We start from the raw sequence: 56,550 nt of genomic DNA, 5'->3' as shown, positions 1-56,550 counted from the left end.
CGGTTCACCCGTCTATCGGGGTCCTCATGGCTGCCTCCGTCGCGGCCGGCATCCGTCTTCCCGGTGCGGTGGGAGCCGACATCGCCGAGGACCCGGATGCCGACCCCTGCCTCATCGAGCACCCCGGCGGGATCTTCCCCGCGAGGGTGAGCGTCGAGCATCGCGCAGACGGACAGTGGTATGGCACATCCATGTCCGCGCGTACCGCCCGCAAGATCTTCGACGGGTTCGTCTTTCCCAGACCCCGTCGGTGAAGGCACGACCCATCCGCCAGCACCATCCACCGTCAGAGAGGACGCACCATGGCCATCACGGAGAACTTCGACCTCGCCCACCTCGGAGCGGTCGAGTTGTTCACGCCGAAATTCGACGAGAGTCTGCACTTCTTCCGTGACATCTGCGCGATGCGCGAGGTCGCCCGGATCGGGGACTCTGCGTATCTGCGCTGCTGGGACGAGTATCAGCTCTACACGCTCAAGCTCACGGCGTCCGACACCAACGGCGTCGGACGGAGCCTCTACCGCACCACGAGTGAAGAGGCGCTGCAGCGGCGGGTTGCCGCGATCGAGAAGGCGGGGCTCGGGCACGGGTGGCGAGAACCCGAGGTCGGCGTCGGGCGCTCCTACGAGTTCGAGGACCCGGATGGGCACCTCATGGCGTTGTACTTCGACACGGAGCACTATGTGCCCGACGACCAGGACCGCCCCGCTCTGAAGAACCAGGCGTCGGCCTACCCCGGTCGCGGCATCAACGCGCGCCGGATGGATCACATCAACTACCTCGCGAGCGACGTGAACGCTGCCGGTGAGTTCTGGCGCGACGTCATGATGTCACGGGAGTCCGAGCGGGTGAAGCTGGACGCAGGAGGCTACGGGGCCTGGTGGTTCCGGTTCCACCAGAAGTCGTATGACGTCGTGTACTCGGCGGACTGGACGGGCCAGCGGGGGAGGTTCCACCACTTCGCGATCGCCCCGGACTCGCGCGAGGACATCCTGAAGGCTGCCGACATCTGCCTCGAGAACGGCATCTACATCGAGTACGGGCCGTACAAGCACGCGATCAACCAGACCTTCTTCCTGTACGTCTGGGAGCCCGGCGGGAACCGGATCGAGTTTGCGACGGCGCAGGGGCGCCTGATCCTCGACCCCGACTGGCCGGTCGTGGAGTGGAGCGAGGCCGAGCGCAAGAAGGGCCAGGCGTGGGGGATGAAGACGATCCCCACCTTCCACACGCACGGCACCCCCTACGTCGAGGACCAGGAGGAGATCGACCGCGCGGCTCTCGAGGGTCGTCCCTACGTCAAGCCAGGGCAGCGCTGACCGGTCGGCACTGCTGACCGGTCAGCCCCAGACGGTTGCGGCGGTGTCGACGACGAGGCGGATCTTGGCCCACTGCTCGTCTTCGGTGAGGAGGTTTCCTTCCTCGGTCGACGCGAAGCCGCACTGCGGGCTGAGAGCGAGCTGGTCCAGCGGTGCGAACTGGGCGGCCTCACGGATGCGTGCGCGCAGCAGATCGGCATCCTCGAGCTCTCCCGACTTGGTGGTCACAAGACCGAGCACGACACGCTTGTGCCCCTGAGGAAGGAAGCGCAGCGGTTCGAACCCACCCGCGCGATCGCTGTCGTACTCGAGGAAGTAGCCGTCGTAGTTCGTGTCGGCAAGCAGGTGCTTCGCGACGGGCTCGTAGCCGCCTGACGAGATCCACGTCGACCGGAAGTTCCCGCGACAGACGTGGGTCGTGATCGTCATGTCGGCGGGCTTTGCGTCGAGAATCGCATTCAGCATCGCCGAATACCGCTCGCCGATCCCCTCGGTACGGATGCCGCGCGCCGCCGCCTTCTCGAGCTCTTCCGTCGAGCACAGATACGCCCAGGCGGTGTCGTCGAACTGCAGATAGCGGCATCCGGCGTCGTAGAAGGCCTGCACCGCGTCACGGTAGGCCTGCACGAGGTCGGGAACGATCGCGTCGCGGTCGGCGTAGGTCGCCGCGTCGATGTTGGCGGGTTCGAGGCGGAAATCGAACACCGTCGGGGCGGGGATGGTGAACTTGGGTGTCGCGCCGGTGGCGGCGGTCGCCTCGGCCAGCGCGCGGAAGTGAGCCAAGAACGGGTGCGTGTCCGCGAAACCGATGCGCCCGGTCACCTGGAGGCCGCGGGGCCGGGTCTGCACACCCTGGAACTGGATGCCGTGGTCGAGTTCCACGACCTCGACGCCCTCGAGCATGCCGAAGAAGTCGAAGTGCCACCACGATCGACGGAATTCGCCGTCGGTCGCGAGCTTCAGCCCGTTCTGTGCTTCCTTGCGCACGAGGTCGGCGATCTGGGCGTCCTCGACCGCGCGAAGCGCGGTGTCATCGATCTCTCCGGCCGCCCGCGCGGCGCGCGCCTCGGCCAACGCGGCGGGTCGAAGGAAGCTGCCGACGATGTCGGCGCGGTACGGAAGCTGTGTATCGGTCACACCGGGATGCTACTCCCGAGGCCCGTCTGGCGCTGATCGGGGGGCCTCGGGCCGGCAGGCGGGACCGTGTCATCGGTTGTCGGCGATCGCTCGTACAGTAGGACGGTGCCAGAGCCTGTGATCTCCGCGAACAACCTCGTCAAGGCCTACAAGATCGCGGGCAAGGATGACTTCCTGGCCGTGAACGGGCTGTCGTTCGAGGTTGCCCCCGGCGAGTCCTTCGGGCTGTTGGGACCCAACGGTGCCGGGAAGTCCACGACGATGAAAATGATCGGTGCGGTCTCGACCCGCACGAGCGGCGACCTGACCATCCTCGGCCTGGATCCCGACCAGTATGGCCCCGAGATCCGTTCGCGACTGGGTGTCGTGCCGCAGCAGGACAACCTCGATGGGGAACTCAACGCCCGCGAGAACCTCTTCATCTATGGCCGTTACTTCGGACTGCCCGGCAAGGTGTGTTCCCAGAAGGCTGACGAGCTGCTGGCGTTCGCAGCGCTCGAAGACAAGGCCAAGAGCAAGGTCGACCAGCTCTCCGGGGGCATGAAGCGCCGGCTCACCATCGCCCGCGGCCTGATCAACGATCCCCGCATCCTGCTTCTGGACGAGCCGACGACAGGCTTGGACCCGCAAGCCCGACACGTGCTGTGGGATCGGCTCTTCCGCCTCAAGGAGCGGGGAACGACGCTCGTGCTCACGACCCATTACATGGACGAGGCCGAGCAGCTATGCGACAGGCTCATCGTGGTCGACAAGGGCCAGATCATGGCCGAGGGGACTCCGGCATCCCTCATCAGAGAGCACTCCAGTCGTGAGGTGCTCGAGGTGCGTTTCGGGTCGGATCGCAATGAGCAGGTGGCGCCGCAGCTCGAGGGGATCGGCGACCGTGTCGAGGTGCTTCCCGACCGCATCCTCGTCTACGCGCACGATGGCGAGCAGGCTCTCGAACGGGTAACGGCCGCGGGCCTGCAGCCGCTGACCTCGCTCGTGCGTCGGTCGAGCCTCGAGGATGTCTTCCTGCGCCTGACCGGAAGGTCGCTGATCGAATGAGCACGCCCCTTCCGGATGCGCGCACTCAGCCCTCGCTCGACGAGCTGCGCGCCGAAGCGCTCGCGTGGGGGCGTAAGCCTCGTCGACGGGGCTCGTGGTACGTCGCCGAGCACATGGTGCGCGCGATGCGCGCCTACGGGTGGACCATTGTCGTCGGGGCGCTGGGGCAACCCATCCTGTATCTGCTCGGACTGGTGCTCGGACTTGCCGTGCTCCTCGACGGGACGATCGAGGTGCACGGCGAGCAGGTCCGTTACCTCGTGTTCGTCGCCCCGGCGCTACTCATGACCGCGGCGATCGGAGTGGCCACCGAAGAGTTCACCTATCCGGTGATGTCGGGGTTCAAGTGGCGCCGCTACTTCTACGGGTTCAATGCGTCCGCGCTGTCGAGCCCGCAGATCGCGAACGGGGTGATCCTCGGCGCCTCGGCCCGGATGCTGATCGCCGTCGTCGCCTACTACGTCTTCATCGTCCTGTTCGGTGCGGTCCCCGACCCTGCTACCGGCTGGGTAGCGATGTTCGTCGGTCTCCTTGCAGGCCTCGCGTTCGGCGTGCCTCTGATGGCGTATGCGGCGTCGATCCAGGACGACAAGGGGCAGTTCGCACTCGTGCAGCGCTTCCTGTTCGTGCCGATGTTCCTGTTCTCGGGTACCTTCTACCCGCTCGAGAGTCTTCCCATCTGGCTGCAGTGGATCGGCTGGATCTCGCCCCTCTGGCACGCGTCCGAGCTCGGCCGGATGGCAACGTACGGATCACCGGGTGGTCCCGGCGCTGCCGCGATCCACCTCGCGTATCTGGTGGTCCTCACCGTCGTCGGCTACGCGTTTGCGCGCCGCACCTTCACGCGGAGGCTCGCAAAATGACCGCGCTGGTATCGGAGACCGAACCTCGCCGCAGCGGGAGCGTCCGTGCGCTGTGGTCGGGTAACCCCTGGGCCGTCGTGCAGCGGGGGCTCATCGCGGCGCGGTCATCGAGCTGGGTCGTCGTGCTCTCGGGCTTCTTCGAGCCCGTCTTTTACCTCGCCTCGCTCGGCATCGGCCTGGGAAGCCTCATCGAGGATGTCGAGACGTCCTCGGGGCTGGTGGTCTCCTACGCGGCCTTCATCGCGCCCGCACTGTTGGCCGTGTCGGCGATGAACGGCGCCATCTACGACTCCACGTGGAACGTTTTCTTCAAGCTCAATTACGGCAAGCTCTACGAGGGGCAGCTGTCGACATCCCTCGGGCCTCTGGATGTCGCCCTCGGCGAGATTCTCTACGCCCTGCTGCGCGGACTCGTGTACGCCACCGGGTTCATGATCATCATGCAGATCGCGGGCTTGAACCTCGCGCCCACGGCGATCCTCGCGCTTCCCGCGGTCGTGCTGATCGCCTTCGGATTCGCGAGCCTCGGGATGGCGGTCACGAGCTACATGAAGACCTTCCAGCACATGGACTGGATCAACATGGTGCTGCTGCCGATGTTCCTCTTCTCGGCGACCTTCTATCCGATCACCGTGTACCCGGAAGCGGTGCAGGCGATCGTCATGGCGCTGCCCCTCTGGCACGGGGTGGAGCTCATTCGCGGCCTCACCACCGGGGCGCTGTCGATCGCGATGCTCGGTCACGTCCTCTACTACGTGGTCATGATCGCCGTCGGCCTCGTCTTCACGACCACGCGACTGCGTAAGCTCTTCTTGGACTGAGGCGACAGCGCCCCGAGGTCGAGGCTCGCATTAGAGCGAGACGGTCTCGCCCGCCCCGATCTCGTCGTAGTCCACGTCCTTTGTCTCGGGGGACAAGAGCAGGGCGATGAAGGTGAGCGCGGCCATCACCGAGAGATAGACGCCCACGAGCCAGGGACTCCCGTCGGCGGCTGCCCACAGCGCGACGGCGACCAGGGGAGCAAGTGCCGCGCCCAGGATCGACGAGACGTTGTACGAGATGGCAGAGCCGGTATAGCGGACCTCCGTGGGGAACAGTTCGGGCAGCACCGCACCCATCGGGCCGAATGTCGATCCCATGAGCACGAACCCGAACACGAGGAACGCCTGCACGAGCGCGCCCGTGAACTTCGGATCGGCCTGGGGGAGCAGGAACACGGTGAACGTGAAGCCGAACACGATGATCGCCGCCGTCACCCACAGCAGCAGGCGCCGCCTGCCGATCGCGTCGGCTACGGGTCCCGACAGCAGCGTGAAGATCCCGAAGAAGACGACGCCGATGATCTGCATCAACACGAAGTCGGTGTACCCGAAACCGAGGCCCGGAACATAGGTGGCCGGGTCGAAGGGAGTCCCGGCTGCCTCCGCGGCGGCCTGCGCGGCATCCGTTGTCGCCTTCGTGCCGTACGAGAGCGTGAAGCTCGTCATCAGATAGAACAGCACGTAGGTGGCCAGCATGATGAAGGTGCCGAGGATCAGCTGCCACCAGTAGCGACGCAGCGCGAGCCCGAGCGGGAACTTTCGGAGCGTCCCCTTCTTCTCGGCCCGCGTGAACGAGTCGGACTCGACCAGGCGCAGACGCACCCACAGGCCGACGATCACCATGACCGCCGAGAACAGGAACGGGATGCGCCATCCCCAGGCCAGGAACGCGTCCGAGGCCTGAGCGGTGCCATCCGGGTGGGGGAGAGCAAAGTTGATCGCCAGGAAGATGCCGTTGGCGATGATGAAGCCGATCGGAGCTCCCAGCTGCGGGAACGTGCCGTACCACGCGCGTTTGCCCGCCGGCGCGTTCTCGGTGGCCACGAGCGCGGCCCCTGACCACTCACCGCCGAGCGCGAACCCCTGCGCGAGGCGCAGCACGAGCAGGAACACCGCAGCCCACACGCCGATCTCGTTCACGGTGGGGAGCAAGCCGATCACGAAGGTCGCGATCCCCATCGTGAGCAGCGACGTGACCAGGGTCGCCTTGCGGCCGAACCGGTCGCCGAAGTGACCGAAGACGACGGCGCCCAGTGGCCGGGCGACCATCGCGGCGCCGAAGACCGCGAAGGATGCCAACAGCGACGTCGTCTCGTTCCCCGTCGGGAAGAACAGGGCGGGGAAGACGAGTACCGCCGCCGTTGCATAGACGTAAAAGTCGTAGAACTCGATCGTCGTGCCGACAAGGCTTGCCGTGATGACACGGCTTCGCGGATTGGCGGGCGCGGGAAGAGCAGCGGGTGCGGAGGTCATGCGGGCCTGTCGACGCGGCGGACGAGAGCGGCGCCTGTGCCTCCGGCGCCGCCTAGCGCCAGAGTGTGGCGATGGCCGCGTTCGCGAAGGTCAGAATGCCGACCGCCCAGAATACACCGGCAGGTGCCGAGCCGTTCCGCTTGGTGCGGGCGGACCCGATGCCCAAGAGGGCCCCGATGATGAGCAGGATGACGAGCTTCGTGCCGATCTTCGCATAGTTGAACTCGACCCCTTCGGGCACCCCCCACGGCGCTGCCAACGCGAGGCCTGCGACCGCTGCGATCAGCAGTCCCCAGTTCATGACCGCCGTCACAGCCCCGGTACGGCGCACCGCCTCGACAACCCACGCGCCGAACAGGATCGCGAAGCCCGAGAGGTGGACGAGAAGGACGACGTGACGAAGAATCTCCATGTCGTCAGCGTACCTTATGGGTGGCTGAAGGTGGAGGGTCGATCAGGCTCGAAGGCTGCGAAGGGCGAGAGCTGTCCGCAGGGCGGCATCCGCGGCCTCGAACCCCTTGTCCTCCGACGACCCGGGAAGGCCGGCGCGGTCCAGGCCCTGCGCTTCGTCGTCAAGGGTGAGCACACCGAACCCGACGGGCTTTCCCGTGTCCAACGCCACGCGGGTCAGGCCGTCGGTGGCCGCCGACGAGACGAACTCGAAGTGCGGAGTCCCGCCGCGGATGATCACCCCGAGGGCGACGACGGCGTCCGCGCCGGCCTCGAGTGCCGCCTTCGCCACGACCGGGAGCTCGAACGAGCCCGGCACGCTCACGACACGGTACTGCGCACCGGCGGCCTCGATCGCGCGACGGGCGCCGTCGAGCAGTCCGTTGGCGATCGTCTCGTGCCACTGTCCTGCGACGACGACGACGTTCAGCTCCGAGCCGTCGATCCTCTCCCGCTCGGGTGAGCCCTTGCCGCTCATGCGTCGGTCCTCTCCGTTGCTACGCCTACTCCGAGGGCCCGATCCAGGTCGTCGAGCGCGATGGTGTGGCCCATGCGCTCGGCCTTGGTGGCAAGGTACTGGTGGTTGTTGGGGCCGACCCCCACCAGCAGCGGCACCTGTTCGACGATGTCGAGCCCGAGCTCTCGCAACTGCGCGACTTTGTCGCCGTTGTTGGTCAGGAGCCGCATCCGTTCGATGCCCAGGTCTCCCAGGATGCCGGCTGCAGCAGCATAGTCCCGGGCATCGGCGGGCAGCCCGAGAGCGAGGTTGGCATCGACGGTGTCGAGCCCGCGCTCCTGGAGGCTGTAGGCGCGGAGCTTGTTGATCAGGCCGATTCCGCGTCCCTCGTGTCCGCGCATGTAGATGACCACGCCGCCGTGCTGCGCGATCGCGTCGAGCGCGGCGTCCAACTGCGGGCCGCATTCGCACTTCAGCGAACCGAACGCCTCTCCGGTGAGACACTCCGAATGCACCCGCACCAGCGGCGCGTCCTCGGTCAGGTCGCCGGCGACGACCGCGATGTGGTCGGTGCCCGTGATCCGATCCTTGTACGCCAGGAAGCGGAACACCCCGTGGGCCGTCGGCACGGACGCTTCTGCACGAAGACTCACTCGGCGATGGTGCACGTCGCGCGGGGCAGCGTCTCGAGGCTCGTGCTCGTCCAGGTGTGCGATGAGCTGTTCGATCGTGATGACCGGCACGCCATCGCGCGCACCGAGCTCCAACAGCCCCGGCATCCGCATCATCGAGCCGTCTTCGGCGACGACCTCTGCGATCGCTCCGACCGGCTGCAGACCCGCCAGCCGCATGAGCTCGACCGCTGCCTCGGTGTGTCCCGCTCGCTCCCGTACGCCGCCCTCGACGGCGCGCAGCGGGAGCACGTGACCGGGGCGGATGACGCTCGTAGGAGTGGAAGCGGGGTCGGCGAGGACATTCAGTGTGTGTGCACGGTCGCTCGCGCTGATGCCGGTCGAGTCGCGGTCCGCGGCGTCCACCGTCACGGTGTAGGCGGTGCCGCGCGCATCCTCGTTGACAGCGACCATCGGCGGAAGGTCGAGACGGTCGGCCCACTCGGCGGGCATCGGCGCGCACAGCAGTCCGCTTGACCAGCGGATCGTCCACGCCACGGCCTCGGGGGTCGCGAGCTGTGCTGACAGCACGACGTCGCCCTCGTTCTCGCGGTTCTCGTCGTCGGCGACGATGATCGGTCGTCCGGCGCGCAGCGCGTCGAGCGCTTCGGTGATGGGGGCAAGGCTCACTGCGAGCCTCCTTCGGTCGGGGCGGCCGCAGCCGCCGGGGGGAACGCCAGCAGGCGCTGAACGTGACGGGCGAGGATGTCGGTTTCGAGGTTGACGGGCGCGCCCGGCTCGAGAGCGTCGAAAGTGGTCGCCTCGAGGGTTTCGGGGATGAGCGAGACCTCGAACCAGGGCTCGGTGGCGGCGGGTTCGCTCACGGCGCTGACGGTCAAGGACACGCCGTCCATCGCGATCGATCCCTTGTCGACGACCAGCGGCGCCAGGTGCCGGGGGATCGCGACGCGGATGACCCGCCACTGGTCGCCGGGTCGAACCTCGACGACGGTCCCCGTGCCGTCGATGTGCCCCTGCACGATATGTCCGCCCAGGCGCCCGCCGGCGGCGGTAGCGCGTTCGAGGTTGACGAGGCGATCGACCGAGACATCCGCGAGGGTCGACATGTCGAGGGTTTGGCGCATGACGTCGGCCGTGAATCCGTCGCCGTCGCGGGCGACGACCGTCAGACACACCCCGCTGACGGCGATGGAATCGCCGTGTGCGGCATCCGACACGGACCGCGGCGCGTGAATCGTCAACCGGATGCCGTCGCCCGACGGCTCGACGGCGGTAACACGGCCGATCTCTTCAACGAGTCCTGTGAACATGGGGGGCTCCTGACTACACGGGCGACGCGTCAGCGTTGTCGGCGGTGAGGTGGGGGTCGCCGGTGGCGACGGAAGGGGATTGGGTGTGCTCGGCGGATGCGCGGGGGCGCGCGACAAGCAACACGTCATCACCGAGCCGCTCGAGCGCGGTCAGTTCGAGCCGGTGAGCCTCGGCGAGGGTCGTGACGCCGATGTCGGTCACGGCCGGCCGGTCGCCGTCCGGGCCGGAGCCGATCAGAACCGGCGCCACATACGCCAGCACCTCGTCGACCAGTCCGGCGCGCAGGAAGGATGCCGCAACCGTCGGCCCGCCCTCCACGAACACGCGCTGGATGCCGAGATCCCGCAGCTCGTTCAACACCACCGTGAGGTCGGTTCCCTGCCGCTGGATGAGGGTCCTGGGGTGCCGGCGCACCTGCGCGGCATCCGGAACCGGGCGCCGGCCGAGGACGACCGGCAGAGGCTGCTGCGACAGCGGCTGCCCCGCGGGGCCCCGAGCGGTCAGCGCCGGGTCATCGGCCAGCACTGTGCCGATGCCGACCACGATGGCATCGGCATCCGATCGCCGCCGGTGCACGTCCGCGCGTGCCTCAGGGCCGGTGATCCACATGCTCGTCCCGTCGGCGGCAGCGGCACGACCATCGATGCTCTGCGCCCACTTCACCGTGACGTGGGGTCTGCCCAGCCGCTGCACGGTCAGCCAGGTCTCGAGCAGTTCGGTGCCTTCGTCCCGCATCAGGCCGGCTTCGACCGTGACACCGGCTGCGGCGAGACGTTCGGCGCCGCCGCCCGAGACGGCGCCGGGGTCATCGACCGCGTAGATCACCCGCGCGACGCCGGCATCGATGAGAGCCTGTGCGCACGGGCCGGTACGGCCGGTGTGGTTGCAGGGTTCGAGGGTGACAACGGCTGTGGCGCCGCGGAGCTGGTCGGAAGACAACTGCGAGATCGCGTCGACCTCGGCGTGGGCTGTTCCGACGCCGCGGTGCCAGCCCTCGGCGAGAACCTCGCCGCCGGGGGACAGGATGACGGCCCCGACCTGGGGGTTCACCCCCCGCGGACCGCGCAGGGCGGCGCTCAGCGCGCGTTTCATCGCGGCTGTCTCGCTTGCGCTGTGACTCACTGCCCACTCCGGTCGGGTACGCCGGGGCAGGGAAGGCGGCGACGCCGCGGCGTCACCTGTGCTGCCTCCCATCCGGACTGACGACGCTTTCGCATCGCATCACCGTCGGTTCCGGAATTTCACCGGATCAACCGCTGCGGCGTTCTCTCGAACACGGATGCAGCGGGTCGCGGACTGTCACCGCCGGTTCGGATTCTCACCGACCCCGGAGCACGTTCATTGCTCTCGAGTGTAGTCAACGCGGTGCGTGCGCGTTCATTCCCGTTCCGTTACGCCGCCTCGCGCCCGTCGACCATGGCGCGAGCGGTGCGTTCGTCGATGACCAGATCCGTGATCAGGCCCGCGGCCAGCGCGCCGCGCAGGCTCGGGATCTTGGCCTCACCGGTCACGATGCAGCAGCGCCGCGGTACTGCGCGAAGCAGATCGAAGGACGGGCCCGATCCGCGGTCATTCAACGCGATCCCCTCGGTCGAGCCGTTCGCCCGATAGAACACCGTTGCGACGTCGCCGACCACACGCTCCGCCTTCAGTTGCTCGAGGTCGGCGGGTTCGAGGTAGTCGCCGGCGTGGACGCGGCTGGGAACCTCGGCCCGGAATGCTCCCACGCTGAACAGCACGAGACCCATGCGACTCTGGATGTCGAGGATGCGTCGCGTGCTGCGCTCTCGCCAGAGCGCGCGTCGCGTCTCGGGGTCGTCGAAGAACGCGGGGACAGGGAACTGCTCGGCATCCCCGCCGTACGCGGTGCTGAATCTGCTGAGCAGTTCGCTCGCATACGTGATGCCGGACGTCTTGACGTTCCCCGAGCCGTTCAGCTGTACAAACGTCGTGCCGTGCACGCGCTTAGGAGTCAGGCGGCGCGCTACCGCCGCAAGCGTCGATCCCCAGGCGATGCCGACGACCAGATCCGAGACGATCAGCTCGTCGAGCAGCTGTGCTGCCCCCTGCGCGACGCGGTCGAGACGCTCGAGATCGCTCACCGACTCGGGCACGGGAATGACCTGTGCGTGCACCCCGAACTGGCGCCGCAGCTGCGTCTCGACGAGTCCGGGGGCATCAAGGGGTGAACGCACGCGCACCTCGACGATGCCCTCGGCGCGGGCGAACGACAGCAGCCGCGACACCGTCGAGCGGGACGTTCCCAGTTCGGCGGCGATGGCGTCCATGGTGCGCAGCTGGACGTAGTAGAGATGGGCGGCAGTCAGTGCCCGTCGCAGGTGGGTCGAGTCGTCGGTCACGCAGACAGTGTGCACGTATGTGCATTGGGTCTGCAACTTCGATCAACCGTGGGACGATGGGGAACACGCGGGAAGTCCCCGAGCGAGGAAGGACACGAATCGATGAGCGCCGTCGAACGAGACACCGTCGAACGAGGCACCGTCACCCAGTTGAGCGATCGGCCGCAGGCCGACGTTCTCATCGTCGGCGGTGGGGTCAACGGGCTCGCGACATTTCGAGACCTCGCGCTCCAAGGCGTGGATGTCGCGCTCGTCGAACGCGGTGACTTCGTCAGCGGTGCATCCGCAGCGTCCTCGCACATGATCCACGGTGGCGTTCGGTACCTCGAAAACGGGGAGTTCCGTCTCGTCCACGAGGCGGTCACCGAGCGCAATGACCTGCTGGCCACCGCTCCCCATTACGTGCGACCGCTGCAGACCACGATCCCGATCTTCTCCACGTTCTCTGGGGTGTTTTCGGCGCCCCTGCGCTTCCTGCGTCACGGCGCGGGAAAGCACGTCGAGCGCGGCGCCGCGCTGATCAAGATCGGTCTCACGATCTACGACTCGTTCTCGCGCGGTGGTGGCCGCGTTCCCCGCCACACCTTCCGCGGACGCACCGCATCACTGCGCGCTCTTCCCGCGATGAACGAGACCGTCAAGTACACAGCGACCTACTGGGACGCATCGGTGCAAGATCCTGAGCGCCTCGCGCTCGATCTGCTGCGTGACGGACGCGCCGCCGGGGCAGACCGTGCCCGTGCCGCGAACTACGTCGAAGTCGTGGGGGCAGCGGATGGCGCGATCACTCTTCGCGACACCGAGACAGGCACCGAGTTCGGCTTCCGCGCGGCGGTCGTGATCAACGCATCCGGGCCGTGGACCGACCTCACCAACCGCGCACTCGGCGCCCCGACCAGCTTCATGGGCGGAACCAAGGGTTCGCACATCGTCCTCGACAACCCCGAGCTGCTGGCCGCGACGGCTGGGCGCGAGATCTTCTTCGAACACCGCGACGGTCGCATCGTCCTCATCTACCCGCTCAAGGGACGCGTCCTCGTCGGCACCACCGACCTTGAGCACGACATGGCGGAGCCCGCAGTGTGCACCGAGCCCGAGGTCGACTACTTCATCGACCTCATCGGGCACGTCTTCCCCGACATCACGGTCGACCGCTCGCAGATCGTCTACCGCTTCTCGGGCGTACGTCCGCTGCCCGGTCACGGCGACCTCGCTCCCGGCTTCGTCTCCCGCGACTACCGCCTCGAGACAGAGCGCCTCCCCGGGTCGGCGGACACGATGGTGATCAGCCTCGTCGGCGGCAAATGGACGACTTTCCGTGCCTCCGCCGCCCACCTCACCGATGACGCCCTCGCGTTGCTCGCTCGACCCCGAGTCGTCACGACCCATGGCCGCGCGATCGGTGGCGGAGCCGGGTACCCGATCACCGAGCGGGCACGGCATCAGTGGGTGGCCGAGAATCGTCGCGGGCTCTCCAAGGATGCCGCTGCCGCTCTCCTGGAACGGTACGGAACGACCGCTCGCGAGATCATCGCGTTCGTCGACGAGGATGCCGAGGACCGGCCGCTCAGCGCCCTCCCCTCCTACAGCACGGGCGAGCTGCGCTACCTGGCGGGCGCAGAGGATGTCGTACACCTCGCTGACCTGCTCCTGCGCCGCACGAGCATCGCGTTCCGTGGCGAGGCGACGCCCGAGGTCGTCGCCGAGATCGCCGAGGCCGTCGCCCCCGTGCTCGGGTGGGACAAGCAGGACATCGCGGCGGAGGTCGCTGCGGGCCTTGCCGCTGTCCACGCCGCCGATCCGACGTGGCTACCGGTGCCTGCACCGGTAGCCTGAGCGGCGCGACATCCATCGTCTGGAGGCGTTCATCACTTCGGGAGGCATCGTGGCCGAACACGTCCTGGCCATTGACCAAGGCACCACCTCGACGCGGGCGATCGTTTTCGATCGTGCCGGCACCGTGGTTGCAACGGCCCAGCGGGAGCACGAGCAGATCTTTCCGCGGGCAGGGTGGGTCGAACACGACCCGATGGAGATCTGGACCAACACCGAGTGGGTGATCTCCGCCGTCCTCGGCAAGGCTCACCTGCAGGCATCCGGTATCGCCGCTGCAGGTGTCACGAACCAGCGCGAGACCGCGATCGTGTGGGACCGCCGCACCGGCCAACCCATCTTCAACGCGATCGTGTGGCAGGACACGCGTACGCAGCCGCGTCTGGATGCCCTTACCCGTGACGGCGCCGGAGACCGCGTCACCGAGGTGACGGGTCTGCCGCTTGCCACCTACTTCTCGGCATCCAAGGTCGCGTGGATCCTCGATCACGTGCCGGGGGCGCGGGCGGATGCCGAAGCCGGCCATCTGCTGTTCGGCACGCCCGATTCGTGGGTGGTCTGGAACCTCACCGGCGGCACCAGCGGCGGGGCGCACGTGACCGATGTCACCAACGCGAGCCGCACGCTGCTCATGGACCTGCAGACGCTGGACTGGTCGGACGAGATGCTCGCGCTGTGGAACATCCCGCGCTCGATGATGCCCGAGATCCGATCGTCGTCGGATGTCGTGGGAGAGCTCGCACTTCCGGGCACCGCCCGCGAACTACCGATCGCCGGCATCCTCGGCGACCAGCAGGCCGCCACCTTCGGGCAGGCTGCCTTCGGCGTGGGGGACTCCAAGAACACGTACGGCACCGGCAACTTCTTGCTGGTGGGAACCGGGACTGAGATCGTCCGGTCTCGTCACGGACTCATCACCACCGTCGCGTATCGGCTCGGCGATGCGCCGGCTCACTACGCGCTCGAGGGGTCGATCGCCGTCACCGGATCGCTCGTGCAGTGGCTGCGTGACAACCTCGGCATCATCGATCGCGCGCAGGACGTCGAGACCCTCGCGATGACCGTCGAGAACGCGGGTGGCGCCTACTTCGTGCCCGCCTTCTCAGGCCTGTTCGCCCCATACTGGCGGCCCGACGCGCGCGGCGCGATCGTGGGCCTTACCCGGTACGTCACACGCGCGCACATCGCTCGTGCCGCTCTCGAATCGACGGCGTTTCAGACCCGTGACGTGATCGAGGCGGTCGTCGGGGACGCCGGCCGCGACCTCTCGGAACTCCGCGTCGACGGGGGGATGACCAAGAACGACCTGCTCATGCAGTTCCAGGCTGACATCCTCGGCATCCCGGTCGTGCGCCCGCGCGTCGTCGAAACGACGGCTCTTGGCGCAGCCTACGCTGCGGGTCTCGCGGTCGGTGTCTGGTCGGGGCTGGACGAGTTGCGCGAGCACTGGCAGGTCGATCGCCGGTTCGAACCGGCGATGTCGGACGAGGAACGCGCTCGCCGGTATCGGCTGTGGAAGAAGGCCGTCACGAAGTCCCTTGACTGGGTGGACGACGACGCTCGGACGCTCATGGATACGCTCGGCGACTAGCTCGTTCGCGCGGGGCCGCCGCGTGGGGCCGCTACGCGAACTGCCCAGCGCGGGGACATGCCCTCGCCGGCTGCGCCGGCTCCCGCCAGACCCGGTGCCAGCCCCGCGCTGGGCAGTTCGCTTCGCTCCTGCGTAGCATGTCGCCAAGACCGCTGCGCCGCGTGCGGCCGCTGCGCCTGTGCTGCGTGGGCCGCTACGCGAACTGCCCAGGGCGGGGACATGCCCTCGCCGGCTGCGCCGGCTCCCGCCAGACCCGGTGCCAGCCCCGCGCTGGGCAGTTCGCTTCGCTCCTGCGTAGGCCAGGGGGCGGACTGGTATGCCGGGCGCCGGCTCCCGCCAGCCCCGGTCCGGGCAGTTCGCGTAGCCCCTGCGTAGGGCGCGTCTTGCGCCCGCGCTACTTCAGCAGGCGGGAGAGGCGGCGATCGGCGAGGAGCTTGCCGCCGGTCTGGCACGTCGGGCAGTACTCGAGGGAGTTGTCGGCGAAGAAGACGCTGCGCACCTCGTCGCCGCACACCGGGCATGACTCGCCGCGACGTCCGTGTACGCGCATCCCGCGGCGCTTGGCATCCTTGAGGTCTGCTGGCGGCTTGCCGGATGCCTCCGCGATCGCCTCGGCGAGGGTGTGCTGCATCGCGGTGAAAAGGGTGTCGATATCGGCGTCGGTCAGGTTCGCTGCCAGAGCATAGGGCGACATCCGTGCCGCGTGCAGGATCTCGTCGGAGTAGGCATTGCCGATGCCGGCGATGATCGACTGATCGCGCAGGACGCCCTTGATCTGGGTGCGGCGGCCCCTCAGGAGCGCGGCGAGAGCGTCACGGTCGAATCCCGGGTCCAGGGGATCGGGGCCGAGCCGTTCGATGCCGGGCACTTCTGTGGGGTGTCGCACGGCGTAGACGGCCAGCGACTTCTTCGTGCCCGCTTCGGTGAGGTCGAATCCGGAGCCATCCGAGAAGCCGACGCGCAGCGCGATCGGGGTCTTTCCGGGTCGGATGATCGTGCTTGGCAGCCGGTCGTACCAGCGGAGCCATCCCGCCTTCGCGAGGTGGAAGACGAGGTGCAGTGGGGGTGAGGTATCCGTCTGCGTCTCGATGTCGACGAACTTGCCGTGGCGTGAGACCGACATCACGGTCGTATCGACCAGCGAATCCAGCGGTGGATCATACGTCTTGAGTGCTGCGATGTTCGCGACCGTGGCGCGGGTGATGGTGAGTCCGGGCAAGCGGCCAGCAAGGTAGTCGACCAGTCCCTGCACTTCCGGCATCTCGGGCATGGCGACATCCTGTCACGGGGTGACCAGTGGCGGCAGGCCCCCATCGAGGACTGGCCAGGCAACAGGGCTGCGATCGTCGCCGGGGAGGAGCCCTGCGATCCACGCATCGTCCCGGTGCGATGGACCCGCCAGCGCCTGCCGCAGCATGCCTTCGTAGCGGAACCCTAGGGCGCGGGCGACCCGCGCGGAACCGGTGTTCCCCACGACAGCACGCCACTCGATGCGTGACAGTGACATCCCGGCACGCTCGAACCCGAAGTCGACGACGACGGCGCCTGCTTCGGTCAGCAGATGTCGCCGACGCGCCCAGGGCGACATCCAGAACCCCAGCTCTGCCGCCTCCGGGTCCCGGCGGTACAGCCCGATCATCCCCGCGAGGCGCCCCTCATGACGGATGCCCCACGTCGCCTCGCGGCCCTCGGCCCAGTGCCGCTCGACGCGCGGAATGAACTGTTCGGCGTGCTCGCGAAGATAGGGAGAGGGGACGGTGGTGTAACGCTGGATCGCCGGATCCTGGCACGCCTCGAAGATCTCATCCACGTCGGCGTCGGTCGGTGGCGAGAGCTCGCAGCGCTCGGTGCGCAGCACGACGACATCCATCGCCCCACCCTAAGCGGCTTCTCGGGACCTTCGCCTCTCGCGGCTCGGGCTCAGCACACGTAGCGTCAGAGCCATAGCGTTACGGAGCGCTCCGCGCCCCGGCGTGAGGGAGAAAGGACTCCGAGATGCGTACGTACGTTGTGACGGGTGCCGCCTCTGGTATCGGCAAGGCGACAGCGGATCTGCTCGTCGAGCGCGGGGACAGGGTGATCGGCGTGGACCTGCACGACAGCGATGTCGAGGTCGACCTGACGACAACCGAAGGCAGGGAACGGCTGGTCGTCGAGGTGGATCGTCTGTCCGGCGGCAGAATCGATGGCATCCTCGCGATCGCTGGGCTTGCCATACCCGCGCCCGCGACTGTTGGAGTCAACTACTTCGGGATGGTCGCAACGCTCGAGGGTCTGCGTCCTTTGCTGCGGGAGTCCGATGCGCCCCGAGCCGTCGGAGTCTCCTCGATGGCAAGTCTGCAGCCGTCGGACACGCGGCTTGTCGATCTGGAGCTCGCGGGGGACGAACCCGCGGCGCTCGCTCGCGCAGCTGAGCTTGCCGCCGACGCCCAGACAGGCAACCTCATCTACAGCTCGACGAAGGTCGGCTTCGCGCGATGGATTCGTCGCCACGCCGCGCTGCCGGAATGGGCCGGCGCAGGCATCCCGCTGAACGCTGTTGCTCCTGGCGTCATCCTCACGCCGATGGTCGCTCCGCTCATGGAGACCGACGAGGGTCGCTCCATGATCGAGCAGGCGGTTCCCATGCCGCTCAACGGCTTCGCAGAACCGATTGTCGTTGCCCGGCTTCTCGCGTGGCTGGCAGGGCCAGAGAACTCGCACCTGTGCGGCCAGGTGGTCTTCGTCGACGGAGGAAGCGACGTCGTGATCCGCGGCGAGAGTGTGTGGTGAGGGGTGACGGTCTGGTGATCGCTGCGCTGCGGGCTGCTCAGGCGCGGCGCAGCAGCCCGATCCGGTCGTAGACGTCGCCGAGGGTCGAGCGTGCGACGGACTCAGCGCGCGCGGCGTTCGAGGCCAGGACGCGGTCGAGTTCGGCCGGGTCATCGAGCAGCTCGAGCGCTCGGGCCCGGACCGGCTCGAACTCACTCACGACGACGTCGGCGAGACCCTTCTTGAAGTCGCCGTAGCCGCGGCCCGCGTACTCGTCTTCGATCGAGGGGATCTGCCGACCGGTGAGGGCAGCATAGATCACGAGCAGGTTCGAGACGCCGGGCTTGTTCTCGCGGTCGTATCGCACCGAGCCCTCGCTGTCGGTGACGGCGCGCATGACCTTCTTGGCGCTCTTGGCGGGCTCATCCAGAAGCCACAGCACGCCGGCATCCGACTCCGCCGACTTCGACATCTTCGCTGTCGGGTTCTGCAGATCGTAGATCCGGGCGGTGTCTTGCTGGATGACGGGCATCGGAACGCGGAAGGTCGTGCCGTACCGACCGTTGAAGCGCTCAGCGAGGTCGCGCGTGAGCTCGACGTGCTGCTTCTGGTCGTCACCGACGGGCACGATGTCGGTCTGGTACAGCAGGATGTCGGCCGCCATGAGCACCGGGTAGGTGAACAGGCCCACGGATGTGGCATCCTGCCCGTACCGCTGCGACTTGTCTTTGAACTGGGTCATCCGACCCGCCTCGCCGAAGCCGGTGAGGGTCGACAGGACCCACGCGAGTTCGGCGTGCGCGGACACGTGCGACTGCACGTACAGCGTCGACTTGGACGGCTCGATGCCCGCCGCGATGTACTGGGCCGCGGTGCGCCGGGTCTTCTCGCGCAGTTCGGCCGGATCGTTCGGCTGTGTCAAGGCATGCAGGTCGACGACGGAGAAGAACGCGTCATACGACAGCTGCAGTTCCCGCCACTGCATGAGCGCCCCGATGTAGTTTCCGACCTGGAGGGAGTCGGCGGACGGCTGCATTCCGGAGTACAGGCGGGGCTTGGTCACCCGTCAATCCTAGGGCGCCTCGTGGTGAGCGCCGCCGGCCCGGTCAGCGACCGATCGTGTAGTCGACCACGACCGGCGCATGATCGCTCCAGCGCGTGTCCCACGACGGTGCTCTATCGATCCGGTATGCCGTTACCCTCTCGGCCAGCGGAGCGGTGGCGAGGTGGTAGTCGATGCGCCATCCGGTGTCGTTGTCGAAGGCTTGTCCGCGGTTGGACCACCAGGAGTACGGTCCGTCGACCTCGCCGGCGAAGCGTCGTCCGACATCCACCCACCCGAGCCCGATACCGGTGGTTCCGTCGATGCACTCGATCTCGGCGCCCTCGGGGGCGAGGATGCGGTCGAAGTATGCGCGCTCGCGGGGGAGGAACCCGGCTTTCTTCAGGTTGCCCTTCCAGTTGCGGATGTCGAGCTGGCGGTGACCGACATTCATATCGCCCATCACCACGGCGAGCGGGGAGTGCGCGGCCAGCTGGGGGAGGCGTGCCTGCATCGCGTCCAGGAACGCGTACTTGGCGTCCTGCTTCGGGGTACCGTCCTCGCCGGAGTGGACATAGGCGCTCACCACCGTCAGGGTCTCGCCGTCGATATCGAAGTCTGCCTCGATCCACCTCCCCGACTGGTCGAGAGGCTCGGGGCCCAGCACGGTGCGGACTGCCCCCGCATCCTTCCGGCTTGCCACTGCGACACCCGATCGGCCCTTCTGGAGCGACTCGTGGTGCACGATCCGCCACCCGGGCAGCGCCGCGGTCAGCTGTTCCTCGTTTGCGCGGACCTCCTGCAGGGCCATGATGTCGACGTCTGCCTCCTCGATCCACTCGAGCATTCCCTTTCGGGTCGCGGCGCGGATGCCGTTGACGTTGACGGAGGCGATGCGGATGGTTCGTGGCACGCGCTTCAGCCTAGGCGTCGTCACCGACACGCTGCCCCGCGCTACGCTCTGAGCACCCGCAGACCGGCATCCGATTGTGAGGCGACAGTGCCACGACCGCCGCTCAGCCGCGCCTGGCGTGCTGCCGTCTTCGTGACCGGCTGGATCATCCAACTCGCCGTTGCCGCGACCGGTGTCGTCGTGATCGGTGACGATTCGATCGAAGCACTCCTGGTCTGGTGTCTCGCCGGCTCGGCGTATGCGCTGGGGGCGATGGTCGTGCTCGGCATCCTGGCGCGACGAAACGCACCGGCACCCAGCACCGTGGCGATCGAAAGGAACTGGTGGGTGAGCGTCGTGGTCGCGGCCGTCACGATTCTCCCGAGTTTCATAGGCGTCGTGGCGGCATTCACGGTCGTTGTCTACGACGACGGATCCGACTACGGGATCGTCTTCCGCCTTATCGGAGTCTGGGCGATGGTGCTCTCGTGGGGTCTGCTGCACTGGGGGTTCGCACAGTGGTACATGTACCGCTATCGCACGGCCGAAGAACCACCGCTGCGATTCCCGAAGACTCCAGAACCGTCGATCGTCGACTTCACCTATCTCGCCTTCACGATCGGCACGACGTTCGCCGTGTCGGATGTCGAGACCCACTCGTCACGCATCCGGTGGCTGATGACGCTGCACTCGGTCATTTCGTTCTTCTTCAACGGTGCGATCATCGTGTTCGCGCTGAGCCGGTTGACCACGTTCGGGTCCTGACCGGCGCGGGGCGGCCTAGATCACGCCGTCGAGCGAGCTGGGGCTGCGCAACGCGGGCGGCGCTGATGCCTCCACTTCGTGCAGCTCCTCTTCGGCACGGCGCACGTTGCGGGCCGCTGCCCATCGCGCATGCCATGGCGCGGCGTCTTGCGCTTCCTGGGCGGTGCGCAGCCGCACCTGGGCGGCGAGCAGCAGCGCCGCGTGTTCCTCGGCCAGCTGCTCTGCCTCGGTCTTCTCGAGCAGCGGGATGTTCTCGTCGCGGGCTGAGATGGCGATCCAGGACGCACCGACGAGCATGATGATGCCGATGAGCCGAAACCACAGCAGCAGGCCGACGAAGATCGCGAAGGTCGCGAGCAGGGCGTTCGTCGGCGTGTAACTGAGCAGCCATCCGGCGCCGAGCTGGAGCACCGTGACAGCGGCTCCGGCTAGCAGGGCTCCGGGCCAGATGGTGCGCCAGCGCAGGTTCGTTCCGGTGAGGAACCGGTAGAGCGCCGCCAGCGCTGCGGCGTTGATGGCGAAGGAGATGAGAAGGGTCGCGGTGCGCACGCCGATCGAGAACCAGACCGAATCGGTGTCGAGCCCGAGGAATGAGAAGACGATGTCCAGCGCCCATGTGCCTGCGGCGCCGAGGGCGCCACCAACCAGCAGCAGGATGCCGAACAGTGCCGCCGCCAGAAGGTCGCCGCTCTTGAGCAGCAGGTAGGGGCGCCGGTCAGGGGGCAGTACGAAGATCTCGCGGACAGCGCGCCGCGAGAACGTCACCCAGCCGATCGCGGTCCAGATCAAGGTGACGAGAGCTATCGCACCCGTGATCCCGAACAGACTCGCCGAGTTGGTGGCGATCTCCGCCACGGCATCCGGGGTGATCGGCCCGTCCTTGTCGATCAGTCCCGGGATGTATCGGTTGATGAGCTCGATGAGGTTCTGGATGGCCTCTTCGCTGCCGCCGAGCCAGAGCCCTGCGAGGGCGAAGGCGACGTATACGGCGGCGAAGATCGCGAACAGTGCCTGATAGCTCACTCCCGCGGCGAGGAGAAAACCATTGGCGATCAGGAAGTGACGCCAGACCCGAACCGGAAACCATGCCAGCGTCCGTTTGGTGACCCGCGTCGCAAACGAGATCGGCTCTTCGAATCGTGTGAGCAGACGCTCCTGAGTCTCTTCCCACCGCGCACGCAGGGTCTCTTCCTGCTGCTGTGCCGCGCGAGCGGTCTCGCGGCGATTGCGGTCGGGCGAACTCACGTTCTCAGGCTATCGAGCATCAGACGCGGCATCCGTCTCGACCGTGCTGCGCGAATCCGTGCGGAACCAGCCGACCACCGACAGGGATGCTGCGAGTACCGCCGCGGGGATGAGGAACGCGAGTGCAAGCCCCGGACCGTCGGCGAGCAGGCCGACGATGACGGCGCCGAGGATCGCCCCCGCGTAGTTGAAGATGTTGACCCGTGCAATCACCTGATCGGAGTGGGCGGGGGCGAGCTCGCCCGCCGCGCCGAAGGTCACGGGGATGAGGATGCCGGTCGCCGCCCCCGCCAGTGCGAAGCCGGCGATTGCGGCGATCTCGAACGGCAGAATCGCGACTGCCACAACGCCGACCACCGACACGACGATGGCGCCTGCGACGAGGCGCCTCCTGCTCATGACTCCGAGGAGCCGGTCGGTCGCGAGGCGGGTGATGAGGACGCACACCTGGTAGGCGGCATACCCGAGAGGGGCGAGCCCAGGGAGAGCGCCGAGGTCATCTTGCAGATAGACCGTGCTCCAGGTGCTCACTGCCGAATCGACGACGAACACGGCCAGAATGACGAAACCGAATGCCCAGATGCCCGCCCGGGGGAGCCGAGCGCGCTCCGCCGCGGGAAGCGCCCTATCGATCGGCACTTCGCGAGCGAACAGACGGATGCCGACCACAGCGACGACGAGGATCGCAACGCCAGCCGTCCCGATCGCCACGCCCGCAGCGAAGGGCGAGGCCGCGATGGCAGACACGAGGAGGGCTCCCGCGATCGCGGCAGCGGTGTAGGCCGAGAAGAAGCCGCCGAGGAGGGGTCTGCCGTGTGCGCGCTGCACGATGACGCCCTGCATCGCGGTTGCGGCATCCACGCAGCCGAGGCCGATGCCGTAGACCGCGAAGAGCGAGGCGAAGAGGGGGAACGGGGTCGGGAGCGCGATCGCGGGGAGGGCGGCTGCCTGAAGGAGGAGGCCCACAACGAGTGCGGTGCGGCTTCCGAATCGCACAGCGAGGGCGTTGGCGAGCACGGAACCACCGGCGGCAGCGATCGCAACACCCAGAACGATCAGCGTGACGACAGTGTCATCGACTCCCTGGCGCTCCTTGAGCGCGGGGAGGGAGGTGACGACCACGGCGTATCCGAGTCCCTGAGCCGCGTACGCGGCGAACACGGCGACGCGCGTGGATGTCGATCGCGCAGCGCCGACGGTGAGTGGCGCCTCTGGCGTGCTCATTCGGCCAGAGTAGCGAGCAGAGCCCTGGTGGCCGAGAAGAATCTCAGATGCTCAACGCGGCTCGACGCCCTGCGTGGGCATCAAAGCTTGCCGCGCCGCTGGTGCGGCCCGGCTCAAGGCTTGCCGCGCCGCTGGTGCGGCTCGGATCAGGCTCTCCCGCGCCGCTGGTGCGGCTCGGATCAGGCTCTGCCGCGAAGCACCGCCTGCTTGACCTCAGCGATCGCCTTCGTGACCTCGATCCCGCGCGGGCATGCCTCGGTGCAGTTGAAGGTCGTGCGGCAGCGCCACACGCCCTCCTTGTCGTTGAGGATGTTCAGGCGGACGCCGGCGGCGTCATCGCGCGAGTCGAAGATGAAACGGTGCGCGTTGACGATCGCCGCAGGACCGAAGTACTGGCCGTCGGTCCAGAACACCGGGCACGACGAGGTGCACGCTGCGCACAGGATGCACTTGGTGGTGTCGTCGAAGATCTCGCGGTTCGCGATCGACTGGATGCGTTCCTTGCCCGGCTCGGGGGCGGAGTTTGAGATCAGGAAGGGCTGCACGTCGCGGTAGGAGGCGAAGAACGGCTCCATGTCGACGATGAGGTCCTTCTCCAGGGGCAGACCCTTGATCGCCTCGACATAGATCGGCTTGGAGATGTCGAGGTCCTTGATGAGCGTCTTGCACGCGAGGCGATTGCGGCCGTTGATCCGCATGGCGTCGGAGCCGCAGATGCCGTGGGCGCACGAGCGCCGGAAGCTCAGCGATCCGTCGACCTCCCACTTGATCTTGTGCAAAGCGTCCAGCACGCGGTCGGTCGAATAGAGCTCGACGTCGTAGTCGACCCAGCGAGGCTCCGCGTCGACCTCAGGGTCGAACCGGCGGATGATGAACGTCACCAGGAACGACTGAATGCCGGTGGGCTCGGGGGACTGCTCGATGTCGCCCTGCGCGTCGGTGGCGGCATCCGTGGAGACAAGCGTCGCGCTCATCGTCAGTACTTCCTCTCCATCGGCTGGTAGCGGGTGATCACGACGGGCTTCCAGTCGAGCCGGATGTGGTCATCCGCGACCGACGAGTGCGGGTCGCCCGTCAGGTAGGCCATCGTGTGCTGCATGTAGTTCTCGTCGTCGCGCTGCGGGTAGTCATCGCGCATGTGACCTCCGCGGCTTTCCAGACGGTTGCGGGCGGCCACGACGACGACCTCGGCAATGTCGAGGAGGAATCCGAGTTCGACGGCCTCGAGCAGGTCGGTGTTGAAGCGCTTGCCCTTGTCATCGACGTGGATGTTGCGGTACCGCGCACGCAGTTCCTCGATGACGCCGAGGACGTGCTTCAGGGACTCCTCGGTGCGGAACACCTGGGCGCCCTTGTCCATCTCGTCCTGCAGCTTCTTGCGCAGCACGGCGATGCGTTCCTGACCGGGGTTGTTCCGCAGGCCCTCGATCATCTCGCGCACGCCCGCAGCGGGGTCCTCGGGAAGGTCGACGAACTCGGCGGTCTTGACGTATTCGACCGCGTAGCGGCCCGCGCGCTTCCCGAAGACGTTGATGTCCAGGAGCGAGTTGGTGCCGAGGCGGTTGGATCCGTGCACCGACACACAGGCGCACTCGCCGGCGGCGTACAGACCCGGGACGACGGTCTCGTTGTCGGCGAGCACTTCGGCCTTGATGTTGGTGGGGATGCCACCCATCGCATAGTGCGCCGTCGGCATGACCGGGACAGGCTCGACAACGGGGTCGACACCCAGATAGGTCCGAGCGAACTCGGTGATGTCGGGGAGCTTGGTCTCGAGGACCTCCGCGCCCAGGTGCGTGCAGTCCAGGAGCACGTAGTCGCGGTGCGGTCCGGCGCCGCGACCCTCCGCGACCTCCTGCTGCATGCAGCGGCTCACGATGTCACGCGGAGCGAGGTCCTTGATCGTGGGGGCGTAGCGCTCCATGAAGCGTTCCCCGCTCGCGTTGCGCAGGATGGCGCCCTCGCCGCGGGCGCCCTCGGTCAGCAGGATGCCCAGGCCCGCGAGCCCGGTCGGGTGGAACTGGAAGAACTCCATGTCCTCCAGGGGGAGGCCCTTGCGCCAGACGATTCCGACACCGTCACCGGTGAGGGTATGGGCGTTGGAGGTCGTCTTGTAGATCTTCCCGAACCCGCCGGTGGCGAAGATCACCGCCTTGGACTGGAACACGTGCAGGTCGCCGGTGGCCAGCTCGTAGGCCACGACGCCGGCGATCTGGGTCTTGCCGTCGGCATCCTTCACCGTGATGAGGTCGAGCACGTAGAACTCGTTGAAGAAGTTGATGCCGAGCTTGACGCAGTTCTGGAACAGCGTCTGCAGGATCATGTGTCCCGTGCGGTCTGCCGCGTAGCAGGCACGACGCACGGGGCTCTTGCCGTGGTCGGCGGTGTGCCCGCCGAATCGGCGCTGGTCGATCTTCCCGTCGGGTGTGCGGTTGAAGGGCAGGCCCATGTTCTCGAGGTCGATGACCGCGTCGATGGCTTCCTTCGCGAGGATCTCCGCGGCATCCTGGTCGACGAGGTAGTCGCCGCCCTTGACGGTGTCGAAGGTGTGCCACTCCCACGAGTCCTCTTCGACGTTCGCAAGCGCGGCCGCCATGCCGCCCTGGGCTGCGCCGGTGTGCGAACGCGTCGGGTAGAGCTTCGTGATGACCGCGGTCTTCGCGCCGGGTCCTGCCTCGATGGCGGCGCGCATGCCAGCGCCTCCGGCGCCGACGATCACGATGTCGAACTGGTGGTAATGAACGCCGTCCTTGACGACGCTCTCGGCGCTCTGAGTAGTCACGGGTGCTGTGCTTTCGATGTCAGTGCTGTCGATGGTCTGCGCTGCGATTACGCGGCGCAGAGGCCGATGATCGTGTCCGAGGCGGTGGCCGGGTCGAAGCCGAGGCACGGGTCGAAGGTGAACACGACCAGCGTGCCCAACAGGATGAGGAGTCCCGCCGTCACCCAGATCGCCGCGACGAGCACCTTGCGGGCGGTGGCGTGGGTGACGTAGTCGTTCGTGATGGTCCGCATCCCATTGGCGCCGTGGATGAGGGCGAGCCACAGCATCAGCACGTCCCACCACTGCCAGAAGGGGTTGGTGAGCTTGCCGGCCACGAACGCGAAGTCGATCGCGTGGATGCCGTCACCGACCATCAGGTTCACGAACAGGTGCCCGAAGATGAGCACGACGAGCACCACGCCGGATGCCCGCATGTAGATCCAGCCCCACTTCTCAAGGTTCACGCCACGGCGACGCGGCGCGGTGTACGACGTGCGGGGTTCGGCGATCGAGGGTGCGCTCATCAGTGACCGCCTCCCATCGGGCTGAAGACATTGATGAGGTGGCGCGGTGTGAACCCGATCATCGTGACCGCCCACAGGCCGATCACGATCCACCAGAGCTGGCGCTGGTACCGGGCGCCCTTGGACCAGAAGTCCACGACGATGATCCGCAGGCCGTTGTAGGCGTGGTAGGCGATCGCGCCGACGAGCAGGACCTCGCCGATCCCCATGATCGGGTTCTTGTAGGTGCCGATCACCGCGTTGTACGCCTCGGGCGAGACGCGGATGAGGGCGGTGTCCAGGATATGGACCAGAAGGAAGAAGAAGATGGCGACGCCGGTGATGCGATGCAGAACCCACGACCACATGCCCTCGTGGCCGCGATACAGCGTTCCTCGAGGGGTCCTGGAGGTGGTTTCGGATACCGACGGTGTGACGCGTGCTGGTGCAGACACGGACGTCCTCCCTGGATCGAACACGAGCGGGGCGGTCGATGCCCCAACGGGAACCCGCAGGTTCCTCGGCGTCACTCGGGCGCGGATCCCATCCTATTGTGCCGCGCGGGCGCTCGGCTCTTAGGGGACCCTTATTTCGGCGGGGGTGCGGTCGGCGGTCCGGAGTGCGGACGCGCCGCGGGCGTCACCGCTCGGACACATGCCGGAAAGGCGCGCCGGGTAGCCTGGGGCCATGTCCGAGGTGATCCCCGACTTCTACGCCGTCATTCCGGCGGGCGGCATCGGCAGCAGGCTCTGGCCGCTCTCGCGTGCCGACGCCCCGAAGTTCCTGCACGACCTCACGGGGTCGGGGCATTCGCTGCTGCGCGACACCTGGGACCGGCTTGAGCCGCTCGCCGGAAGCGAGCGCATCGCGGTGGTCACGGGCCGGGCCCACCGCGCTGCCGTCGAAGCGCAACTGCCCGGGGTGCCTGACCGCAACGTCTTCCTGGAGTCCGAGCCCCGCGATTCGACGGCGGCTATCGGTCTGGCTGCGGCGGTGCTGGTGCGTCGTGAGCCGGACGTCATCGTCGGATCGTTCGCGGCTGATCACGTCATCCGCGTTCCCCACCTCTTCCAATGGGCCGTTCGTCAGGCCGTCGCCGTTGCCCGGCAGGGCTACATCTGCACGATCGGCATCCAGCCGTCGGAACCGTCGATCGGTTTCGGCTACATCAAGAAGGCCGACGAACTCATCGTGGACGGCGCACCTGAAGCTGCCACTGTCGAGCGCTTCGTCGAAAAGCCTGACCTCGAGACGGCGCGCTCCTACTTCGCCGACCGGTCGTATCTGTGGAACGCCGGCATGTTCATCTCGCGCGCGGACGTGCTGCTCGCCGAGATCGAGGCGAACAACCCGGAACTGCACGCCGGCCTGATGGAGCTGGCCGACGCATGGGACGATCGCGACCGGCGTGGACCGGTCGTCGATCGGGTCTGGCCCGGCCTGACGAAGATCGCGATCGATTACTCGGTCGCAGAGCCCGCGGCAGAGAAGGGCCGACTCGCCGTCATCCCGGGCCACTTCGACTGGGACGACGTCGGAGACTTCGCCAGTCTGGCCAAGCTGAACTCCCACGGACGCAAGAACGACCTCGCCATCCTCGGCGAGAACGCGCGGATCCTCTCGGATGCCTCCAGCGGCATCGTGGTGTCTCAGACCCCGAGAGTCATCGCCCTCATCGGGGTGCAGGACATTGTCGTCGTCGACACGCCCGATGCGCTGCTGGTCACCACGAGCGCGCACGCGCAGCGCGTCAAGGGCGTCGTCGACGCGCTCAAGCTCGGCGGACGCGGCGACGTGTTGTGAGGGGCTGATGGTAGGCCGACGCCGTGCGGATGACGCCTCTATTGCGGGTTTGTAACCATTGCCCCGCGGCGGCAGTTCCGGCATGCGGCGAGGCGCGCGCGTAGGTAGATTCTCCTGATGCACCCGCCGTCTGGGCGGGCCCTTCACCTGGAGGCACAGTTGACCATTTCCACCCGTAAGCGCGTGCTCGGCGGCCTCGTCGCCGCGAGCATGTTCGTCGCTCTCGCCGGCTGCGCGTCGGCCCCCACTGACACGGAGACCACGGCCGCTGCCGGCGGCGACGTCGTCGAAGGCTTCCTGCCCTGCATGGTCTCCGACGCCGGCGGATTCGACGACAAGTCGTTCAACCAGCTCGGCTACGAAGGCCTCGAGCGGGCCGCGAACGAGCTGGGCGTCGAGTTCCTGACCGTGCAGTCCGACTCCGAGTCCGACTACGCGCCGAACCTCACCAACCTGGTCGACCAGGGCTGCTCGATGATCATCACCGTCGGCTTCGCGCTCGCGTCGGCTGCCGGTGAGTCGGCCCTGGCCAACCCCGAGATCGAGTACGTGTCGATCGACGACGTCGTGGACAACGACTTCGATGGCGAGACCGACGCTCCCAACATCAAGCCGATCATCTTCGACACCGCACAGGCCGCGTTCCTCGCCGGCTATGCCGCGGCGTCGTACTCGACCGCGGGCAAGGTCGGCACCTTCGGTGGCATGAACTTCCCGACCGTGTCGATCTTCATGGACGGCTTCGCCCAGGGCGTCGAGTACTACAACGAGCAGAACGGCGCTGCGGTCGAGGTCATCGGCTGGGACCGCGAGGCTCAGGACGGTGTGTTCACCGGTGGCTTCGTTGCCAACCAGGACGCGATCAACGCCGCCCAGGGCATCGTCGACCAGGGTGTCGACGTGCTGCTGCCCGTCGGTGGCCCGATCTACCAGAGCGCCGCGTCCGTCATTCGTGACTCGGGCCGCGACATCGCCCTGATCGGTGTCGACGCCGATGTGTACGAGACCGACCCGACCGTGGCAGACCTGCTGCTGACCTCGATCCGCAAGCTGATCGACGTGGGTGTCGAGGAGGCTGTCCTTGGCGCCGGCATCGGCGAGTTCGACGCAACGCCGTTCGTCGGCACGCTCGAGAACGGTGGTGTGGGCCTGGCTCCGTTCCACGACTTCGAGAGCAAGGTCTCGCCCGACCTGCAGGCCGAGCTGGACGAGATCGCCGCGGGCATCATCGACGGCTCGATCCCGGTCGAGTCCTACCTCGCGGGCTGATACCCTCGCGCGGCGAGGAGGCTGGGTGTCCAGCCTCCCCGCCGCTGTCGTTACACCCCTCATCTCTCGCCCGTCGACCACGCAATTCGGTGCGTCGACCCGACCTGTCTCCTAGGATCGGCATCATGAAGCTCGAACTCCGCGGGATCACCAAGCGGTTCGGCAGCCTCGTCGCGAACGACCACATCGATCTCGTGGTAGAGCCGGGAGAGATCCACTGTCTCCTCGGTGAGAACGGCGCAGGCAAGTCAACGCTGATGAACGTCCTGTACGGCCTGTATCAGGCCGACGAGGGCACGATCCTCCTCGATGGCCATGTCCAGAACTTCCACGGGCCCGGCGACGCGATGCGCGCGGGTATCGGCATGGTGCATCAGCACTTCATGTTGATCCCGGTGTTCACTGTCGCGGAGAACGTCATGCTCGGACAAGAAGCCACCAAGGTCGGTGGCTTCCTCGACATCAATGCTGCACGCCAGCGCGTGCGGGAGATCTCGGAGCGATTCGGTTTCGACGTCGACCCCGACGCGATCGTCGAAGATCTTCCGGTCGGCGTGCAGCAGCGCGTCGAGATCATCAAGGCGCTTTCGCGAGATGCGAAGGTGCTCGTCTTCGACGAGCCGACTGCTGTCCTGACTCCGCAGGAGACCGATGAGCTCATGGCAATCATGCGCCAGCTCAAGGAGTCGGGCGCATCGATCGTGTTCATCACGCACAAGCTGCGCGAAGTCCGCGAGGTCGCCGATCGGATCACCGTCATTCGCCTCGGCAAAGTTGTGGGTCAGGCATCCCCCGACTCCTCCAACGCTGAGCTCGCGTCGATGATGGTGGGCCGTGCGGTGGAGCTCACCGTTCACAAGGACCCGCCGCAGCTGCGGGACTCGGCACTCGTGGTGTCGCACCTGTCGGTCCTCGACCCGACGGGTCATCCCATCGTGGACGATGTCAGCTTCGAGGTGCGGGGCGGAGAGATCCTCGCGATCGCCGGCGTCCAGGGCAACGGGCAGACTGAGCTCACGGAGGCCCTCGTCGGGCTGCAGGGCATCGTGCGCGGCTCGGCCACACTCAACGGCACGGAACTGATCGGCCGCAGCGTTCGCGGCATCCTGGATGCCGGCGTCGGCTTCGTTCCCGAGGACCGCAAAGAAGACGGCCTTGTCGGCGCGTTCACGATCGCCGAGAATCTCATGCTCGACCGAGCGCACGGGGCGCCCTTCGTCAAGGCGGGGACCGTTCAGCGAGCTGCGCTCGCCGCGTTCGCGCAGGAGAAGTTCGAGGAGTTCGATGTCCGAGCCCCGGGGATCGAGACGCCAGTCGGCACGCTCTCGGGAGGAAACCAGCAGAAGGTCGTGCTCGCCCGCGAACTCAGCCGCGAGCTCTCGCTCCTGGTGGCGGCCCAGCCCACCCGAGGGGTGGACGTCGGGTCCATCGAGTTCATCCACAAGCGGGTGGTGCAGACCCGCGACGCCGGCATCCCCGTCGTGGTTGTCTCCACCGAGCTCGACGAGGTGGCCGCACTCGCAGATCGGATCATGGTGATGTATCGCGGGCGCATCGTCGGCATCGTCCCGGGCGACACGCCGCGCGATGTCCTGGGCCTCATGATGGCCGGCGAGACTCCCAGTACGGAAGGAGCTGCCGCATGAGCGCGACGGCACCCGAGCCCACGCGCAGCTCGACCGCGAAGGTCGACGAGGTTCCGCCGCCGGGCAAGTGGCACGAGACCTTCCGCCAGATCACCCAGGGGAACGCGATCATCTCGGTGCTCGCGGTCTTCCTCGCGCTGCTCGTCGGCGGAATCATGATCGCCTTCACCGACGAGGACGTGCAGGCGGCGTCCGGGTACTTCTTCGCGCGACCGATGGACACCATCGTCGCGGTGTGGGATGCCGTCAGCGGCGCCTACATCGCCCTGTTCCAGGGGGCGATCTACAACTTCAACGCACCGAGCTTCGAGCGGGCGATCAAGCCGATCACCGAGACGCTGACGTTCGCGACGCCACTCATCGCCGCCGGCCTCGGCGTGGCGCTCGCCTTCCGCATCGGCATGTTCAACATCGGTGGTCGCGGCCAGATGCTCATGGCATCCGCCGCCGCCGGGTGGGTGGCTTTCTCACTTGACCTCCCGTGGGGCATCCACATGATCGTGGCGCTCATCGCGGGCCTGATTGCTGGCGCGCTGTGGGCAGGCATCGCGGGCTTCCTCAAGGCCCGGACCGGGGCCCACGAGGTCATCGTGACGATCATGCTCAACTACATCGCGTTCTACCTGATCTCGTGGATGCTGCGCACTCCGGGCCTGCTGCAGGCACCGGGATCGAGCAACCCGAAGACGCCGGCGATGAAGGACACCGCGGTCTTCCCCGACCTGCTCGGACCGTCGTACAACCTTCACTTCGGGTTCATTCTCGTGATCGGTGCGACGGTGCTGGTCTGGTGGATCCTGTCGCGATCGAGTCTCGGTTTCCAGTTCCGCGCGGTCGGAGAGAACCCCAATGCGGCACGGGTGGCGGGAATCAAGGTCACCAGCATGTACGTCTACGGGATGCTGATCTCGGGTGCGCTCGTCGGTCTTGCCGGTGTCAACCAGGTCCTTGGCACCGTGACCACCGGGTTCTCTGCCGACATCGACGCGGGCATCGGATTCGATGCGATCACTGTGGCGCTGCTGGGGAGGTCTACGCCGTGGGGAACCTTCGCCGCGGGAGTGCTGTTCGGCGCATTCAAGGCGGGTGGATACTCGATGCAGGCCGCCGAGCAGATTCCGGTCGAGATCGTCACGGTCGTCCAGGCTCTCATCGTGCTGTTCATCGCGGCGCCGCCCCTGGTGCGCACGATCTTCTTCCTCCCCTCGCCCGAGCGTGACCGCCGGAAGCGGGAGAAGGCGCGACAGAAGCAGCTGAAAGCAGAAGCCCGCGCCGAGGGAGGTGTCGCGTGAGCACGACGGCATCCCCGACAGGTGAGGGTACGGTCCCGATCGCGCCCCTCGCCACCACGCAGCCGGAGAAGCTGCGTAGCTGGAAGGCTCCGATCGCCCTCGCGATCTTCACCGCGTTGTTCGTCATCCTGCTGGTTGCCGCGCCGCGGGAGGGGGTGACGACCTTCCGGCTCTCGACGGCGACGGATGCCGTTCAGTTGCCTGAGCTGGTCGTTCCGGTCATGGCCACGGCGTGGGTGTGTGCCGCGCTCCTGGTGCTGCTGACCGCGGCATCCGCCTTCTTCGTCCGCGCCTACGCTCGCTCGCCGCTGTGGGTCGTCATCGTCTACATCTTCGCGATCGTGGTCGGGTTCCTCACCTGGGCCGCGGCGGGCGCCGCAATTCCCGTGACGGGTCTTCTCGCGGGGTCTCTCGGACTCGCGATCCCGCTCATCTACGGCGCCCTGGGCGGAGTGATCGGCGAGCGCGCCGGCATCGTGAACATCGCGATCGAGGGTCAGTTGCTCGCTGGCGCCTTCACCGCCGCCGTCGTGGCCTCCGCGACCCGTCAACCGATCCTGGGCCTACTCGCCGCGATGGTGGCCGGCATGCTGGTGGCGTTCGTGCTTGCGGCCTTCGCGATCAAGTACCTCGTCGAACAGGTCATCGTCGGTGTCGTGCTCAACGTCCTCGTGATCGGCCTGACGAGCTTCCTCTACTCGCAGGTGCTCCAGCCCAACGGCGCGACGCTCAACAGCCCGCCCCGTTTCGATCGGATGCCGATCCCGCTGCTGGCTGACATCCCGGTCGTCGGGCCGGTGCTGTTCAATCAGACGATCATCGTCTACCTGATGTACATCGCCGTCGCGGCGGTGTACGTGGGGATGTTCCACACCCGCTGGGGCCTGCGCCTGCGTGCCGTCGGTGAGCACCCGCAGGCCGCCGATACCGTCGGAATCAAGGTCAACGCGACCCGGTTCTGGAACGTGCTGCTCGCTGGTGCCATCGCCGGCCTCGGCGGCACCGTGTTCACCATCGGCAACGGGATCGCCTTCAACAAGGAGATGACCGCCGGAGCGGGCTTCATCGCCCTCGCCGCTGTCATCTTCGGACAGTGGGACCCGATCAAGGCGACGCTTGCCGCGCTGCTGTTCGGATTCGCGTCGAGCCTCCAGAACACCCTCAGCGTCATCGGGTCGCCGGTGCCCAGCGAGTTCATGCTCATGCTGCCCTACGTGGTGACGATCTTCGTCGTCGCCGGGGTGGTCGGGCGCTCTCGGGCGCCCGCCGCCGACGGCAAGCCCTACATCAAGGAATAGCGAGGTCACTCGTCGCCGCCGGTCCGTCGGCGGCGGCGAGGCCTGCCCGAGTTCGGAGGAGCATCATGACCGACATCGACTGGGAGGGACTGCGCGCTGAAGCCGTTTCGGCGATGCGTCGCGCCTATGCCCCGTACTCGAACTACTCCGTCGGTGCCGCAGCGCTCGTCGACGATGGCCGCACGGTCTCGGGGTGCAACGTCGAGAACGCGTCGTACGGCGTCGGCCTCTGCGCCGAGTGCGGGCTCGTTTCGAACCTGCACATGACCGGTGGCGGCAGGCTCACGGCCTTCGTCTGCGTCAACGGCCAGGAAGAGATCATCATGCCCTGCGGACGGTGCCGCCAGCTGCTGTACGAACACTCCGCGCCCGGGATGCTGCTGCACACCGTGTCAGGCATCCGTACGATCGACGAGGTGCTGCCTGACGCCTTCGGCCCGCGCGATCTCGAGGAGGCACGCGCATGACCGACACGCAGATCGAGCCGTACGACGCCGTGGACGTCATCCGTATCAAGCGTGACGGGGGCGCGGTCCCCGAGCCGGAACTGCGGTGGATGGTCGACGCCTACACGCGCGGCTACGTCGCGGATGCCCAGATGGCGGCCTTCGCGATGGCGACGCTGCTCAACGGGATGGAGCGCGACGAGATCCGGGTGATGACCGACGCGATGATCGCGTCGGGGGAGCGGATGAGTTTCGCGGGCCTTGGCAAGCCCACGGTCGACAAGCACTCCACCGGCGGGGTGGGCGACAAGATCACGCTGCCGTTGGCGCCGCTGGTGGCATCCTTCGGTGTCGCGGTGCCACAGCTGTCGGGGCGCGGCCTCGGGCACACCGGCGGAACGCTCGACAAGCTCGAGTCGATCCCCGGCTGGCGCGCGTCACTCACCAACGCGGAGCTCACCGCGCAGCTGCGGGATGTCGGTGCCGTGATCTGTGCCGCCGGGTCGGGCCTTGCCCCCGCCGACAAGAAGCTCTATGCGCTGCGCGATGTCACCGGGACCGTCGAGGCGATCCCGCTCATCGCCTCGAGCATCATGTCCAAGAAGATCGCCGAGGGCACCGACTCGCTGGTGCTGGACGTCAAGTTCGGGTCGGGAGCGTTCATGCGCGATGTCGACCGGGCGCGGGAGCTCGCTCGGACGATGGTTGCGCTCGGCGCCGACTCGGGAGTCGCCACGACCGCGCTGCTCACGAACATGGACACGCCGCTGGGCCTGGCCATCGGCAACGCGAACGAGGTCCGCGAGTCCGTCGAGGTGCTCGCCGGAGCAGGCCCGGCGGATGTCGTCGAGCTCACCGTCGCCCTCGCGCGCGAGATGCTCGCTCTGGCCGGGCAGCCCGATGCCGATGTCGAGGCGGCGCTGGCCGACGGCCGGGCGATGGACACTTGGCGTGCGATGATCCGCGCTCAGGGCGGCGACCCGGATGCCGACCTTCCCGTGGCTCGCGAGACCCACACCGTGACGGCGCCGCGGGCGGGTGTGGTGACCCGCATGGAGGCGCTGCCGTTCGGAGTGGCCGCCTGGCGGCTCGGGGCAGGGCGCGCCCGCGCCCAGGACCCCGTGATCCACGCTGCCGGCATCGATCTGCACGCCAAGCCCGGCGACCTCGTCGCCGCCGGCGCGCCGCTGTTCACGCTTTCGGCCCAGGACGCGGCCCGGTTCGCGCGCGCACTGGACGCGCTCGAGAACGCGTGGGAGATTGGTGACGCCGAGGTTCCGAGCGCGCCGCTGGTTCTCGAGCGCATCACAGCCTGAGCAGGTCTTCTCCCCATTCCCCCACGCCAGCGCAAGGAGCCCTCATGTCGATCGATCAGCACGGTGACGCCGTCCTCCAGGGGATGTCGATCCGCGCCCTCCCCAAGGTGTCGCTGCACGACCACCTCGACGGCGGAGTGCGGCCCGCGACGCTCCTGGAATTGGCTGACGAGATCGACCTCGAGGTGCCCGAAGAGACGGCGGAGGACCTCGCCGAGTGGATTGCCGAGCGCTCGGACTCGGGCTCGCTCGTCGAGTACCTGAAGACCTTCGACCTCACGACCGCCGTCATGCAGACTCGTGAGGGGCTCACACGAGTCGCGCGGGAGTTCGTCGAAGACCTCGCCGCTGACGGCGTGATCTACGGCGAGGTGCGGTGGGCACCCGAACAGCACCTGTCGCGAGGCCTGTCTCTCGAGGAGGTCGTGGAGGCGGTGCAGGACGGCATCGAAGAGGGTGAGGATGCCGCGGAGCAGGCCGGTCACGACATCCGTGTCGGCCAGCTGATCACCGCGATGCGCCACACCGACCGCTCACTCGAGATCGCACGCCTCGCCGTCGACTGGCGTGAGCGCGGCGTCGTCGGGTTCGACATCGCGGGCCCCGAGGAGGGCTTCCCTCCCTCTCGTCACCGTGCCGCTTTCGACTACCTGGCCGGCGAGTTCTTTCCCGTGACGGTTCATGCCGGGGAGGCTGCCGGGGTGGACTCGATCCGGTCGGCGCTCCTTGACGGTCGGGCCCTGCGCCTGGGGCACGGGGTGCGGATCGCGGAGGATCTGGATGTCGTCTCCCGAGCCGGTGACGAAGTCCTCGTCCAGTTCGGAGATCTTGCCCGCTGGGTACGAGACCGCGAGATTCCCCTTGAGCTGTCGCCCAGTTCGAACCTGCAGACCGGCGCCATCTCGACCTGGGGTGACGAACTCGGCGACCACCCCTTCGACCTGCTCTACCAGCTCGGGTTCTCGGTCACGGTCAACGTCGACAACCGCACCATGAGTCGGACGTCGCTCACGCGTGAGCTCGCCCTGCTCGCCGAGACGTTCGAGTACGACCTCGACGACCTGGAGGTGTTCCAGCTCAACGCGGCGGCCGGTGCCTTCCTGCCGGTCGAGGAGCGTGAGGAACTCATCGAGCTCATCGGCGAGGGCTTCGACCGCTGACGCTGACTCCTGCCGGACCCCGTGGGTCGGCGGGTCCGTCGCGCCCCGATCCATACTTGCGTCGTCATATATATGTGTGATCTTATATAGGCGTGTCGCTGGAGTTCACGATTCTGGGCCTGTTGGATCTCGCCCCCATGACGGGGTATGACCTCAAGAAGACCTTCGACGGCTCCGTCGCGCATTTCTGGGCAGCGGATCAGGCACAGATCTACCGCACCCTGACGAAGCTCGTCGGCTCCGGAGCCGTCGAGGTGGAGATCGAACCGCAGGCGGGGAAGCCGGACCGTCACGTGCATCGCATCACCCCGCACGGTCGCGCCCTCCTCTCACGGTGGCTGGTGTCACCGCTCGACGAGGAACGCACCCGTGATCCCTTCCTTGCGCGCATCTTCTTCTCCGGTCGGGAAGACCCCTCCGTCGCGCTCGGAATCCTCGCGCAGCGTCGCGAGCAGACCGCCGGAAGACTCTCGGCTCTGCGCTCCCTTTCCGCCCCCAGCGACACGCCCGACCAGCGGATGCGTGCGCTCACGCTGCAGTACGGCATCCGTGCCCTCGAAGCCGAGCTGTCATGGCTCGATGAGGCAGAGCGCGCGCTTCGGTCGGCGCCCTGGGCGAGAGGATCCTGATGCACATCGACGAGCGGCGGGCGCCCGGCGGTGCCTCGGACGAGCAACCGCTGGCATCCGTGCTGTTTCTGCACGGGGGGAACGTGGCGGGGTGGATGTGGGACGAGCAGGCCGATGCGCTGCCGGCGTACCACGCTCTCATTCCCGACCTGCCCGGCTTCGGCAACTCGAACGACGAACCCTGGGCGGGGATGCCGGCGGTCGCCGATGAGCTCGCCCGGAGAGTCCGAGAGCGGGCGGTCGGTGGTCGCGTGCACATCGTGGGGCTCTCACTCGGCGGCATCCTGGGTCTGACGTTCTGCGCGCGCCATCCCGACCTCGTACGTAGCGCCTTCCTATCCGGGGTGACGACCAGACCGATCCGGGGACTCGTGGCAGTGTCGGCCCGTGCGCAGGTGAGTCTGTGGGGATGGCGCGGCTACTGGCAGGGGCTCGCGCGGGCCTACGGCATGCCCGCCGATGCGCTCGACAGGTTCGTCGAGACGGGGCTCGGGATCGACAAGGCGTCGGCGCGACGGATGATGAACGAGGTGTATCGGGGGATGACGGCACAGACCCTGGAGTCGGTGAGAGATCTGCAAGCTCCGGTGCTCGCGGTCGCGGGGGAGCGCGAGCCCGCCGTCATCCGTGACAGTCTTGCCGACGTCGCCCGATACGCGCCCGCCGCGCAGACAGCCCTCGTACCGCGCATGCACCACGTGTGGAGCGCGGAGGATCCGGAGTTGTTCCACCGAACGCTGCGCCACTGGCTCGAGACGGCGACTGTCTCGCCCGAACTCATCCCGCACGTGCGCAGCTGAGCAGGCGCGCAGCGGCGCCGACCTGCGACCCTTGCCGGGCTAGCGTCGGTGGTCGGTCTGGAGGAACCTATCGATCTCGGATGTCAGGGCATCTGCCATCGCGACGTCGGAGATCGTCGGTGTTCCGTCGCCGGGCTGCACTCCGTAGTTCCCGACGCCCACGGATCGACTTTCGCGCCCGGCACGAAGACCAGACCGTCGCCGGACCCACCGTCAACGGGAGCGAGCACGATGGCGGCTGCGCTCCACCCCGCGATGCGCCTCGCGCGCCGGCGTCGGGGCCGCGGGCCGGAGTCCTCATCCACCCTCTGAGCGTACCGAGCGCCGTGCGTCAGCCGTCGATGACGGCTGCCAGTTCGTCAAGGAACCCGGCGAGGTCGGTGGATCGCCGCACGATGCGTTGAACGCTCTCGCGCTCCGAGAACACCTCGACGAACTGCTCGAAGACCGTCTGGAACGCGGCTCGATCGGACTCCGAGAACGCGACGAGCGCGACGACCTGGACACGCGAGTCGCCCCACGTGATCGAGCTCTCGGAGACGCCGACAGAGATCGCCGTGCGTGTCGCCGTCATCCCGATCGCGTGCGGAACCGCAAGCGCATCCGTGAACGCGGTCGATGACAGGTGCTCGCGGTGGATCGCGCGTTCGATGTAGTCCTGATCGATGACGCCCTCGTCGACCAGCGGGGCTCCCAGAAGGCGGATGGCGTCCTCCTCGCTTCCCGCCGCGGCAAGCTCCCGGCTGAATGCTCCGGCGACGAAGTAGCGAGCGAGATCGGCGCGGAGCCGAGCCAGGCGCCGACCACGTCGGATGCGGCTCGCCGTCGTCTGCACGCGGTCGACGTCGCTTTCGGTGAGGAACGGCTGCACCCGCACGATCCGGTCCGACGGGGCCGGCGGGTCGATGGTCGAGAGCACGAGGTCGGTGTGGATCGCCTCCCAGTCGGGATCCGCGCGCGTGTCGACGCCGACGACCTCGATGGCTCGGCCGAGCGAGCGGTCGACGCTGGAACGGAGCAGCTCGTGCAGTTCGTAGTAGCCGGGGCACACGATGGTTGCCGTCAGGAGCTGCTCGCTGCGGCGACTGCGTTCGAGCCGCCCGCCGACGTGCATCGCGATGTACGCGATCTCGTCGTCCAGGAGGGGAATCCCGAGCCGGTCGTGAAGCTGCCCCGCGATGAACACCGCGACCTCGAAGACCATGGGGTAGCTGGTCTTCAGAGAGCGGGTCAGCGGGTTGCGCGACCACGCTTGGGCTGCAGCTCGCTGCCTCAGGTTCTGCACGTGAAGCGACAGTCGCATCACGAAATCCTCGTGCGCGATGTCCACGAGGAACTCGGATGCCGCGTCCTGCACGATCTCGCGGACGATCTGCTCGAGCTCCGGGTCGAGGTTCTCGCGTGCCCGCTCGCTCGGCGCCGCCGCGCCCGGGGCCACGACGCGGGTCAGGACGAGGATCGCCAGGTGGTCGAGGTCACCATGTCCGAGCGTCACGCCCGTATGCTCCCTCACCAGCGCGTCGAGGACCTCGGCGACCGCGCGACGGTCTTCCGAGACCGGTGGGCCGCCGGCGGCTTCGAGCGTGCGTCCCTGGGAGGCGCGATCCGCAGTGATCGCGATGTGCATCAGCACGTCCGCGATGCCGAACTCGTTGACGTAGTAGCCCAGATCCCCCATGCGAGCCACCAGAGCAGGCTTGAAGGGGCCGAACACGTTGGCGCCCATGGAGGACCCGCCGAGGGACCGCCGCAGCGCGTCGAAATCGAAGGCCCCGGCTTCCATCTCGTCATGAGCGAGCGAGCTCAGCAGGCGCCGCTGGGCGACTTCGGCGCCGCGAAGCCGAGCGGTCGATGCCGACCGCTCCAGCGAGATGCCGGTGCCGCCCAGCAGACTGCGCACCCGCCCGAGATCGGCCTCCAATGTTGCAGGGCTGACGTGGAGTTCATCGGCAGTCTCGAACACGTCGATGCCGTCGGGGTCGTTCAGGAGGGCGCGGACGAGCGTGTGGAGCCGGTCGCGAGGTGTTCCGGCATCCGCCGCCGCCGAGGCCCGTAACGCCGCGGCGGCGTCCACACCGGCTCGATACCCGGAGGGTCCCGACTCGATCGCCGCCCCCGAAGGGACCCGTGCGTTGACGGCGGTGACGTACGAACGGATGCTGCGCGGAGTGACGCCGAGCGCGTCGGCGAGGGTCGCGGCAGTGACCCAGTCGCCCTCGCGGACGAGCAGGCTCAGCATCCGGTCTTGTCGTGGTCGTGTCACCGAACTCCTCGGGCGAGGTCGCGCCCGACGCGTCCTCGACGGTGTCAGTCAATCACGCCGAGCGCCGTGGCGGGGCGCGGTGTCCGCGCGGGGGCCGAGGGATGCCGTCCTCGCAGGCCACGCCCCGTGCCCCAAACACCCTTCCGCCCCCGCGGAAAAAGGACTGGTTGTTGCCTCTCAGCGTTCTCACAAGAATCGATCGCGAAGGAGGCGGGTCGATGAGGATCCTGGTGGTCTGCGGCGCGGGAGCGTCGAGCACGTTCGTCGCACAGCGGCTGCGAAACGCCGCCGCGCGCAGTGGTCTGCACGCGGAGGTCGCTGCGGGAACCGAGGACACCCTCGGGACCCTGGCCGAGCCCGTCGATGTCGTGCTCGTGGGCCCGCACCTGGAGTCCGCGTTCGCGCGAATCCAGGATGCGGTCGGCGCAACGGGCGCGATCACCGTCCTGCTTCCGAGGGATGCGTTCGAGGACCGCGACGGTTCGCGGATCCTCGAAATCGTCACCGCGGCACGCGCCTCATCCGTCACCGAATAGCCCGTTCCAGGGAGGGAACCATGTCTCAGATCACTCGCACGGTCCGCATCGGCTCGTCGCACGGCCTGCACGCTCGTCCGGCGAAACTGTTCGCGCAGGCCGCGAAGGACGCGGGCATTCCCATCACGATCGCGAAGGATGCCGGAGCCCCGGTCAACGCCGCGAGCATCCTCGGGGTCATCTCGCTGGGTGTGGAGCACGGCGACTACGTGACGCTGACGGCGGACGGTGACGGCGCCGAGGCGGCCCTGGACACCCTCAGCGAGCTGCTGACCACCGACCACGACGCGGCCTGACGATGGCACAGCTTCGAGGAGTCGGCATCGGCCTCGGCGTTGCGCACGGCCCCGTTGCCCGAATGGCGGAGCCGTTGCCTGCTCCGCAGGACGCTCCGAGCGCGCTGAGCGTCGAGGAGGAACGCACCCGGGTTCAGGAGGCGCTCTCCGCGGTCGCGCGCGAGCTTGAACAGCGCGGCGAGCAGGCCGGGGGAGCCGCGCGCGACGTCCTTGAGGCGCAGGCGATGATGGCGGAGGACCCGACACTCACCGACGAGGTAGAGGCGTCGCTCGGGCAGGGCAAGACCGCCGAACGTGCCGTACACGAGGCGTTCGCCTCGTTCCGCGCCCAGTTGGAGGCCGTCGGCGGCTACCTCGGCGAGCGCGCCGCCGACCTCGATGACGTCGCACAGCGCGTCATCGCTCGGCTCCAGGGCGTCCCCGCCCCGGGGGTGCCTGAGCCGGGACATCCGTTCGTTCTCGTCGCGAAGGACCTCGCCCCCGCCGACACCGCTCTCTTGGACCTCGATCAGGTCCTCGCTCTCGTCACGACCGAGGGTGGTCCGACCTCGCACACGGCGATCCTCGCGCGGGAGAAGGGCATCGTCGCGGTCGTGGGCGTCGCCGGAGCCGCGCAGCTCTCGGACGGGGAGACGGTCGTGGTGGATGCCGCAGCCGGCGCCGTGACCACCGAGCCGACGGATGACGAGCTCACGCGCGCCGAGCACCGGGCGAATGCCCGCGCCGCCGCCGCCGGCGCTCCGATCACCGACGGCGCGCTCGCCGATGGGACGCCGGTGCCGCTGCTGGCCAACCTCGGAAATCCGGCTGGCGCGGCCGAGGCTGTGGCCCTCGGCGCTGAGGGCGTCGGTCTGTTCCGCACCGAGTTCCTGTTCCTGTCTGCAAGCTCTGCGCCCACGGTCGAACAGCAGCGCGAGTCCTACGCCGAATTGCTCGCTGCGTTCGCCGGCAAGAAGGTCGTCGTCCGCGTGCTGGATGCGGGAGCCGACAAGCCCCTGCCGTTCCTCAACGACGCACACGAGGAGAACCCCGCCCTCGGGCTGCGAGGGTTACGGGCCTTGCGCGCGAGCGAAGACATCCTGCGTGAGCAGCTGACTGCTCTCGCCGAGGCCGACGCCCAGACGCGCAAGACGGGCTCGGCGGCCGACCTGTGGGTCATGGCGCCGATGGTCTCGACGGTCGAGGAGGCGGAGTACTTCACCGCCCTCGCCCGGGAATACGGCATCCGCACCGCCGGGGTCATGGTCGAGGTGCCGTCGTCGGCACTGATGGCCGAGAGCATCTTCGCCTACGCCGACTTCGCGTCGATCGGAACGAACGATCTGACTCAGTACACGCTCGCTGCCGATCGACTGCTCGGCTCGGTCGCAAGCTTCCAGGACCCGTGGCATCCCGCGGTGCTCCGGCTGATCCGGGAGGTCGGCGCTGCCGGAGCCCGGACCGGCAAACCCGTCGGGATTTGCGGCGAGGCAGCGGCCGATCCGTTGCTGGCTGTCGTGCTCGTCGGGCTGGGAGCGACATCCCTCTCGATGGCGCCCACGGCGCTCGCCGATGTGCGGGCGACGCTGCTCACCTACTCCCTCGACGACGCGAAGCGCGTCGCCGAGGCGGCACTGGCCGCAACGGATGCGGCAACCGCGCGGGAGGCGGCACTGGCTGCCTCCGCATCACAGAAGGAGAGAATGCAATGACAACGACGTCACCTGGAGTGGCGAAGGATCCGGGACGGGCACGCGTCGCCGTCCAGCGATTCGGGACCTTCCTCTCAGGCATGATCATGCCGAACATCGCGGCATTCATCGCCTGGGGTTTCATCACCATGCTCTTCATCCCGCTTGGCTGGCTGGGGTGGTGGGAACCCGTAGCGCCTCTGCTCGGCGGTTTCGGAAACGCCGACGTCATCGGATGGCAAGGCGCTATGACAGCGCTTGCGGAAGCGCCTGACGGAGCGACCTTCCCGCAGTACGTCGGTCTCGTCGGACCGATGATCACCTATCTGCTGCCTCTTCTGATTGCCAACACGGCAGGTCGGATGGTTTACGGCGAGCGCGGCGGTGTTGTCGCGACGATCGCCACGATGGGTGTCATCGTCGGGACGAACATCCCGATGTTCCTAGGTGCCATGATCATGGGTCCCATTGCAGCGCTGCTGACGAAGTGGATGGACCGGATCTGGGACGGCAAGATCAAGCCCGGGTTCGAGATGCTCGTGAACAACTTCTCGGCCGGCATCCTGGGGATGCTGCTGGCGATCGTGGGATTCTTCGTCTTTGGCCCGCTCATGATCGGGATCAGTGCCGTGCTCGGCGCTGCGGTGGGCTGGCTCGTCTCGGTGAACCTGCTGCCGCTCGTGTCGATCATCGTTGAGCCGGCGAAGGTGCTGTTCCTCAACAACGCGATCAACCACGGTGTGTTCACGCCTCTCGGTGTTGAGCAGGCAGCCGAGACCGGGAAGTCGATCCTGTTCCTTATCGAGGCGAATCCCGGGCCCGGGCTCGGTCTGCTGCTCGCCTTCACGTTCTTTGGCATCGGCGCGGCTAAGGCCTCGGCACCTGGCGCGATCATCATCCAGTTCTTCGGCGGTATCCACGAGATCTACTTCCCGTACGCTCTCGCAAAGCCGGCGACGATCCTGGCGCTGATCGCCGGTGGGGCAACCGGTGTGACGGTGAACATGCTCTTCAACGGCGGTCTTGCCTTTCCGGCAGCCCCCGGCAGCATCATTGCGGTGACCGCTGCGGCGTCCAGTCCGGCAGCCGGCGGCATCGGCAACCTCCTGGTTGTCTACCTGTCGGTGCTCCTTGCTGCGGCCGTGACGTTTGTCGTCGCAGCAGTCATCTTGCGCGCGACTCGCAAGCGGGACCTCGAGTCCGGACTTGGCGGCGACCTCAGCGCTGCGATCGCCCAGACCGAGGCCAACAAGGGCAAGGAATCGGCGGCGCTCGCTGGTCTGCGGGCGAGCGCCGGAAACGACGCCCGCGCCGAGCACGATGCCGATGAGGCATACAACGAGGCTGAGACGGCTCGTGCAACCGGCGGTGAGGCAAGCGGTGGACGGCTCGAGACCAAGCAGATCACCAACATCGTGTTCGCGTGCGACGCGGGGATGGGTTCCTCTGCCATGGGTGCGAGCGTGCTGCGCAACAAGATCACCAAGGCCGGCATCACGGATGTCACGGTCACCAACAAGGCGATCGCCAACCTGGACGACTCGGCTGACCTGGTCATCACGCAGAATCAGCTCACCGACCGGGCCCGGCAGAAGACGCCGGGAGCGGTGCACGTCTCGGTCGACAACTTCATGAACTCGCCGAGATACGACGAGGTCGTGGAGTTGGTTCGCGACCAGCACCAGGATGGTGCATAACCGATGAGTCGGTGCGGGGCGGCGCACACCGCCCCGCACCTCTCATCCAGCAACCTCCGGGGAGAAGGGCTTTGATCATGACCAGTGACGTTCTCACCAGCGACCGGGTGCGGATCCACGCCGGTTCGGCGACGCGCGACGAGGCGATCCGCGAAGCGGCCGACCTGCTGGTCGCCGCAGGAGCGGTGACCCCCGCGTATTTCGACGCGATGCTCGCCCGAGAGCAGACGGTCTCGACCTACATGGGTAACGAGCTCGCCATCCCGCACGGCACGAACGACGCGAAGGACGCGATTCTCGCGTCCGCGCTCTCGGTGGTCCGCTACGACGGCGGTATCGACTGGGACGGCGAGACGGTGACATTCGTCGTGGGCATCGCCGGTGTCGGCGACGAGCACCTCGAGATCCTCTCGCAGATCGCGATCCTGTTCTCGGACGAGGATGACGTCGCGAAGCTCAAGGCGGCCGCTACGTCCGACGAGCTGTTCTCGCTCGTGTCCGCCTCCGGCGTCTGAGGAAAGGAACCGTCATGAAGGCCGTCCACTTCGGCGCGGGAAACATCGGGCGCGGATTCGTCGGGCTCCTGCTTCATGAGGGCGGATACGATCTCGTCTTCTCCGACGTCGCCGCTGCGCTCGTCGATGCCATCAACGCGGCGTCCTCGTACACCGTCCATGAGGTCGGGGAGGGCGGCATCGACAAGACGGTGACGGGATTCCGCGCGATCAACTCCGCCACGGACCCGGACGCCCTTGTCGCCGAGATCGCGACGGCGGATGTCGTCACCACGGCGGTGGGGCCGACGGTGCTGCGGTTCGTGGCGCCGCACATCGCCGCGGGCCTCGCGTCTCGCGACGGCGCGCGCCCGGCGCTTCAGGTCATGGCATGCGAGAACGCCATCAACGCGACCGACCTCCTGCGCGATGAGGTCGCGGCCGCGGCGGGGGAGCGTTGGGTAGACCTCGACAAGCGCGCCGTGTTCGCGAACACCGCGGTCGATCGGATCGTGCCGGCCCAGCCTGACGGGTCGGGCGTCGATGTCACGGTCGAGCCCTTCTTCGAGTGGGCCATTGAACGGCCGCCCTTCGGGGATGACCCGCCGCAGATCCCGGGCGCGCACTTCGTCGATGACCTCGCCCCATACATCGAACGCAAACTGTTCACCGTCAACACGGGGCATGCCGCCGCCGCATACTTGGGTGCGCGTGCCGGACATGTGACGATCGCGCAGACCCTCGCCGATCCGGCGATTGCCGGGCAGGTGGTCGCGGCGCTCGAGGAGACCTCCGCCCTGCTCACCGCCAAGCACGAGCTGCCCGTTGAGGAACTGGCGTCCTACCGCGCGACGATCCTGCGGCGGTTCCAGAACCCGGCGCTGCCCGACACGGTCGGTCGCGTGGGACGCCAGCCCCTGCGTAAGCTCTCACGCCACGAGCGGTTCATCGGCCCCGCCGCCGAAGCTGCCGAGCGCGGCATGTCGGTCTCGGGCCTGCTCGCGGCCGTCGGCGCCGCGCTCGAGTTCGACGACCCCGACGATCCGCAGTCGCAGGAGCTCCAGCAGCTCCTTCGGGAGACGGATGCCGCCACGGCGGTGACACGGATCACGGGCCTTGGGCCCGAGCATCCGCTGTTCGTCGACGTTCTCGAGGTCGTGCACGCCCGCCAGCGCTCCCACTGACGGCGGACGAGCTTCGCAAGATCGCCCGTACTGCGCACTCCTGTGGCCGAAAACCTGGGGAGATGGCGCAGATCTGTGACGTGGGCGGCGCCCAGCTGGGGTGGCGTCAGCTGACGGCGGCGAGCAGGTCTCGTGCGCCGGTCGCGAGAGATTCCAGGCGTTCCTGCGCGGCGGCCGGTGTGTCAGCCCTGACGTCCAGGTAGACCTTCAGCTTCGGCTCAGTGCCGCTGGGACGGATGATGATCCGTGACCCGTCGTGGAGCCACAGACGCAGCACGTCGCCCGGAGGAAGGCCGTCGACCCCGTTGAGCAGGTCATCGGTGCGTGCCACTGTCACGCCGGCGATCTCGGTGGGTGGCGCCGCGCGCAGCGCCGCCATCATCCGTCCGATGAGTGACAGGTCGCTGACCCGCAACGAGATCTGGTCGCTGGCGAACGATCCGAAGGTGTTATCGAATTCGGCCAGCAGGTCTGCGACCGTTCGTCCCTTCGCGCGCGCGGCGGAGATCATCCCGAGCATCGCGACGGCGGCGGAGATGCCGTCCTTGTCACGCACGGTCTCGGGGTTGACGAGATAGCCGAGCGCTTCTTCGAAGCCGTACACGATGCCCGGCGCCCGTGAGATCCACTTGAAGCCGGTGAGGGTCGCCGCAAAGCCGAGCCCGTAGTGCTCGGCGACGGCGGCAAGGCCGGGAGACGAGACCAGCGAGCACGCCAGGGTGGCGCCGGATGCCGCATCCGCCGTCTGCGCGGCGCGCCACCCGAGCAGCAGGCCGATCTGGTTGCCGGTGAGCCTGCGCCACCCGCCGGGCGCTGCGGGATCGGGGATCGCGACAGCGAGGCGGTCGGCATCCGGGTCGTTCGCGAGAACGAACTCCGCTCCCGTCTGCCGTGCGGTCTCGGAGGCCAGGTCCATCGCGCCCGGCTCCTCGGGGTTCGGGAACGAGACCGTGGGGAACCGGCCATCCGGCTCGATCTGTGCCGCGACGGGAGTCGGTGCCGGGTACCCGGCGACATCGAGGATGCGCGACAGGGTCTCCCACCCCACGCCGTGCATCGCCGTGTAGACCCAGCGCATCCCTGCGGCACCGGGCCCGGCAGGCGCCACCGCCGCGGTTGCGCGGATGTAGGCATCCACGACCGATTCGGCCGCGATCTCATACTCGGTGCTGCGGGGCAGATCACGGATGTCGCCCGCAGCCACAGCGTCGATGTGCGCGGCGATCTCGGCATCCGCGGGTGACACGATCTGGGATCCGGCGTCAGCGCCACCGAGGTACACCTTGTACCCGTTGTCGTCGGGCGGGTTGTGCGATGCCGTGACCATCACGCCCGCCGCCGCGTCCAGGTGGCGCACGGCGAAGGCGAGCACGGGGGTCGGCAGCAGGCGAGGCAGCAGGATGGCTTCCAGCCCTGCTCCCGCGAAGATCTCCGCGGAGTCGCGAGCGAAGACGTCGGAGTTCCGGCGCCCGTCATATCCGATCACGACGCGAGGGACGGCATCCGTCGCTGCGTGCTCGCGCAGGTAGGCGGCAAGACCGGCGGCGGCCTGTGTCACGAGAACCCGGTTCATCCGGTTGGTTCCCGCGCCGAGCGCACCGCGAAGACCCGCAGTGCCGAACGCCAGCCGCGTGCCGAACCGGTCCTCGAGTTCTTCGAGGGCCGCGCCATCCTGGGCATCCGCGCGTGCGAGGAGGGCCTCGAGCTCTGCCCGGGTGGCCGGGTCAGGATCCTGCGCGAGCCAGCTCCGCGCCGCGTCGATCAGACCCATCACAGTTCGCCGATGACCCGTGCCAGCAGCGCCGAGATCACCGGCTCGGCCTGCTTGCCCGCCTCGATGACCTCCTGGTGACTGAGGGGGGTGGTCTGGATGCCGGCGGCCATGTTCGTCACGAGGGAGAACCCGAGGATCTCCATGCCCGCTTGGCGCGCAGCGATCGCCTCGAGCGCCGTCGACATGCCGACGAGGTGACCGCCGATCGTCTTAGCCATCCGGACCTCGGCGGGAGTCTCGTACTGCGGACCCCGGAACTGGCAGTACACCCCTTCGTCCAGCGTCGGATCCACCATCCGCGCGATGTCGCGAAGGCGTAGGGAGTACAGGTCGGTGAGGTCGACGAATGTCGCGCCCTCCAGGGGCGAGGCGCCGGTCAGATTGATGTGGTCGCTGATCAGAACCGGCTGTCCGGGCTTCCACGACGGCTTGATGCCGCCGGCGCCGTTGGTCAGGACCATGATGCGCGCGCCCGTCGCGGCGGCGGCGCGCACGCTGTGCACGACGCGGCGAGGTCCGTGCCCCTCATAGAAGTGGGTCCGGGCACCGATCACGAGCACATGACGACCCTTGGGGGTGCGGATGCTGCGCAACGACCCGACGTGACCTGCGAGTGCCGGCGCACTGAAGCCCGTGACCTCTGTCGCGGGAATCGTCGCGACAGTCTCGCCGATCAGGTCGGCGGCTTTGCCCCAGCCGCTGCCGAGGGTCAACGCAATGTCGTGGCGCTCCACTCCGGTGAGTCGGGCGATATCGGCCGCTGCGGTTCGAGCGATCTCGAACGGGTCGGCGTGAGGATCATCGAGCGGGTTGCCCAGAGTATCTGACATGTTCTTACTCTAGGAACCCCAGACTGGCAGGAACAACGGGGGCTTCCTGAAACAATGGAGCCATGTCCCTGAGCTTCGAGCGCACCCAGTCCGTCGCGATCATCGGCGGTGGTCCCGGAGGTTACGAGGCGGCGCTCGCGGCAGCGCAGTTGGGAGCCGATGTCACCCTCGTCGAGCGTGCGGGTGTCGGCGGCTCGGCTGTCATCACGGACGTGGTCCCTTCGAAGACTCTCATCGCGACCGCGGATGCCGCTGTCGCGATCGCGGGTGCAGGGGAACTGGGGGTTCAGCTGTTCGCGAAGGGCGGCGACGGGCGTCCGCTCAAGCCGGAGATCGCGATCAACCTCGCCCAGGTGAACAAGCGGCTGCTCGCGCTGGCGCGGCAGCAGTCCGAAGACATGCGGGCCTCGCTGCTGCAGGCGGGGGTGACGATCCTCGAGGGACACGGGCGCGTCGAGGACGACAATGCCGTCGTCGTCTCCACCGGTCCCGGCGGCACGGATTTCGACCGGATCGAGGCGGACACTCTCGTCATCTCGGTCGGCGCATCGCCGCGCGAGCTCCCCAGCGCCAAGCCCGACGGGGAACGCATCCTGACCTGGACGCAGCTCTACGACATGAAGACGCTGCCCGAACACCTCATCGTCGTCGGCTCGGGTGTGACAGGCGCCGAGTTCGCGTCGGCCTACATGAACCTTGGTTCGAAGGTCACCCTCATCTCCAGTCGCGACCAGGTGCTTCCCGGTGAAGACAAGGATGCCGCTGCCGTGATCGAGAGCGTCTTCCTGCGCGGGGGAATGACACTTCTTCCGAAGTCCCGGGCGAAGTCGGTGGTGCGCGAAGGCGACGGGGTGGTCGTGACGCTCTCGGACGGCACCCGCGTCGAGGGGAGCCACTGCCTGATGGCTGTCGGCTCGATCCCGAACACCGCGGGCATCGGTCTCGAACAGGCGGGCGTTCAGCTGACCCAGAGCGGCCACATCCGGGTGAATCGGGTTGCTCGCACGTCGGTGCCCAACATCTACGCCGCCGGTGACTGCACGAACTTCTTCCCGCTGGCATCGGTCGCGGCGATGCAGGGGCGCACGGCCGTCTTCCACGCTTTCGGAGATGTCGTCATCCCGCTCGAGAAGCGCCGCATCACCGCCAACATCTTCACGGCTCCCGAGATCGCCACCGTCGGATGGGGGGAGGAAGACATCGCCGCAGGCGTCATCGGCGGTGTCGTCCACAAGCTGCCCCTCTCGTCGAACCCGCGGGCCAAGATGATGGGGATATCCGACGGCTTCGTGAAGCTCATCGCTCGCGAGGGCAGTGGCACGGTCGTCGGAGGCGTCATCGTCGGACCCCGTGCCTCCGAGCTCATCTACCCCATCGCGATCGCCGTCGAGCGCCGGCTCACCGTCGATCAGGTCTCGCGGGTCTTCGCCGTGTACCCGTCGCTCGCGGGGTCGATCACGGATGCCGCCCGCGCGATGCACATCGTCGACCGCGACGAGCCCGAGGAATAGCCGGCGCTCCACCGCCAATCCGGGGATTCGGTCGCGTCGTTGCGCGGGCTGCGGGGCAGGAGGTGCGCGCGACGGCGCGACGGAACCCTCGGCCCAGCTCAGGAGATGGTGAGCAACGGATGCCCCGCCGACACGGTCGCGCCGGGCGTGGCGTTGATCGCGCCGATGACGCCGTCCTTGTGCGCCTGGATCGGCTGCTCCATCTTCATCGCTTCGAGTACGAGCACGAGGTCGCCCTTGACGACCTGCTGACCGTCCTCGACGGCGACCTTCACGACCGTCGCCTGCATCGGCGCGGTCACCGCATCACCTGACGAACCCGCGACCGCGGTGCTGGTGTGCGAGCGTCGCGACGGCGGCACCGCGGCGGGACGTCCGCGACCGGCGGGGGCCGCCACGACGCGGTCGGGCAAGCTCACCTCGAGACGCTTGCCGGCGACCTCGACGACCACCGTGTGGCGTGACTCCTGCGGGCGGGGGGCGCCGGCCTCGCCATCCCACGCGGGGATGTCGTTGTCGAAGGCGGTCTCGATCCAGCTCGTGTAGACCTCGAACTGGCCGTTCTCGGCCGTGAAGGCGGGATCGCGGACGACCTTGCGGTGGAAGGGGAGAACCGTGGGAAGCCCCGCGACCTCGAACTCGTCGAGGGCGCGGCGGGCGCGGTCGAGCGCCTCGGCACGGTCGCGGCCGGTCACGATGATCTTTGCGAGCAGCGAATCGAAGGCGCCGCTCACGGTGTCTCCGGCCGTCACCCCCGAGTCCAGACGGATGCCGGGACCACCGAAGGTCTTGAAGACGTGGATGTCTCCCGGCTGGGGCAGGAATCCCCGGCCCGGGTCCTCGCCGTTGATGCGGAACTCGATGGAGTGGCCGACCGTCTCGGGGTCGTCGTAGCCGAGCGGTTCGCCCTCGGCCAGGCGGAACTGCTCACGGACGAGGTCGATTCCGGTGACCTCTTCGGAGACGGGGTGTTCGACCTGAAGCCTCGTGTTCACCTCGAGGAACGAGATCGTTCCGTCTGCGCCGATGAGGAACTCGCACGTTCCCGCGCCCAGGTAGCCCACTTCGCGCAGGATCGCCTTGGATGACTCGACGAGGATGCGGTGCTGCTCGTCGCTGAGGAACGGCGCCGGCGCCTCCTCGACGAGCTTCTGGTGGCGACGTTGCAGTGAGCAGTCGCGCGTTGAGACGACGACGACGGTACCTTCGGCATCCGCGAGGCACTGCGTCTCGACGTGTCGCGGTCGATCGAGGTATTTCTCGACGAAGCACTCGCCGCGCCCGAACGCCGCGATCGCTTCGCGGGTCGCGGACTCGAAGAGCTCCGCGACGTCCTCGCGCGCGCGAGCGACCTTGAGTCCGCGCCCGCCACCGCCGTACGCAGCCTTGATCGCGATGGGCAGACCGTGCGTGTCGACGAAGTCGAGGACTTCCTCCGCACCCGAGACGGGGCCGGGAGTTCCCGGCGCGAGCGGAGCCCCGACCTTCTCGGCGACATGGCGTGCCGTCACCTTGTCGCCGAGGGCTTCGATCGCCTCCGGGGAGGGCCCGATCCAGGTGAGGCCTGCCGCGATGACGGCGCGTGCGAAGTCGGCGTTCTCCGCGAGGAACCCGTACCCGGGGTGCACAGCGTCTGCCCCGGATCGGCGGGCGATCGAGAGGATCTTCTCGATCGAGAGGTACGTGTCTGCGCTGGTCGAGCCGTCCAGAGCGTACGCCTCGTCGGCGAGGCGAGCGTGCAGTGCGTCGCGATCCTGGTCCGCATAGATCGCGACCGACCCCTTGCCCGCGTCGCGAGCTGCACGGATGACACGGACGGCGATCTCGCCGCGGTTCGCAACCAGGACCTTGGCGATGTGAGGCATGAATGTCAGCCTACCGACGCCCCAGGGTGCGAAATTGGATTGTTCCGACAAGAAACCCTTGTGAACGTGCAGCGACGTCTACGGCTGTTCCGGCCCCTCGGGCGCGCGGTTCCACAGGTCGGTCCACACGACGCCCAGCTGGTTCGCCAGCGTGCGGAGCGTGGACAGAGACATCCCGACCACCGTGGACGGGTCGCCGTCGACCCGGGAGATGAACGGGCCGCCGAGACTGTCGATCGTGAACGCTCCCGCCACCGCGAGGGGCTCGCCGGTTGCAACGTATGCCTGGATCTCGGCATCCGTGATGTCGTCGACGAAGGTCACGGATGCGTGAGCCACCGCGTGCGCCTCCACCGGCGCGTGCCCGGGAGCGACGCGGTAGACGCTGTGCCCCGAGTGCAGAACCCCCGTGCGCCCGCGCATCGCCTCCCACCGCGCGGTCGCCACCGCCGGTTCATGCGGCTTGCCCAGGATCCGACCATCGAGTTCGAACATCGAGTCGCCACCGACGACCAGCCCGTCGAACTCGACGTCCTCGAGCGCGAGCCGCGCCACGACATCCAGCGCCTTGCGGCGGGCCAGCAGCAGAACGTGCTCGTCGGGAGGGAGAGTTCGGCCCTCGGCGCTCTCGACCGCGTGGATGACGGCATCCTCGTCGACCTCGGGGGCCATTGTGAGCGGTTCGATCCCGGCCTGGCGCAGCAGCGCACGCCGTGCGGGGGAGGTGGATGCCAGCAGGACGCGCATCGTCCCACGCTAGCGGTCCATGAGATCCTCGATGCATGAGCGGCGAAGTGGGACAGATCGTCGACCTGGAGATCACGGATGTCGCGCACGGCGGAGTCTTCGTGGGCAGGATCGACGGTCGCGTGGTGTTCACCGCCGACGCAATCCCGGGTGAGCGTGTACGGGCACGGCTCACGGATGTGACGAAGTCCTCGTTCTGGCGGGCCGAGACCGTGGAGGTCCTCGAGGCCTCGCCCCACCGCCAGCGGCACATCTGGCCCGAGGCCGACATCGACCGCGACCCTGCGGACCGGCCCGGCGGAGCCGAGTTCGGCCACATCGCCCTGGCCCATCAGAGAGACCTGAAGCGTCACGTCCTCGCCACCGCACTGCAGCGCACGGGTCGCCTGGACGTGCCGGTCGAGTTCGAGGGGCCGCGCCCCGCATCCGTCGGCAATCATGTCGTGGCCGAGCAGCCCGACGGGACGCGATGGCGGACGAGGGTGTCGCTGCACGTCGACGACGACGGCCGGGTCGGAGCGTATGCCGCCCGCAGCCACCGCGTGATCCCGACGCAGCAGCTGCCGCTGGCGACCGCGGCGATCGAGCGGGCCGCAGCGGGGCTCGGCACCCCGGCGCCAGGCCGGATCGACCTCGTTCAGCCGGCCGACGGGCACGTGCGTGTGATCCCCCGTGGGGCGGAGGGAACCGGCCGCGGCGCCTCGGCGCGACGGAGCACGGACGTCGTTGTCGAGCAGGTCGGCGGCCGCCGGTTCCGCGTCGATGCCGGCGGCTTCTGGCAGGTTCACCGGCTGGCTGCCTCAACGCTCACGAGCGTCCTCACGGAGGAACTCGTCGACCGGGTGGATCCCGACGGTTGGCATCTTGACCTGTACGGCGGGGTCGGTTTGTTCGGTGCCCTCTTGGGTGATCTCGCCGGGACCACCGCGCGGATCACCTCGGTCGAGGCGAACGAGCGCGCGACCGAGCATGCCGGCGAGAACCTCGCAGAATGGGTCGGGGCCCGCGCCGAGACGGCGCGCGTGGACCGTTGGGTTCATGCGCTGCGAGAGAGGATCACGGATCGTGATCGCGAGCGTCTGTCTCGCGGAACTGTCGTGCTCGATCCGCCGCGAGCCGGCGCCGGCGCCGCGGTGGTCGATGACCTCGCCGCGCTGGCGCCGGCATCCATCGCGTACGTGGCGTGCGACCCGGTCGCGCTCGCCCGAGACCTCGCCCGGTTCGCCGGGCACGGATACCGCACCGATCGTGTGCGTGGGATCGACCTGTTCCCCCATTCCCACCACATGGAGGCTGTCGTCCTGCTCAGATCGGACACCGCTGGGTAGAGTGACCCCATGACGCGGGTGGCTCTGATCGATGACCATGAGTCCGTCCGCTTGGGGGTAGAGGCGGCGTGTGTGACAGACGGGGGCCCCGAGGTCGTTTTCTCGGGAAGCACTGTCACCGAGTATGTCCGCTGGCGGCGCGCGACGAATGCGCCGCCGGTCGACGTGGTCGTTCTCGATTTGACCCTGGGCGACGGCACGACGGTACGAGAGAACGTGGGACGGCTGATCGCCGACGGCTCCAGCATCCTGGTTCACTCGGTCGCGGATCGACCGGCGGCGGTGCGTGAGGCGCTCGTGGCCGGCGCGATCGGCGTGGTGAGCAAGGCCTCGCCCATCGACGACGTGATCTCGGCGATCCACGCTGTCGCGCACGGGGATCCCCTGCACAACGTCGAATGGGCAAGCGCCGTCGAGGGCGATCGTGCGTTCGCCGATGCGCAGCTGTCCGCCCGCGAGCGGGACGTGCTGCGGCTGTATGCGGCGGGTCTGCCGCTGAAGGCCGTGGCGGAGCGCCTGGGGATCGCGTACTCGACGGCGAAGGAGAACATCAGCCGGGTGCGCCTGAAGTACGTCGATGTCGGCAGGTCCGCGTCGACGAAGTTCGACCTCATGCGGCGGGCGATCGAGGACGGCCTCGTGTCGGCGGACGCGTTCACCGCCGGAGCATCGGACCCGCGATGAGCGCCGACACGGAACCCCGCGAGCGAGCCCTGGCCGCAGCGTGGGCGCAGATTCCGCTCGCCCACGATCCGACGGCCGGTCTCGGTTCGTTCACTCGACGTCGCATCGAACGGATGATCAGCATCGTCCTCGCGGTCGGGTCGCTTGCTCTCGGCGCTCAAGCCTTCGTCGCGGCGCTCGGTTCGGTGCAGGAGCCGCAGGCGTGGCACGTCGCCTTCATGGTCGGCAACTTCGGCTCGCTGGCGGCACTGCTGGTCACCTACATCGTGGGGCGCAGCATCGCCCCGGCGGCCATCACGTTCTGCGCCGTCTTCGTCGTCACTCTCATCGCGTGGCCGTTCGTCGTCGCGGGGCAGGACATCCCGCCGTCGGACCCGCCGTGGACGTGGTTCCTGGTGAGCGTCGTGACCGCATCGTCCATCATGTTCCTGCCGTTGCTGTGGCAGATGGCCTGGACCGGGTTCGTTCCCGTCCTGTTCGGCGTCACACGCCTGGCGCAGGCCGGGTTCTCGGTCGAGTTCTGGTGGCCGACTCTGCTCGATGTGTCCTTCGCCATCATCCTGGGCGGAGTGTTCGTCACCCTCGGGTGGATGTTCCGCTCGATCGCCGACAACGTCGATGAGTCGCGCCGCAGTGCTGTCGAGACGTACACTGCCGCGGCGGTGACAGAGGCGGCAGAGAACGAGCGAGTGGCTGTTGCAGCCCTGATGCACGACAGTGTTCTTGCGGCGCTGATCGCGTCCGAGCGCGCACAGACCCCGCGCGAGCAGGGTCTTGCGGTCGCGATGGCGCAGGAGGCACTCACCCGGCTTGCCAATGCGGAGAGCGATGCGGGGCTGGGCAGCGATGCCCCGAGACGATTCGCGGCGCTCGTCGAAGAGGTGGAGCGCGGGGCGCGGGGGCTCGGTGTCGACCTCGTCGTGGAGCGCTCCTATGGGCAGGACGCGCCCGAGGTCCCGGGTCGCGTGGCGAACGCCTTGATCCTCGCGGCGATGCAGGCGATCGCGAATTCGATCGAGCACGCCGGTGGAATCGGGCTCACGGTCACGGCGCGGCAGGAGCCTGACACACAGCGGGTGCACCTTGAAGTACAGGACCTCGGCGACGGGTTCGACCTGGACACGGTCCCCGACGACCGGCTCGGAATCCGTGGGTCGATCATCGCACGCGTTGCCGCCGTCGGGGGGACGGTCCACATCACATCGGACTCGAGCGGGACTCTCGTGCGGCTCACCTGGCAGGGGGCGTGCGCATGATCAGCGTCCGACGCCTCCTCATCGGCCTCGCCTTCGCATTCACGGCGTACCTCGCTGTCCGCGGTTTGTGGTGGACCGGACCGTTCACGGAGCCGCTCGTGCTCGTTGCGGCCGTCGGCCTCTACGTCGTGACGACAGGTGTCGCGTTGCTGTGGGGAAACCGCGACCCCGAGGACGACGACGTCGCTCCCGCGGCCCCCGGAATCGCGCCGCGCACCACCTCCGACCGGATGCCGCTGACGGCCGCGCTCATGGCGTTGGGGGGGGGGGGAGGGG

The 56,550-nt window shown here is 67.8% G+C and carries 53 protein-coding genes, 1 pseudogene and 1 riboswitch (1 of these 55 only partly in view); of the genes and pseudogenes, 30 read left to right on the top strand and 24 right to left on the bottom strand.

All coding sequences use genetic code 11. From position 1 onward, the window contains the following. Positions 1 to 254: the end of a 4-oxalomesaconate tautomerase gene (locus AC3ENO_RS12065; protein WP_434970862.1), read on the top strand. 808 nt of this gene lie to the left of the window's left edge; 254 of the gene's 1,062 nt are visible here — the last part of the coding sequence; the start codon falls outside the window, past its left edge; it ends in the stop codon at positions 252 to 254. A gap of 48 nt (positions 255 to 302) precedes the next feature. Next, the gene (locus AC3ENO_RS12060; RefSeq protein WP_434970861.1) at positions 303 to 1,319 is read left to right on the top strand and encodes a VOC family protein; all 1,017 of its coding nucleotides are present in this window, start codon (positions 303 to 305) and stop codon (positions 1,317 to 1,319) included. A 21-nt stretch (positions 1,320 to 1,340) separates the two neighbouring features. Here the strand turns inward: AC3ENO_RS12060 and AC3ENO_RS12055 are convergent, their stop codons facing one another. Continuing rightward, positions 1,341 to 2,456, bottom strand: a complete 1,116-nt coding sequence (locus tag AC3ENO_RS12055) for a 5-methyltetrahydropteroyltriglutamate--homocysteine S-methyltransferase (RefSeq protein ID WP_434970860.1) — start codon at positions 2,454 to 2,456, stop codon at positions 1,341 to 1,343. A 105-nt stretch (positions 2,457 to 2,561) separates the two neighbouring features. On the opposite strand from AC3ENO_RS12055, the gene AC3ENO_RS12050 reads away from it, so the two are divergent. From AC3ENO_RS12050 to AC3ENO_RS12040, 3 genes are read left to right on the top strand one after another with little or no spacing between them, the layout of a single operon-like run. Beyond that, the gene (locus AC3ENO_RS12050; protein WP_434970859.1) at positions 2,562 to 3,503 is read left to right on the top strand and encodes an ABC transporter ATP-binding protein; all 942 of its coding nucleotides are present in this window, start codon (positions 2,562 to 2,564) and stop codon (positions 3,501 to 3,503) included. After that, on the top strand, positions 3,500 to 4,366 hold the full coding sequence (locus AC3ENO_RS12045; RefSeq protein ID WP_434970858.1) for an ABC transporter permease: 867 nt from the start codon (positions 3,500 to 3,502) through the stop codon (positions 4,364 to 4,366). The genes AC3ENO_RS12050 and AC3ENO_RS12045 overlap by 4 nt, the downstream gene beginning before the upstream one ends. Next, positions 4,363 to 5,187, top strand: a complete 825-nt coding sequence (locus tag AC3ENO_RS12040) for an ABC transporter permease (RefSeq protein ID WP_434970857.1) — start codon at positions 4,363 to 4,365, stop codon at positions 5,185 to 5,187. The genes AC3ENO_RS12045 and AC3ENO_RS12040 overlap by 4 nt, the downstream gene beginning before the upstream one ends. Positions 5,188 to 5,217: 30 nt before the next feature. Here AC3ENO_RS12040 and AC3ENO_RS12035 read toward each other — a convergent pair whose 3' ends face one another. The 7 genes from AC3ENO_RS12035 to AC3ENO_RS12005 all read right to left on the bottom strand — a co-directional run bounded on the left by AC3ENO_RS12035 (position 5,218) and on the right by AC3ENO_RS12005 (position 11,870). Next, the gene (locus AC3ENO_RS12035; RefSeq protein ID WP_434970856.1) at positions 5,218 to 6,660 is read right to left on the bottom strand and encodes an MFS transporter; all 1,443 of its coding nucleotides are present in this window, start codon (positions 6,658 to 6,660) and stop codon (positions 5,218 to 5,220) included. A gap of 52 nt (positions 6,661 to 6,712) precedes the next feature. After that, complete coding sequence (locus tag AC3ENO_RS12030; protein ID WP_434970855.1) at positions 6,713 to 7,072, bottom strand: Fe-S protein; 360 nt, start codon at positions 7,070 to 7,072, stop codon at positions 6,713 to 6,715. Between the two features lie 42 nt (positions 7,073 to 7,114). Next, positions 7,115 to 7,588, bottom strand: a complete 474-nt coding sequence (ribH, locus tag AC3ENO_RS12025; protein WP_434970854.1) for a 6,7-dimethyl-8-ribityllumazine synthase — start codon at positions 7,586 to 7,588, stop codon at positions 7,115 to 7,117. Beyond that, positions 7,585 to 8,868, bottom strand: a complete 1,284-nt coding sequence (ribA, locus tag AC3ENO_RS12020) for a GTP cyclohydrolase II (RefSeq protein WP_434970853.1) — start codon at positions 8,866 to 8,868, stop codon at positions 7,585 to 7,587. Before ribA ends, ribH begins: the two co-directional genes overlap by 4 nt. Continuing rightward, complete coding sequence (locus AC3ENO_RS12015) at positions 8,865 to 9,509, bottom strand: riboflavin synthase (RefSeq protein WP_434970852.1); 645 nt, start codon at positions 9,507 to 9,509, stop codon at positions 8,865 to 8,867. Before AC3ENO_RS12015 ends, ribA begins: the two co-directional genes overlap by 4 nt. 13 nt (positions 9,510 to 9,522) lie before the next feature. Then, on the bottom strand, positions 9,523 to 10,602 hold the full coding sequence (gene ribD / locus AC3ENO_RS12010; RefSeq protein WP_434970851.1) for a bifunctional diaminohydroxyphosphoribosylaminopyrimidine deaminase/5-amino-6-(5-phosphoribosylamino)uracil reductase RibD: 1,080 nt from the start codon (positions 10,600 to 10,602) through the stop codon (positions 9,523 to 9,525). 86 nt (positions 10,603 to 10,688) lie between these two features. Then, positions 10,689 to 10,848: riboswitch (FMN riboswitch) on the bottom strand. A gap of 53 nt (positions 10,849 to 10,901) precedes the next feature. Continuing rightward, positions 10,902 to 11,870, bottom strand: a complete 969-nt coding sequence (locus tag AC3ENO_RS12005; RefSeq protein ID WP_434970850.1) for a sugar-binding transcriptional regulator — start codon at positions 11,868 to 11,870, stop codon at positions 10,902 to 10,904. A 102-nt stretch (positions 11,871 to 11,972) separates the two neighbouring features. Here AC3ENO_RS12005 and AC3ENO_RS12000 point away from each other — a divergent pair, with 102 nt between their 5' ends. Together AC3ENO_RS12000 and glpK are read left to right on the top strand one after the other, a co-directional pair. Next, positions 11,973 to 13,706 (top strand): glycerol-3-phosphate dehydrogenase/oxidase, encoded by a 1,734-nt coding sequence (locus tag AC3ENO_RS12000; protein ID WP_434970849.1) that lies wholly within the window; start codon positions 11,973 to 11,975, stop codon positions 13,704 to 13,706. A 49-nt stretch (positions 13,707 to 13,755) separates the two neighbouring features. Next, complete coding sequence (gene glpK, locus AC3ENO_RS11995; RefSeq protein ID WP_434970848.1) at positions 13,756 to 15,294, top strand: glycerol kinase GlpK; 1,539 nt, start codon at positions 13,756 to 13,758, stop codon at positions 15,292 to 15,294. 394 nt (positions 15,295 to 15,688) lie between these two features. Here glpK and AC3ENO_RS11990 read toward each other — a convergent pair whose 3' ends face one another. Continuing rightward, on the bottom strand, positions 15,689 to 16,564 hold the full coding sequence (locus AC3ENO_RS11990) for an Fpg/Nei family DNA glycosylase (RefSeq protein WP_434970847.1): 876 nt from the start codon (positions 16,562 to 16,564) through the stop codon (positions 15,689 to 15,691). Positions 16,565 to 16,576: 12 nt separating this feature from the next. Next, complete coding sequence (locus AC3ENO_RS11985; RefSeq protein WP_434970846.1) at positions 16,577 to 17,164, bottom strand: GNAT family N-acetyltransferase; 588 nt, start codon at positions 17,162 to 17,164, stop codon at positions 16,577 to 16,579. A gap of 125 nt (positions 17,165 to 17,289) precedes the next feature. On the opposite strand from AC3ENO_RS11985, the gene AC3ENO_RS11980 reads away from it, so the two are divergent. Next, the gene (locus tag AC3ENO_RS11980; RefSeq protein ID WP_434970845.1) at positions 17,290 to 18,066 is read left to right on the top strand and encodes an SDR family oxidoreductase; all 777 of its coding nucleotides are present in this window, start codon (positions 17,290 to 17,292) and stop codon (positions 18,064 to 18,066) included. Positions 18,067 to 18,103: 37 nt separating this feature from the next. Here the strand turns inward: AC3ENO_RS11980 and trpS are convergent, their stop codons facing one another. Further along, positions 18,104 to 19,108, bottom strand: a complete 1,005-nt coding sequence (gene trpS / locus AC3ENO_RS11975; RefSeq protein ID WP_434970844.1) for a tryptophan--tRNA ligase — start codon at positions 19,106 to 19,108, stop codon at positions 18,104 to 18,106. Positions 19,109 to 19,151: 43 nt separating this feature from the next. Continuing rightward, positions 19,152 to 20,000 (bottom strand): exodeoxyribonuclease III, encoded by an 849-nt coding sequence (locus AC3ENO_RS11970; RefSeq protein ID WP_434970843.1) that lies wholly within the window; start codon positions 19,998 to 20,000, stop codon positions 19,152 to 19,154. 87 nt (positions 20,001 to 20,087) lie between these two features. Here AC3ENO_RS11970 and AC3ENO_RS11965 point away from each other — a divergent pair, with 87 nt between their 5' ends. Beyond that, positions 20,088 to 20,744, top strand: a complete 657-nt coding sequence (locus AC3ENO_RS11965) for a DUF1345 domain-containing protein (protein ID WP_434970842.1) — start codon at positions 20,088 to 20,090, stop codon at positions 20,742 to 20,744. 15 nt (positions 20,745 to 20,759) lie between these two features. On the opposite strand, the gene AC3ENO_RS11960 is transcribed toward AC3ENO_RS11965, so the two are convergent. From AC3ENO_RS11960 to sdhC, 6 genes are all read right to left on the bottom strand, one after another. Beyond that, positions 20,760 to 21,989 (bottom strand): YihY/virulence factor BrkB family protein, encoded by a 1,230-nt coding sequence (locus AC3ENO_RS11960; RefSeq protein WP_434970841.1) that lies wholly within the window; start codon positions 21,987 to 21,989, stop codon positions 20,760 to 20,762. Between the two features lie 9 nt (positions 21,990 to 21,998). Further along, the gene (locus AC3ENO_RS11955; protein WP_434970840.1) at positions 21,999 to 23,213 is read right to left on the bottom strand and encodes an MFS transporter; all 1,215 of its coding nucleotides are present in this window, start codon (positions 23,211 to 23,213) and stop codon (positions 21,999 to 22,001) included. Between the two features lie 179 nt (positions 23,214 to 23,392). Continuing rightward, on the bottom strand, positions 23,393 to 24,187 hold the full coding sequence (locus tag AC3ENO_RS11950; protein ID WP_434970839.1) for a succinate dehydrogenase iron-sulfur subunit: 795 nt from the start codon (positions 24,185 to 24,187) through the stop codon (positions 23,393 to 23,395). A 2-nt stretch (positions 24,188 to 24,189) separates the two neighbouring features. After that, a complete protein-coding gene (sdhA, locus tag AC3ENO_RS11945) occupies positions 24,190 to 25,995 on the bottom strand; it encodes a succinate dehydrogenase flavoprotein subunit (protein WP_434970838.1) in 1,806 nt (601 codons plus the stop codon). Between the two features lie 47 nt (positions 25,996 to 26,042). After that, a complete protein-coding gene (locus AC3ENO_RS11940) occupies positions 26,043 to 26,501 on the bottom strand; it encodes a succinate dehydrogenase hydrophobic membrane anchor subunit (protein WP_434970837.1) in 459 nt (152 codons plus the stop codon). Further along, positions 26,501 to 26,935: a succinate dehydrogenase, cytochrome b556 subunit gene (gene sdhC, locus AC3ENO_RS11935; RefSeq protein ID WP_434970835.1), complete on the bottom strand. Its 435-nt coding sequence runs from the start codon at positions 26,933 to 26,935 to the stop codon at positions 26,501 to 26,503. Before sdhC ends, AC3ENO_RS11940 begins: the two co-directional genes overlap by 1 nt. Positions 26,936 to 27,167: 232 nt before the next feature. Between sdhC and AC3ENO_RS11930 the strand changes: the two genes are divergently transcribed. From AC3ENO_RS11930 to AC3ENO_RS11885, 10 genes are all read left to right on the top strand, one after another. Further along, on the top strand, positions 27,168 to 28,283 hold the full coding sequence (locus tag AC3ENO_RS11930) for a mannose-1-phosphate guanylyltransferase (protein WP_434970834.1): 1,116 nt from the start codon (positions 27,168 to 27,170) through the stop codon (positions 28,281 to 28,283). 159 nt (positions 28,284 to 28,442) lie between these two features. Beyond that, positions 28,443 to 29,552: a BMP family lipoprotein gene (locus AC3ENO_RS11925; RefSeq protein WP_434970899.1), complete on the top strand. Its 1,110-nt coding sequence runs from the start codon at positions 28,443 to 28,445 to the stop codon at positions 29,550 to 29,552. 125 nt (positions 29,553 to 29,677) lie between these two features. Next, complete coding sequence (locus AC3ENO_RS11920; RefSeq protein WP_434970833.1) at positions 29,678 to 31,198, top strand: ABC transporter ATP-binding protein; 1,521 nt, start codon at positions 29,678 to 29,680, stop codon at positions 31,196 to 31,198. Next, positions 31,195 to 32,490: an ABC transporter permease gene (locus AC3ENO_RS11915; protein ID WP_434970832.1), complete on the top strand. Its 1,296-nt coding sequence runs from the start codon at positions 31,195 to 31,197 to the stop codon at positions 32,488 to 32,490. Before AC3ENO_RS11920 ends, AC3ENO_RS11915 begins: the two co-directional genes overlap by 4 nt. Next, positions 32,487 to 33,788 (top strand): ABC transporter permease, encoded by a 1,302-nt coding sequence (locus tag AC3ENO_RS11910; protein WP_434970831.1) that lies wholly within the window; start codon positions 32,487 to 32,489, stop codon positions 33,786 to 33,788. The genes AC3ENO_RS11915 and AC3ENO_RS11910 overlap by 4 nt, the downstream gene beginning before the upstream one ends. 65 nt (positions 33,789 to 33,853) lie before the next feature. Further along, positions 33,854 to 34,255 carry a cytidine deaminase gene (locus AC3ENO_RS11905; RefSeq protein ID WP_434970830.1) on the top strand — a complete coding sequence of 134 codons (402 nt, stop codon included), beginning with the start codon at positions 33,854 to 33,856 and terminating at the stop codon, positions 34,253 to 34,255. Next, positions 34,252 to 35,550, top strand: a complete 1,299-nt coding sequence (locus AC3ENO_RS11900; protein ID WP_434970829.1) for a thymidine phosphorylase — start codon at positions 34,252 to 34,254, stop codon at positions 35,548 to 35,550. Before AC3ENO_RS11905 ends, AC3ENO_RS11900 begins: the two co-directional genes overlap by 4 nt. A gap of 44 nt (positions 35,551 to 35,594) precedes the next feature. Then, positions 35,595 to 36,710, top strand: coding sequence for an adenosine deaminase (locus AC3ENO_RS11895; RefSeq protein WP_434970828.1), 1,116 nt, complete (start codon positions 35,595 to 35,597; stop codon positions 36,708 to 36,710). Positions 36,711 to 36,802: 92 nt separating this feature from the next. Continuing rightward, positions 36,803 to 37,339, top strand: a complete 537-nt coding sequence (locus AC3ENO_RS11890) for a PadR family transcriptional regulator (RefSeq protein WP_434970827.1) — start codon at positions 36,803 to 36,805, stop codon at positions 37,337 to 37,339. Then, positions 37,339 to 38,139, top strand: a complete 801-nt coding sequence (locus tag AC3ENO_RS11885; protein ID WP_434970826.1) for an alpha/beta fold hydrolase — start codon at positions 37,339 to 37,341, stop codon at positions 38,137 to 38,139. Before AC3ENO_RS11890 ends, AC3ENO_RS11885 begins: the two co-directional genes overlap by 1 nt. 39 nt (positions 38,140 to 38,178) lie before the next feature. Here AC3ENO_RS11885 and AC3ENO_RS11880 read toward each other — a convergent pair whose 3' ends face one another. Both AC3ENO_RS11880 and AC3ENO_RS11875 read right to left on the bottom strand, forming a co-directional pair. Continuing rightward, positions 38,179 to 38,301, bottom strand: coding sequence for a hypothetical protein (locus AC3ENO_RS11880; RefSeq protein WP_434970825.1), 123 nt, complete (start codon positions 38,299 to 38,301; stop codon positions 38,179 to 38,181). 169 nt (positions 38,302 to 38,470) lie between these two features. Continuing rightward, complete coding sequence (locus tag AC3ENO_RS11875; RefSeq protein WP_434970898.1) at positions 38,471 to 40,378, bottom strand: BglG family transcription antiterminator; 1,908 nt, start codon at positions 40,376 to 40,378, stop codon at positions 38,471 to 38,473. 242 nt (positions 40,379 to 40,620) lie between these two features. On the opposite strand from AC3ENO_RS11875, the gene AC3ENO_RS11870 reads away from it, so the two are divergent. The 6 genes from AC3ENO_RS11870 to AC3ENO_RS11845 all read left to right on the top strand — a co-directional run bounded on the left by AC3ENO_RS11870 (position 40,621) and on the right by AC3ENO_RS11845 (position 46,279). Then, a complete protein-coding gene (locus tag AC3ENO_RS11870; RefSeq protein ID WP_434970824.1) occupies positions 40,621 to 40,938 on the top strand; it encodes a PTS sugar transporter subunit IIB in 318 nt (105 codons plus the stop codon). A 20-nt stretch (positions 40,939 to 40,958) separates the two neighbouring features. Then, on the top strand, positions 40,959 to 41,234 hold the full coding sequence (locus tag AC3ENO_RS11865; protein ID WP_229382444.1) for an HPr family phosphocarrier protein: 276 nt from the start codon (positions 40,959 to 40,961) through the stop codon (positions 41,232 to 41,234). A 2-nt stretch (positions 41,235 to 41,236) separates the two neighbouring features. Beyond that, on the top strand, positions 41,237 to 42,925 hold the full coding sequence (ptsP, locus tag AC3ENO_RS11860) for a phosphoenolpyruvate--protein phosphotransferase (RefSeq protein WP_434970823.1): 1,689 nt from the start codon (positions 41,237 to 41,239) through the stop codon (positions 42,923 to 42,925). Beyond that, positions 42,922 to 44,601: a PTS mannitol transporter subunit IIBC gene (locus AC3ENO_RS11855; RefSeq protein ID WP_434970822.1), complete on the top strand. Its 1,680-nt coding sequence runs from the start codon at positions 42,922 to 42,924 to the stop codon at positions 44,599 to 44,601. Before ptsP ends, AC3ENO_RS11855 begins: the two co-directional genes overlap by 4 nt. A 77-nt stretch (positions 44,602 to 44,678) precedes the next feature. Next, positions 44,679 to 45,116, top strand: coding sequence for a PTS mannitol transporter subunit IIA (locus AC3ENO_RS11850; protein WP_434970821.1), 438 nt, complete (start codon positions 44,679 to 44,681; stop codon positions 45,114 to 45,116). Between the two features lie 14 nt (positions 45,117 to 45,130). Then, positions 45,131 to 46,279: a mannitol-1-phosphate 5-dehydrogenase gene (locus tag AC3ENO_RS11845; RefSeq protein ID WP_434970820.1), complete on the top strand. Its 1,149-nt coding sequence runs from the start codon at positions 45,131 to 45,133 to the stop codon at positions 46,277 to 46,279. Between the two features lie 106 nt (positions 46,280 to 46,385). Here AC3ENO_RS11845 and AC3ENO_RS11840 read toward each other — a convergent pair whose 3' ends face one another. Together AC3ENO_RS11840 and AC3ENO_RS11835 are read right to left on the bottom strand one after the other, a co-directional pair. Continuing rightward, on the bottom strand, positions 46,386 to 48,050 hold the full coding sequence (locus AC3ENO_RS11840; protein ID WP_434970819.1) for a phospho-sugar mutase: 1,665 nt from the start codon (positions 48,048 to 48,050) through the stop codon (positions 46,386 to 46,388). Further along, positions 48,050 to 48,883: a purine-nucleoside phosphorylase gene (locus AC3ENO_RS11835; RefSeq protein WP_434970818.1), complete on the bottom strand. Its 834-nt coding sequence runs from the start codon at positions 48,881 to 48,883 to the stop codon at positions 48,050 to 48,052. Before AC3ENO_RS11835 ends, AC3ENO_RS11840 begins: the two co-directional genes overlap by 1 nt. Positions 48,884 to 48,945: 62 nt before the next feature. On the opposite strand from AC3ENO_RS11835, the gene AC3ENO_RS11830 reads away from it, so the two are divergent. Then, entirely contained in the window at positions 48,946 to 50,394 is a 1,449-nt protein-coding gene (locus tag AC3ENO_RS11830) for an NAD(P)H-quinone dehydrogenase (protein ID WP_434970817.1), read from the top strand. A gap of 98 nt (positions 50,395 to 50,492) precedes the next feature. On the opposite strand, the gene AC3ENO_RS11825 is transcribed toward AC3ENO_RS11830, so the two are convergent. Then, positions 50,493 to 52,259 carry an acetyl/propionyl/methylcrotonyl-CoA carboxylase subunit alpha gene (locus AC3ENO_RS11825; RefSeq protein ID WP_434970816.1) on the bottom strand — a complete coding sequence of 589 codons (1,767 nt, stop codon included), beginning with the start codon at positions 52,257 to 52,259 and terminating at the stop codon, positions 50,493 to 50,495. Between the two features lie 78 nt (positions 52,260 to 52,337). Further along, on the bottom strand, positions 52,338 to 53,006 hold the full coding sequence (locus tag AC3ENO_RS11820) for a Maf family protein (protein ID WP_434970815.1): 669 nt from the start codon (positions 53,004 to 53,006) through the stop codon (positions 52,338 to 52,340). A 35-nt stretch (positions 53,007 to 53,041) separates the two neighbouring features. Between AC3ENO_RS11820 and AC3ENO_RS11815 the strand changes: the two genes are divergently transcribed. The 4 genes and pseudogenes from AC3ENO_RS11815 to AC3ENO_RS11800 form a co-directional block, all read left to right on the top strand. Further along, positions 53,042 to 54,334, top strand: coding sequence for a class I SAM-dependent RNA methyltransferase (locus AC3ENO_RS11815; RefSeq protein ID WP_434970814.1), 1,293 nt, complete (start codon positions 53,042 to 53,044; stop codon positions 54,332 to 54,334). Positions 54,335 to 54,343: 9 nt separating this feature from the next. Then, positions 54,344 to 55,018: a response regulator gene (locus tag AC3ENO_RS11810; protein WP_434970813.1), complete on the top strand. Its 675-nt coding sequence runs from the start codon at positions 54,344 to 54,346 to the stop codon at positions 55,016 to 55,018. After that, a complete protein-coding gene (locus AC3ENO_RS11805; protein ID WP_434970812.1) occupies positions 55,015 to 56,274 on the top strand; it encodes a sensor histidine kinase in 1,260 nt (419 codons plus the stop codon). Before AC3ENO_RS11810 ends, AC3ENO_RS11805 begins: the two co-directional genes overlap by 4 nt. Next, positions 56,271 to 56,550, top strand: a pseudogene (locus AC3ENO_RS11800) (hypothetical protein); the annotation flags it as partial. The gene AC3ENO_RS11805 and the pseudogene AC3ENO_RS11800, both read left to right, overlap by 4 nt.

Source organism: Microbacterium sp. bgisy207 (assembly GCF_057706855.1).
The sequence above is the reverse complement of the archived record's forward strand: the minus strand, read 5'-3'. Positions and strand labels throughout refer to the sequence as shown.

Bases quoted from the DNA above. Each gene is read 5' to 3' on its own strand.
- AC3ENO_RS12060 (WP_434970861.1), top strand. From the start codon at position 303: ATGGCCATCACGGAGAACTTCGACCTCGCCCACCTCGGAGCGGTCGAG.
- AC3ENO_RS12045 (WP_434970858.1), top strand. From the start codon at position 3,500: ATGAGCACGCCCCTTCCGGATGCGCGCACTCAGCCCTCGCTCGACGAG.
- AC3ENO_RS12040 (WP_434970857.1), top strand. From the start codon at position 4,363: ATGACCGCGCTGGTATCGGAGACCGAACCTCGCCGCAGCGGGAGCGTC.
- AC3ENO_RS12035 (WP_434970856.1), bottom strand. From the start codon at position 6,660: ATGACCTCCGCACCCGCTGCTCTTCCCGCGCCCGCCAATCCGCGAAGC.
- AC3ENO_RS12030 (WP_434970855.1), bottom strand. From the start codon at position 7,072: ATGGAGATTCTTCGTCACGTCGTCCTTCTCGTCCACCTCTCGGGCTTC.
- ribH (WP_434970854.1), bottom strand. From the start codon at position 7,588: ATGAGCGGCAAGGGCTCACCCGAGCGGGAGAGGATCGACGGCTCGGAG.
- AC3ENO_RS12015 (WP_434970852.1), bottom strand. From the start codon at position 9,509: ATGTTCACAGGACTCGTTGAAGAGATCGGCCGTGTTACCGCCGTCGAG.
- ribD (WP_434970851.1), bottom strand. From the start codon at position 10,602: ATGAAACGCGCGCTGAGCGCCGCCCTGCGCGGTCCGCGGGGGGTGAAC.
- AC3ENO_RS12000 (WP_434970849.1), top strand. From the start codon at position 11,973: ATGAGCGCCGTCGAACGAGACACCGTCGAACGAGGCACCGTCACCCAG.
- AC3ENO_RS11990 (WP_434970847.1), bottom strand. From the start codon at position 16,564: ATGCCCGAGATGCCGGAAGTGCAGGGACTGGTCGACTACCTTGCTGGC.
- AC3ENO_RS11985 (WP_434970846.1), bottom strand. From the start codon at position 17,164: ATGGATGTCGTCGTGCTGCGCACCGAGCGCTGCGAGCTCTCGCCACCG.
- AC3ENO_RS11980 (WP_434970845.1), top strand. From the start codon at position 17,290: ATGCGTACGTACGTTGTGACGGGTGCCGCCTCTGGTATCGGCAAGGCG.
- AC3ENO_RS11955 (WP_434970840.1), bottom strand. From the start codon at position 23,213: ATGAGCACGCCAGAGGCGCCACTCACCGTCGGCGCTGCGCGATCGACA.
- AC3ENO_RS11950 (WP_434970839.1), bottom strand. From the start codon at position 24,187: ATGAGCGCGACGCTTGTCTCCACGGATGCCGCCACCGACGCGCAGGGC.
- AC3ENO_RS11940 (WP_434970837.1), bottom strand. From the start codon at position 26,501: ATGAGCGCACCCTCGATCGCCGAACCCCGCACGTCGTACACCGCGCCG.
- AC3ENO_RS11930 (WP_434970834.1), top strand. From the start codon at position 27,168: ATGTCCGAGGTGATCCCCGACTTCTACGCCGTCATTCCGGCGGGCGGC.
- AC3ENO_RS11920 (WP_434970833.1), top strand. From the start codon at position 29,678: ATGAAGCTCGAACTCCGCGGGATCACCAAGCGGTTCGGCAGCCTCGTC.
- AC3ENO_RS11915 (WP_434970832.1), top strand. From the start codon at position 31,195: ATGAGCGCGACGGCACCCGAGCCCACGCGCAGCTCGACCGCGAAGGTC.
- AC3ENO_RS11905 (WP_434970830.1), top strand. From the start codon at position 33,854: ATGACCGACATCGACTGGGAGGGACTGCGCGCTGAAGCCGTTTCGGCG.
- AC3ENO_RS11900 (WP_434970829.1), top strand. From the start codon at position 34,252: ATGACCGACACGCAGATCGAGCCGTACGACGCCGTGGACGTCATCCGT.
- AC3ENO_RS11895 (WP_434970828.1), top strand. From the start codon at position 35,595: ATGTCGATCGATCAGCACGGTGACGCCGTCCTCCAGGGGATGTCGATC.
- AC3ENO_RS11885 (WP_434970826.1), top strand. From the start codon at position 37,339: ATGCACATCGACGAGCGGCGGGCGCCCGGCGGTGCCTCGGACGAGCAA.
- AC3ENO_RS11875 (WP_434970898.1), bottom strand. From the start codon at position 40,378: ATGCTGAGCCTGCTCGTCCGCGAGGGCGACTGGGTCACTGCCGCGACC.
- AC3ENO_RS11870 (WP_434970824.1), top strand. From the start codon at position 40,621: ATGAGGATCCTGGTGGTCTGCGGCGCGGGAGCGTCGAGCACGTTCGTC.
- AC3ENO_RS11865 (WP_229382444.1), top strand. From the start codon at position 40,959: ATGTCTCAGATCACTCGCACGGTCCGCATCGGCTCGTCGCACGGCCTG.
- ptsP (WP_434970823.1), top strand. From the start codon at position 41,237: ATGGCACAGCTTCGAGGAGTCGGCATCGGCCTCGGCGTTGCGCACGGC.
- AC3ENO_RS11855 (WP_434970822.1), top strand. From the start codon at position 42,922: ATGACAACGACGTCACCTGGAGTGGCGAAGGATCCGGGACGGGCACGC.
- AC3ENO_RS11850 (WP_434970821.1), top strand. From the start codon at position 44,679: ATGACCAGTGACGTTCTCACCAGCGACCGGGTGCGGATCCACGCCGGT.
- AC3ENO_RS11845 (WP_434970820.1), top strand. From the start codon at position 45,131: ATGAAGGCCGTCCACTTCGGCGCGGGAAACATCGGGCGCGGATTCGTC.
- AC3ENO_RS11840 (WP_434970819.1), bottom strand. From the start codon at position 48,050: ATGGGTCTGATCGACGCGGCGCGGAGCTGGCTCGCGCAGGATCCTGAC.
- AC3ENO_RS11835 (WP_434970818.1), bottom strand. From the start codon at position 48,883: ATGTCAGATACTCTGGGCAACCCGCTCGATGATCCTCACGCCGACCCG.
- AC3ENO_RS11830 (WP_434970817.1), top strand. From the start codon at position 48,946: ATGTCCCTGAGCTTCGAGCGCACCCAGTCCGTCGCGATCATCGGCGGT.
- AC3ENO_RS11825 (WP_434970816.1), bottom strand. From the start codon at position 52,259: ATGCCTCACATCGCCAAGGTCCTGGTTGCGAACCGCGGCGAGATCGCC.
- AC3ENO_RS11820 (WP_434970815.1), bottom strand. From the start codon at position 53,006: ATGCGCGTCCTGCTGGCATCCACCTCCCCCGCACGGCGTGCGCTGCTG.
- AC3ENO_RS11815 (WP_434970814.1), top strand. From the start codon at position 53,042: ATGAGCGGCGAAGTGGGACAGATCGTCGACCTGGAGATCACGGATGTC.
- AC3ENO_RS11810 (WP_434970813.1), top strand. From the start codon at position 54,344: ATGACGCGGGTGGCTCTGATCGATGACCATGAGTCCGTCCGCTTGGGG.
- AC3ENO_RS11805 (WP_434970812.1), top strand. From the start codon at position 55,015: ATGAGCGCCGACACGGAACCCCGCGAGCGAGCCCTGGCCGCAGCGTGG.